Raw genomic sequence first — 57,671 nt, forward strand, 5'->3', positions numbered from 1 at the left:
AGATTCCGCCGGGCTCATAACCCGGAGATCGGTAGTTCAAATCTACCTCCCGCTACTTCTCTTGAAAACTACGCTCCGAAATTGTGGAGTGTATTTCCGGAATTGTGTGCTGAATAGGTGAATACTGGCTTCGAAAAGTGGGTGACTGACGGCTCAACTATCGGCCAACTCACCGAGTCTTTCAGCGACGGCCGACCCTACTGCGGACCGTAACGTCTTCCAATCGATGCTTCCCTGGTCGAGTCGGACGTACTCCTCTCGAACAACCATCTCGAACACACGTGCGTGAACTTCGGTAGTCGTGGCCGTTTTTCCGTGGGTCTCGATGGCTTCGATTGCCCGACTGATTCGTGCCTTGGTTACAAGGTCGTTGGAGACTGCTGTTGGCTCACCTTGGATTGGCTCATAGTTGCTCTTTTCGTCGACTACTATCTCTTGGATGAGTGCGGTTCCACCACGTCGGTTCTCGATAACCACACCTGCGGCAGGTCCGCTGTACCATGCAGATTCGGGAATCTCGAATCGCTCGGGATGGAAATCTCGGACGTTCACCTCTTTCTGGAAGGAGTTCATTGGCGTGAGTCCCAGACGTTCGAACACTCGTTCAGCTTTGTCGATGGGGAGGAGTCGCTCTTTGTCTTCGTTCCAGACGGCACGGCCAAGAAACGGTGGAATTCGGTCCCAGTCGTAGTCGATACCGACGTTACATGGTGCTACACCGAAGAAGACGTACGCTGACGGGTCGTCGACAGCGTCGTGGAACGCATCACGGTCGAACTGCTCTCGAACGTGCCGAACAGCATGTTCGTACGGCGGTGGTACGTCTTCGAAGACCCGTTCTCGGTCTCCGAAGACCAGAAGCCCCGACGGTTTCATCTGAAACCGCAACCGAGGTCCAACGACGTACTCACGGAGCCACAGATGACCACTCGACAGCAACTCTTCGGGGGCAGCTACGAGTTGAGGCGTCGATGGATACAGCTTCATGAATAGATACGACCACCTTCCACTGCGAGACAAATAGTCTTGGTCGTGTACGCTCTGTTCACCTCGTCCATGAACCGAAACGGGGTCGAACCGCGATTTTCGACATAATAGGAGTAGAAGAGATAGACCAAGTGGAACTGTTCAAACCTAAACCAACTCTACCCCTTAGAGGGCCTGTTCAACAACCTCCGTAGAAATAACGTCGTAATCAGCGTCCGTGGCGTCGTCAAGGAGACGGCTGCAGAGTGCTAAAATTTGGCGAACATTCCCTTGAGATCGCTGGAGAATCATATTCAAACTCTCTTCAGTAAATGGCCGAAGACCAGTCCCATCATCCTTGGACAGGCGTTCTAAGGCGAGATAATCTTCAATGAGATCGTACAGGTGATCGCTGGTTAATGGCTTGAGAGTCACCTCCTGACCGATACGCTCGCTAAATGCGTGATACTCGCTCATAACGTCCTGCCAGACTTCTGGAGCACAACCAAAGAGCAAGCAAAGTCCAGAACTATTCTGGTCCATGAGATGACGGACACTGTTGAGCGTCGCCTGCTCGTGTTTTGGGGATAGACGAGCGATGCTCTCGAACTCGTCTACAAAGACAAATACAGCCGTATACCCGAGTTCGAGGAGCATATTCTTGAGTGCAGTAAAGGCCCGGACACCCATTGTGTCGTCGTCGAGCGCACTGTGTATCTCCATCTCTTTGCGCTGCTCGTACCGAATTCCCTCTGCTGTGAGCCACTGCCAGGCGTAGAGGTTGGTATCTTCGTATATCATGTGGACAATCGCACGGGCAAAATCGGCGAATTTCGTGATATCGCTCAGTTGCCTGATTGCCTCTGGAACGATTTCGGGGAGTAAAACATCCCCTTCGTCGATGAGTGACCTCATCTCCACTGCACTCCCCGGTGACTCGTCAGTGCATTCTCGGGCGATCGACGCTAGATACTCGTACGACAAGTTCTGGAGATGGGTGAACCCAAGGTCGTAAACGAACTCGTGGTAGATATCGAGGAACCCTTCTCCCGGTTGGGCAACATAGCCCACAATCACGTCGTCGCGGTCTCGAAGTAATGAGCGCGTGTATTTCAGCGTGTGCGACTTTCCATTCCCATATTTCCCTGTGACCACGAGGTGCTTCGACTTGCCAGTCGACAGTACCGAAGAAACTGTTGAGCTGATCTTCTCCGATACATGATTCTGTCCACAGAATATTTCGGGGTTTTCTGCTGGGACCGGACTGTATGGGAATGGGTTTCCGCTGAGGCCGTATTGTGAGTAATCGCGCTGCTGGTCTGTGATGTTGAAGTTACTGGACATTAGTGTGTCTCCTGTTTGAATGAGATATCGCGTTCGTGGACCGCGAGATAGTAGTATTTCTTCCCGTACAATTCGACGCCTGCCATGACCCGCTGAGTTGACTGCGAAGTCGTGATTAGCGGGCCTTCGTCAGCGAGTTCGATTTGTTTGATTCCAAGCGTTGCATCCTTCGCACCGGTATCCATCGGTGCACCAGAGAGTTCGAGTTTCCCAACATTCTGCTGACATAGTTCGAGCACTGCTTCGTCGAAATCACGCCTTCGACAACCAATTCGTTCGCAGATCTCCTCCCGAAGTCGTGGAATCGAGAGGTAGCGTTGACGCAAGTTGATTCCTGCAGTCTGTTCGAGGGTGTCGTAGGCGTCTAGTAATATAAAGTGGAAGTTGCTTGGGACTTCAGTTCCCTTTGAGAGATAGTAATCACCGGTGAACGCATTCCGTTGAACACTCCCCAACCGCTCGGCCCAATCTCCAACAATCTCGATACCAGTTTGGTTAAACGAGTATGGAGTGTACTGCTGGGTCTCTTCAAGATGTTCTAAGAGCGATTCAAGGTCAGAGTGTTCCATTTCTTCGAGTGCTTGCAGAAATGCACCGTAATGCGGACTTCGGACAGCGAGAATCGAACTCGCTTTCATCCAGTTTTCTGCTCGAATTGCGTCCAAGAACGACTTCCCGATGCTTGTGGTTATGTAGACGAAGTCGTCATTATCCTCGCTTTCAGATAACAGTGAGATCCTCGTCGCCTCAAGAATAGTTTCTCGGGCTCTACGGTGGTTTACATCGAGGATGTCCGCAAGGTCCTCTGTTGACTTGAGTACGTCTTCACACGCGTAGGTGAGTTCTACAAGACGACTCAGAGTAACAGGGCGGATGGTCGGCCGTTCGTCGCTCATGTGAGCCTCCGAACCTGCTGTTTTGCAGTTGAGTAAGCACGTCTCGTCACCTCGTTACCCTGGAACCGGAGGTCCAGATAGTCCTCAATGTCGCGACCAGATTCAGCAACATACTCGAATCGACGCAATTCTGTCGCTAACGCCCAAAGATTGTGTTGGACTAACGCAGAACGGTCTTCTCGAATATCGTCTAATGTTCGAGTGCCACAAACCGGGCATGGACACGGGAGTCGCTCTAACCGCTCGATATCTTGGAGTTCTTCCCCGCCAAATCCAGGTATTAGATAATTTCTATTTCCTGCCCCGCGAATAAATGCAGATGAATCGAAACTATCAACACCAAGATAGAGAAGAAGTGGTTGGTACACGAGACCTCCAAGGCCGTACACGTGAAGGTGCTTGTCCGTAGACGTTCGTGCTGCTAAGATCAGTTTTGTGACTTTTTTGTAATCTGTCCGTATGGGGACCATACTCCCAAGCGCATAGCCATCAAATTCGCCGTACTTCTCTAGATGGGCGATGCAGTTTCGAACCGTTTCGGGGTCGTATCCGTGAACACTAGCGAATAACAACGCATCCCCAGAATGTTGATCACTCGCTTCGAGTGCATATTCGATGCTCTGATTGACACGGCGGTGGTTTTCCGCTGCACGATTCTCTCGAGAAAGGGGAATGTCAACCGTACCAAAAATATCTGCATCGAGTTGACGCTGTGCCGCAAGTGTTTTTTTTGGGGTAGTGTCGACTTGTCCTGAACTGAAGTCGAATCCGCCACTGTCTGCAAACACAATTGTTTCTTCGGGGACACGCATTTCCTCTCGGAGTGTCACGCCGTTCGTCAACCGCTCCCACATTGGTGTGCGGTTGCGTATTGCCCGTGTGTTGATCATCGCCACCGGCAAATCCGGTATTGACCCCACATACGGTGGTGTGTTGTCACTTGACCGTTTTCCGATATTCCGAACCGGAAAGAGAACAGGTGTGTTTAGTTTCCCGTGAGGGAGATCGATTGTTCGTCGTCTGTATAGCATACCTCCCACCCGGATAGGCTGTTAGCTTGCTTAGATATGAGCCAAATAGACAGAATTTTGCGAGAAGCAGACCCTTTGAAGGCTAATATTGTTCGAGTGCCGCTTGAGTCGGTGCTTCTTCCACCTTCCGACATAGCGTTTCGATTAGTCCGGGGTCTAGTACATCAATATCCCCAACACGTCGAGCGAAGTTTTTGAGGTATACCCCTTTCAGGCCGATGACAATTGTACCGTGATTTTTAGCGTCCTCTGTTCGGGCAGCAACGGACACGATGTTGTCGAATTGCTTGTCGACGATTTCCCGATTGAATACGACGCCAATCTGGTCTGCACGAATTCTCTGTATCATCGAGTCGATATCGATGCTGTTGTAGTAGTCCTTGCCAAGGGTGAAGAATACAACATCGAAGTCACCTTCGTCGAGGACTTTTTCGAGGTCTGGCCGAATTTGTAACTGCGAGGATCGGTCACGGATTTCGGCAACCTTCATCGAACTGAACGTCACTTCGTACGGTGGTAGCGATTCGTCCTCCGAAACTAATCCGAAACCGGCGCTGATGAAGTAGCGAGACACTTGATGGCCGTCATCTCTCAGTCTTCGGACTGCTTCGCTGACGTAGTTTTGTTGACGGCCAGTGTAGAGGTCACGGGCTGCGATAGCAGGAACATTATCTCCTTCTAGCAGTTCTTCTCGCGAGAATTTGAGCGTCTCCTCTGCGTCGAATACAGGCGCCCCATCCGGGAACTCCTTACTACCCGAACACTGGTCAACAACGAGAACGTTGAGCCCATTAGCGGGATTCGCTTCGGGAGCGTGCGGAATAAAGTCGTCACCAACAACGTAATCCTCGCCACATGTTTCGAGTACGTCTCTCCGAAGTGCAGCAGAATCAGCGAACGTGTGTAACTCGCAGTTGGTCGATTCGATACCCTCGGAGACTGCAGGGTCTACGTCACCATCTGGAGTGACGAGGAAGAGGTGTAGGTACCGCTGCGACTCCTCTTGCAGGTTATCCGCCATTCGAGTTGGCGCAAACGAGACACTGTTGTTGGTTTCTGTCCACCATTCAGAGACACCCTCAGCATCAAAGACACCGATTTCGGCGACAGGAAGGTCGTGGACCTGTTTCCAGAACTCCGGTTCCTCACTTCGGAGGTAGGATTCGATTGTGTCGTACTTGCTGAGTCCCGCCGAACCCTGAATCGCGATGAGGATTTTCGGAATCGCATCGGTGAATTCATCGTAGAAGCGGCGTGTGTTGTGGAACCCACGGCGCCTGTTTCGATCGTTTCCGCGGAAGATGCACACCTCAACTCCGTGCTCCTCACAAATCGGACATTCACATTTCTCCCACGGGCGATTAGCAAGTGTTCGCTGGTAGGCCTCCAGCAAGTCGTCATCGCCAATCCACGTGGCATAGTCTTTGACGACAGCCCAAATCTCATCGTATGGGTCCGAACCTGCTTCGTCGACGAGATTAGGCGTTCGCGGAAAGTTGGAAAACTCGTCTTCAGCAGTGTTCAGAAGTTCCTCGTACTCAGCGAATGGGAGTGGGTTTTCTGGGCCGTCCTTTCGCAGGAGTTTCACAATCTTCCCTCTCAGGATGCCGCTAAAGCTAGCCTGTAATTCGCGAGCGTACTCGAAGTCATCACGGAGGACTTCTTCAATGTCCCCGAGGAGCGATAGGTCATATTGATCGTCGAGGCGGTGTTCTCGAAGGTACTCACGAGTTTTTGGAAGGATACTAACTGCCTTCTCATGCCAGGCGTGGACAGCATCCGTAATTGACTCCTCAGCATCGTATGCACGTAAGGCAACGAGCGTCTCTCGTCCACGGAGTGATTTTTGGACAGCCTCGCCCAACGAATCACGGTTTGATGGATACCGAACACGAATCGCATCGTAGCGCTCGTCGTGATCGAGTCGGTAGTTGTCGCCACCGGTCCACGCCGAACGGAGCATGCTTGCGCTGTCGAAACTCGTCATTCCAGAGCGCCCAACAGTATCGAATCCTTCAGTCTTTGCGAACCCAAAAACGTGTGTATCGATGCGTCGGGTGTGTTCACGCTCGAATTCTTTAACAGACTTGCCGACGCTTTTGACAATTTTTCTGACGTCGTGGATTGGACTGCCTGCGACCCCGCCGATTCCGACGTAGTCGTATCCAATCCCGAGAACGTGTTCGAGTGCCTCAACGTAGGATTCTGGGTCCCACCCCTGGATAGCGACCATCAAACGGAACGAGTAGTCGTCTGCGTGGTACTGGTCGTACATCTCCTGCGCGTTGTTGAGCGTGAGCTCGTACCGGAACGCTGCATCGTCAGCACGATAGACTGCACGCGAATCTTCTGCTAACTCAGAGAGAACAACATCAACGTCGCCCTCAAAATCAGACTGCGTAAATGGAGTAACGGAAGCATCTGTGCGAATGCTTGGCTCATATTCACCGACGTAACTTGGCCACTCATCGGGCCACTCGTCGATCATCAAATCTACGACGTCAGTTATCTTGTCTGGTATGTCGGACTTCGAAAAACCGTCACCAAGAGCACGTTTGTCGAGATAGAGACGCCCCTTGTCTTTTCCAGACCCCAAGACGAGATGGTCGATGGTGACGCCAACAGAGACTTTGAGTGTCTCGTAGAATTCCAACATCTCTGCGTTGTCGTACGGGGGGAACGGGAGAGATTTGTAGCCCCACGCACCGCAGTCGCTGATGGTCGGGAGCCAGTCTGGGATAGAGAGAACTGGGTCGTCGTAAACGCCGTGCTTGCGCAGTCGCTCAGATTTCCGGATCGATTCTTCGACCTGTTCTCGGGAAATCAGAACCCCATCGATTGGAGTGGTGTCGTACTCGAAAATATCCCAGATATAGCTGAGTTCACGCTCAGTCCGGTCGACAGTAGAGAGTTCGTCGTGCTCGAAATCATAGTGAGCATCGACAGCGTCGTCCCATTCTGGAACGTAGAATCGCACAGATTAGATCACCTTGTTAGTCATAATACCATCTCACCTTATGTATGTCTCTTTCTCTTCTTCTGGACGGTAGAGGACATGATGAGGATTCTTCAGGTGTTCTTTCAAGATTCTGTAGAGAAGGACACTTCGGATATATTGACCCAGAATTGAGAGACGTATCTAGGATTCAGACAGCTGAGTGAACCATCTAATGACTCCGGTAGCAGAAGCGAGACAAGCGTATTGATTTACTTTTGGTGTAACGACTACCTCCTTGCTCCGCTCGTCATACACGATGAGTTCATGATTAGCCATCCTCGGAAGATGATTTTGGATGAGGCCGTTGTAAGCTGATTCGTACTCACTAGTGGTCACTCGACTCGGTGGTGTGCCGGTTTCAGCACCGCGGATTACTCGTGCGACGTGCCGAACGCTCACTCTCGTTCCACATTCGAACAGAGAAAGGTAACGGACAACGAGTAATCGACGTCGATTGCCTAGCAAACTGAAGATGTCGGCCTCACTTATCTCGTCTACTCGAAGACTCATCTCTGACAACCTCCCGGTCGGATGGGCGGTCTACTTCGATATTCTAGGTGTGTCGGTACTACTGAAACAGTCCAATTCGAAATTTTTTGGATAGTCATTGGTACGCCTCCACCCGTTGGAGGCGTCAAAAAAACGTATACGCAGAACACCAGTCGGGAATGTTCGATGGACCTGTTGAGATTATCAACAAATAACACAAACTGTGTGCTGTATAGATGTCTATCTTGGCGCCACCAATTATGGTAGTAGATTGAGATAAAGAGACTAGAATGGACGTCCTATCTTGGAATGTACAAGGCGCATTTCCGAAGTACACGCCGATTGAACGGATCGAAGACCAGGTTCAATACATCGAAGAGAACGCGAACTGTCCAGACATTATCGCACTCAACGAGGTCAGTCGGTATCGGCGTGACATGTGGATAAAAGAATTGAGAGAGGTTGGATATTCAGAGATCGTACACACGCTCGACTGGGCTGAGGAATTAGGGGAAAGCGATATCCCACCACATCAAGACTACAGCCACGTGAACGGGAATCTCACTGCCGTTCACGACGAATTCAGAGGGGAAAACCTCACCCGGTTGCATCCGAGTATTCGGTATGGTCCGTGGGATGGTTCGGATCTGAAGGATTGGTCCACTAATCTCCCAGAGAAAATCCTTCATACCGAGATTGAAGTCGAAGACTCAACACTCGAGATTTGGAACGTCCGCGCAGTTCCAGGGAGTATGCATGGCGAGGAGAAGGTCAAGATTCTCGAGAACACATTTCACAGGGTCTTGAAGGGGAGCAAGTCTCCGTGCATCCTGACTGGCGATTTCAATGCACCTGATAGAGAGCTATCGGATGGAACCACCATCCCATGGCGGCATGAGAAAGAGGGAGAAGTTGCTCGTCGCTGGGGAGAAGCAGAGCTGAATATCCTCACTGGGCTGGAAGAGAAGGGAATGGTGGATGTGTTTCGAGAACAGCATGGGTATGGTGACCTCGATATTTTGGACGTAAGTCACGCCACGCAAACAGATGACCCATTAGCAGTCTCACCAGGGGAGATTGAAGGGAAACGATTTGACCATATGATCGCATCTACTGAATTGAACCCGCAAGCATGTATTTACGATCAGGAAGGCTTCGCCTGTAGCGACCACGCCCCGATGATCTCTACGTTTGGTTTGTAGTCTAACGAGTACCGATTCCCGATACGAAACCAATATTCAGCACGGACTCATCAAACGCTCACTGAAGAGAGTTCTCGCCAGGGTCAAATCAGTCTATTCAGCAGAATCACTAGTCTTGATCCAATAGTTCAGCAATCACTTCCTCGAGACACAGTGTCGACAAATGGCTGACCGCGTCAGTCGGATCAGGGCCAGCTAATTCGTCGAACGGGACAGGCGATTCGAACTGCGTTGCAATGCTCCACGGACAGAGGTCGAAGTCTGCCTGGAGAGCAGTTGCTGCCTCATACGAGTCGTACTGCTCAGCGACTGATCGATAGTCCTCGAAGTGTTCACTTACGAAATCTCGAACCTCCGCTGCAGACTCAAAATGAATCGTGCCGGAATGATGTCCACTCATGTTTCAACTCGATGGTTGTTCAAGACTTGAAGCTTCGGTAGCGGTTACAATGATATCACTGGACTCGGTTAATGTATCCCGATGGCTTCGAATCGTTGCTACGGACACGTTCGCTACTCGACTGACTTCTGACTGTGTAAGGTGTAAATCTGCATCACAACTCGCTTTGTACAGGCACGCACCTGCGAAACCAGATGGGTTGAGGCCCGTCGTGAGACCTACAGCCTCTGCTTTCATTGCTAAATCACGTGCTCGTCGACGGGGGCTCTCTGGGATTTTGAGTTCGGACGCAAGTCGAGGAACGAACTCACTCGGACGAATCGGTTGTATTGGAAGGCCAAGTTCTGTATTCAACGTTTGGTATGCGTTTGTCACCCTCGACCGCTCAACACGCGCTAATCCCGCAACGTCGGGTAGCGTTCGAAGTACGGCATTACATCGGCAGGCCCCATAGACACAACCTGCTGCAATTGCCTCGATTGACCGACCACGAAGTAGGTCCTCGTTCTGGGCACTGCGGAAGAGTCGACAAGCCTGGTCACGAGTCGATTCGGACAACTCAAGAGCGCCTGCAATACGACGTACTTCACCCAATCCATGAGCAAGATTCGCTTCAGCTTTCGACTGGAACCGTCCACGGGACTGTTCACGACGCAATCGAGCAATCTGTTGCCGTTTCTTCCCGGAAAGAGTCCGCCCTGAGGCATCTCGTTTGTAACCGATTTCGGATGAGAGGCCACGGTCATGCCGGGTCGGCGTCAGTGGGGCACCAGTTCTTCGTTGACTCTCCTCGTCCCCTGCAGTGAATCGCCAATCTGGGCCATGGTCAATTTGATACTCGTCGATGACGAGTCCACACTCCTCGCAGAGGGTTTCGAGCGTGTTTGTTCTCACGCAACCGCCGCAATCTGGGCAGGTGTTGTTCGTGCTAGCCGGTACATCCTCGTCGAAGCCACTCTCGTAGATATCTCTCGTTGCCATTGGTCATCTGCAAGGCACTCTTTGTGCGCCCCGCACCCCTTCAGGGAAAATAAAATACTGCGGTCGTTGCGCTACTGTCCGACCGATTCGACAACAGACTCACTCAGGGAGTTCACGTCGGCCACTGTCAACACACGCCCAGCACGGGAAGTAGTCATCAAGAACGTCACAGTCGCAATCTTCAGGTTTTGAGTCGTCGTCAACTTCGGGTTCCGGTTGTTCGTTACTCACTACACCTCCGTCTGCGACCATCTGTATTCGCTCGACAGCATCGACGATCGGACGCCGAATAGCAACGGCGACGCGGTGTTTGCACGGGCCAGTGTACCTCTCATCAGCAGGGCACTCACACGCTGTCGGTACACCGTCGACCATTCGTACGTTGTATTCATGATTTTCGGGGTCGGCGTAGCTCGCATTACGGACAAGCACATCACCGTCGAACAGTGAGAATTCGAATGCCTCGTATTGGGCTCGTTTCAGGACGCGCTTCGTTGGATCGAGTCTTGCAAGTAGGGATTCGGACATGGTTTTTCGAAGCGCCCAGTATAGAGCGCCTCACGCACTGAGGCGCTAATAAATCAACAGGCCACTGCAGTTCAGACTCAATCTAGTAAGCGCCAGGGTATACGATCTCCATTGGAACACCAAGTTTCTCGTCGTTTTCGGGGTCCTCAGGGAGCGCTGGATAATCGGCCTTGTCACTACGTGGTTGCAAGTCTATCAGTTGTGCAGTGTGTGCAAGCACCGCAGCGTCGATGACGTCGTCGATACGGCCTTTCGAAATCCGGTCGTGCCATTCAGCACCATCACGTCGTTCATTGACAACTGATTTGACTGTTTCAAACAGGTCACTACCGTTGTCAAGTACGTCCAAGCGTTCATCAATACCACCATCACCACCCTTGGACGAGAGTTCCTTACCGTCTAATGCTGCGTAGCAAACCTCGGGATGGCTCTCGAATATTTTGTCTCGTGCCTCTTCGTGATCTTGGAGGAAAACGTCGACTTCACGGATTCGAGGGAACAACCACCAACTCTGGCTACCTAAGGAGTCACCATTTTTCGACCGGGCATCATTGTAATCGTCGGTCTCGACGACGTCACGTGAAGGAATCGAGAAGACCGTACTTGACCGACTACTGAGCATCTCGCTGGCTTCTTGATCACAGACTCTCGTTTCCGTTTCTGGAAGCCCAATCGGGATGTCGACAAGTATCGATTGCACATCCTCGTTCTTTCCGTGTTCGTACCATACGTTGAAAACCGATGGCTCAGTGGTTACGTAGGTCTCGTCACCTGTTTTGACTACCAGCCAGCAACTACCTGCCCAATCCACACCGATGTAGGAAGTCATACAGGAACGACTCAACAGAGGTACATAAATGCGATATCAATCTGCCCACGGATTACTCATCAGTTGGAGATTGTGAGCAGACTGCGGTACTTGCAGCATTGGTGATGAGCTAGGATCAGCGTTAACTATAGATACCATTCGTCGCGCCAGTAGCCAGAAGTCCTATTTAGTCAAACTGTCTCCACGAGTATTGAGGCGATCTAAGTGCCCACATCTCCGTTTTTGGGTTTAGCTTTTCTTGACTATCGACACCGTACTCTGTGAGGATTCCAGCATTCACGAGGAAGGCCTTGTACTGAAATATTGTATTCGTATGGTAAATCGATTTTTCCTCAAATATCGACGGACGAATGTCCCCATCTGAATCAAATACTTCACCGTCAGAAAACTCGGTGCTCATCTTTCGTTGATTCACAAAGAGTTCAACAGCGAGGTCAGGACTCCTGGATGCCAGTTCCTTTGCAACGAGTTCCAGTGATGGCTCTGTTTCGGTAATTTCCATCAAATGATTAATTACGTCGATGAGTTCTCTCGTGCCCGGGTACTCGAGAACAACCCACCGCGCCATGAGTCCCAGTATGGGTTCCATTTGGATCAGGGGCTTCGCCTTCCGTCGGAGTCTTTTGACTACTTCAAGAACCTCGATGAGACTACCATATGCGTCGATCAGCGCATGAACGACAGTTTGTCCGAGCGGAGTGAGTTTTCCGCCGTCTACGCCGTCCACAATAAGGCCCAGAGAACGTGCGTCTAGTCGACAGTCTGCCACAGATGAAATCACGTATTCTTCACAGAGAGCATCCGTCTCGCCATCTGCTGCCACACAAACCGCATACCCGAGTGGGTTCTTTGGGCTATTCTTCGTTAATTTGGTCAGTTCTGGTGTCCCGATTTGGGCATTGTAGCGAATACGGTCACCAATCGGAACTGCCGCTGCTGCGGCGATTCGAGGCGTTTCCTCTACGGTCACAGTACCATCAGATTCGACACCGAGTAACCCAACGTTGAGATCGCTCGCTAACTGTTTGTGCCACCGTTCGATGTCGGATTTCGGTACGGCAGCAATAGAGATATTCACCTCTTCGAAATGACGATGGGCTTGAGAGATTGCCTCGGAAATCGCTGCTGAATTGCTTGTCTTTCCCTTGGCTTCGATCGCAGCAAGTGGGGGAGACATGAGGTTGATATCCCCAACCGTATGATAGCTCGATTCTGTTGGGAGAGCCACTAACATATCGGGCTCACCAGTCGAAAGACGAATTGGAGCCATCGGTTCTAGACGTTCTCGAACGTCGGTAGGAACGGGTGTCAAACCCCAATTAGTTACTGCGAACTGAGTGTCGACAACTGCATGGCCTTCAGTCGATTCTGTCGGCAATAGATACTCCTTAGAATACATCAAGACGGCAGGTTCGATGAGTGTCGATAGGGGAGATGGCATCTTCTATAGAAGAATATTGTAGGTGTAAATAACCTATCCGTCAAGTGGTCCGTTTGAACAAATCTCGAGATATTGGCTGAATCGTCTTAGGTCAGCGTCACCACAACATACGTATCCAAATTCCCGAGGTCGTGGCTGCGCGCACAGCGTCGGTGGCGACAACGTCGCCGGCGCGAGCACGGAGCGGTGGGTGGGGAGGAGTGGTCTGGGTTGGTGGACTCACAAAAAAGAAAACAGCCGCTTGCGACGCCTACTCAGCCCACCACGCCTCGCGCTCTGGGAACGAGAGTTCCGACCATCCCGTCGCAGCCACTGAGACGCGACCCCCATACCAACTCTTCGCGACGTTCCGCATCGTCACACGCTCGCCTTCTCTCACAACCGGTTGGTCCGACTTGGCCCAGACAGTGAACTTTGTTCTCCCAGTCTCGTCCTCGATGAGTCCCACCTGCTGAATTGCGCTATTCGACGACCCCCACAACTGCGTCACCGTTCCAGAGATTGAGACCTCTCGACGACTCACCTCACTGACCGCCGCAATCGGAATCACCTGACTTGGTGCCTGTTGCAACTCTTCGAACACGCCGACCACCGCGCTCATCATCGACTTTCCTTCTGCGACCTCTTCGGCCAATCTTCGGCTAATCGCCGACCGCGACCATCCATCGAGTTTCGTCAGTAATCGCGCTGCCTCCCGGTTCACTTCGCCCAATTGTTCAACTGAGAGTTGCTCACGCGGGTCTGCCTCATCGGGGTCGGCCCACCGATTCACACATCCGGCACGCTTCTTGAACTCTCTCGTTGCTTCGATGCTCATCTGTTCTGCCACAGTCGCCGTCCGTTCCTCCCGGTTCGACGTTTGCCTCCGGTCCCACCGAGTTTTCGTCTGTTCAATCTCCCACTCACGCGCTTCCATCCGCTCTTCTTCTGCGAGGGTCAGTCCCCGTCCTTGGGCTTCCGGGTTGTTCAGGTCAACTTTGGCTTGAATTTCGAGTTCAACCGTGGCTCGGAACTCAGGCGTCTCATCAACCACGTCGTCGACGACTGCTCGGGGGTGTTCGGAGTGCGAAACTTCATTACCGATTTGCTTCTTAGTACTCATTGTAGTTCGGAGGCGCCTACTCAGCGTCTTCTTCCGACACCACGACTCTCCAGCTGTGGCTCTCTCACTGACCTCTACCAACTGATTCTGCGCACGCCTTTCGCGCCTTCACGAGCGCCCGCAGGGCGCGGAAGGCGTGCGCTCGACGATGGGACACCAGCCAGCACCGCGCGCAACGCCCTGCCCGGAGCGAGCGGCCAGCACACAAGCCGGTTTCGCGTCCGACGACCGAGTCTACGAGGGCGTCGTGACCGATAGCGTGCTTGGTGCTGGCGCACCGGGATGTTGCGAGTGAAGCGAGACGCGACTACCAGGAGCGGCTCGTCGCGAACAGCGAGCAACGCGAGTCGTGAGCACGGAGGGCACAGGGCGGCGAGCGGGGCGTGCCGTAGAGAAACACCGTTCAACCACTCTCGACGCTTAGTGACACAGCCGACATCCTGGCGGACTCAGAAAGGGCGAGGCCGTCTCGGTCGTCCCCCGGCCCCGCAAGCACCGCAGGCACGAGGAGCGCAGCGGTGGTCGCGGGATGCCGAGCGGCCGAGGGCTTTCATCCGGTATGCTGACGTCCTCGACAGAGCCAGGCATCTGTTGCAATATACCGAACTGATTTATATATTGATTCGTTAGTATGCAACAGTATGCTCACAGAAGGCGAAGTTCGCGCCCTCACTGCCCTCCACGGTGAGCAGACGGTCTCTGAGCTCGCAACGAATCTCAATCGGAGTCTCAGCTACATCTCAGAACTCGTCGAGCGGCTCGAAACGGCTGGCCTCGTCGAGACACACCGACAGGGGAAAACAAAGCGGATTCGACTGTCGGACGCAAAGGCCCTCGAGTTACTCAGGAACTTCACACAGCAGTATTCACACATCGACTGGCCGGAGCTGTTGTCAGGGGCAGCCCTCCGTGTGTGCTACTACCTCGACACCCCACGGACCGCGACCGAACTCGCACGCCGCGCCGACGTCCACCGAAGTACCGTCCACCGTACGCTTGCCCCGCTTCAGCATCGCGGAATCGTCTACCAAACTGACGACGGGGCGTACGCACTGAACGACGGCTTCGAACAGCTGAGCGTATTCGCTCGTGAGCTTGCCCATCACGTCCACCGTCAGACTGTCGAAGCACAGACCGACACCTACACGATTCTGTGGGAGTCCCTCGACGAGTTCCTTGTCCAGACGCCGACTGAGATCACCGACGAACACTTCATTCCGACAGGACCAGACCAATTCCAGCGATACGGTCTCCCGCTGTTGGCACGTGATCGTCGATACTACCTCTATTCGGAAGCGACGAGCGAGCTCTCCCCGGAGATGTTGTGCTGTCACATGCTCGTGATTGATTCCGGCCCACGAACGCAGTCATACTGCCTGCTCCTGCTCAGTCACGTCGACATCGACCGTGGCGAACTTCTAGCCCAAGCCACCAAGTACGGCGTCGACGACGTCGTCGACGACCTCTACACGTATCTCGACACCAGCGGTGCCCAGCGGACGTCCCGACTTCCCGAGTGGGAGGACTTCCAGGAACTGGCTGAGGAGTACGGGGTGACGCTATGAGGGCGAGGTTTGATAGTTCGTACATCCGGTCGGAACTCGAGCGCATCGGCCAGCAACTGGACAACCCACTCACCGTCTTCTTGATTGGCGGTGGGTCGATGGCGTTTCGTGGACTCAAAGAGACGACCAAAGACATCGACCTCATCGTCTCCTCCGGCGATGATCTGAGTCAGCTACAGGCGGTGCTCATTGAGCTGGGATACGAGATCGTCCGGGAACCGGACGAAGAGTACGAAGAACTTGGTGCCCAGCGTATCCTCGAGAACGATGACGGGTGTCGCATCGACGTTTTCAACCAGCAGGTGATCGGCAAGCTGATTCTGTCTCCAGGCATTCGTGAGCGGAGCGAACGGTATCTCGACCCGGAGAATCTCGTGGTCGAGCTCGTGAGTCCAGAAGATATCTTCCTCTTCAAAGCGGTTGCCGGTCGGGTGGACGATATCGAGGATATGTTCTCGTTGATGCAGACCGGCCTCGAGTTCGACGTCGTCGAAGCGGAACTCGAGACGCAGGTCGAACTCTTGGACCAAGAACTGTTCGTGACGTACGTCAACGAAGCGTTGACCGATCTCACCGAACAACACAACGTGACGACACCGTTGCACGACCCCGTTGCGGAGATTACCGAACGCGTCTACGAGGAGCTTGAAGTGCTTCACGCGCTTGACGAACCCAAGTCGATGATTGACCTGGAACAGGAACTCGACTGGCCTGTAGCGGACGTACAGGAGATTGTGAGACGTCTGGAAGAGAAAGACGCAATCACGGTGACCGATGGGTGCGTAGAACGTTGCTCAACAACTATCTGACCGCGAAGTTGAGAAGAGATACCGAGCGGGCTTGGGCATTCTATCCGTTCCGTCATGAGTTAGAATCGCGCTCGGTTGTCACGCCACCTCCGTTGGACTTCTATCGTTTCCGGGGAATTAACATAGTAAGTTGATAAGTGCAGGGTATGGTATCTGATGTGATTATTAGCGCATTCGTCGGTGGTGTTGCCGGGTCAGCCATCACCGCCATTACTCAAGTCTACACCACGAATAAACAGCAAAAGGCTGAAACAAAGCGCCGACATGCGGAGTTTTACGCGGGGCCCAAGGTCAAAACGCTAACAGATCTCCACTCTGCACTTGATGAATGTCATCGTACCATTGAAGACTACTATAAAAGAAACAACGAGTCAGTGAGCAGAGATGACTATCACGAGGAAGTAGTCTCTAATCTTAACGAGTATGAACAACTACTGACCAGGGCAGGAATTTATCTGAATGATGATGAGAAGGAGAAGATGGAGAACGCCCTTCGTGAATTTCGGTTAGGCGTTATGTCTATTCAGGATAAAGCAATTCCTGACGGTCAAGAACCAAGGGAGATAGACTGGGAGAGTCTTGATGCCGCCAATGACGGTGCAAGAGGTGTGTTACAGGGGCAGATGGGTGAACCAATTAAAAACATAGAATCGTGAAGCTTAGTCCATTGACTCTCACGGCCTGTGGAGTCAAAAGAGAGGCCCTTCCCTTCTAGTTAATAGAGATGTCGAGTTGGGATATTAATCCACCACCTATCCCAGATTCACACTCCGAACTGTACCTATTCACTTAGGTGATCATCACAAACTAATACTCCGTTGGCCGCTGGAGCGTAGGTAGACTTGTTGGGGTTCTCTGGATGAGGCTTCACCGCATTAAGTGCATAATCCGGAGAGTCGTCACAGACAACACATGTCTCAGAAACCTCCTTCCACTGGTAGATGTCTGGATTTTCACAGTCCAAGCAAAGCCCGTCAATGAGTTCTCTAGATTCAAATTCTACAACTGAATAGTGTGTAGTGTCGTTTCCACAGGCGATGCAAGTCAGACTCTCAAACTCAGGAACTTGGCCAGTCGTTGTCATCAAATCAAAATTATTTTTTGGGGAAGTAATAGGTTACCTTTTGTGAACTTCTCCACCGATCGACTCATACGCACCTCACCTACAAAGAGGTCCTTCGTGGATTTCAACAGAACCAGAGTGTAGAAACCAGTATAAGTGCAGTTCTCTTAACCAACAAGTCTGATATTTGGTTGTTGTTTGTTGGTTAAGGTTGCCGATTGTAGAGTCGCCGTGCTAGCTTCACACAGAACACATCGTACGCCGCAACAGGAACACTGTGACTACGGTCGGTCACAATCGATCCCGTCTGCGAAAGCCGATTAACCAATTCGCTGCGAACGGATTCCCGACTAATTGTCGTCTCATGCCACCCCAAACGTTCGTCGTAATGGCGCTTGTAGAAGGTCTCTGCAACGCCATCAGTTGCGATGAACTGCGTTCATTTTGTTCCCAACGCGCTCGATGAGACGTACTCCGCACCAACGTCCTCGTGAGTGAGTTCTACGAGAACGCATTCGACAAACGCGACAATCGAAGTTCGGTGGCGGTCGTTTGGGACAGCCAGTCGGAGGTTTGACCACGGAGAGTTAGATAGATCCGGATTGCTCAGCAGTCGATCGTTACTACGTGTGTGTTGCTGTTGCTCGGAATGCATACGTTGTCTCCAGGGACAGAAGTTGCCCCGTCACCCCTGACGGGGCTACAAAACAGAGACGGCTATCAGATGCTACTCGGAGTTCCCGCTGAACAAGCGTCTCGTTCGGCCGAGTAGCGATGTATTGTCTGAGTTGTCTTCGGTGCCACTGGTTCGTTGTCCTTGTTCAGGATTATCTTCGTCACTACGTGCCGAAAGCTCTGCACTGAGGTTCTCAACCTGGCTTTCGAGTTCTGCGATACGCTCGTCTTTCTGCTCAATCGTCGCCTCAAGCTCGTTGACACGAGTAGACAACAACTGGTTCTTCTCGACGAGATAGGCGCTCTGACGGTCGGGTTCGTCAGTATCCAAGTCGGTGGCCTCTGACTCCAGATCTAGTTCCGCCTGCGTCGATTCGTCTCTTGGACTGGGATCGTAGTACTCCGATGTCGCCTCGATCGCCCGCTCAATCGTCTTCTCACCGTACGTCGATCCGTCGGCGTAGTGGACTTCGTCCCACTTCGCTCGAAGGAGTCCCGATTGTCGGAACAGCGTGTCCATCTGTGCCGTTTCTCCGCCGGTCCAGAAGGCCAGCAGACAACACAGCGCCATGTCTGCTTCCGAGTTGCTGTCGTAGCCAGCAGTATTCCCATTCCACAGGCGTTCGAACTTCGGCCCGTTCGAGGCGTTCTTCGCTTTCTTGAGTAACTCGTTATCTTCGAGGTCGACCGTGGGTGTGGTTTGAGAGTCCCCCCTGACGCTCGTATGTTCGTCACGTTCGGGGTCTTCTATCTCAGAGTGGTGTTGGACGTATTCACGATGAATCGCTTCGAGCGCGTCTTGTCGGCGTTTGACCTGTCCGGACGTGTCGTCGACGCGGTCGCCGGTGACGGTGAAGAATCGTGCAGTGTCGTACAGTTCGATCTGGCCACGTCGGTTCCGACCTTCCGGGAGATTTCCTTTGATGAGCACGTGATAACCCGTTCCCGATGGTGAGACCTCTGTGTAGGAGTCGAATCGTTCGATGATGTCCTGTGCGTCTTCCTCGACGTCGCCGGTCTCTGGGTCTCGGCAATCGTCCAAGTCGACGCCGACGATTGGGTCGTCTGTGGTGAACACGAACCCTATTCCATCCGCTCTCCCATTGGCCACGAAAGAGAGTGCCGTCTCGAAATCTGACCATGTTTCTGAGTTCGTCGATGATGCAAACGAGCCTTCTCCAGGGACTACCGGAATCTTCGTTTTCTTCCCGTCTCGTTTCTCGCTTCGCCAGCATACCCACTGGTCTCGTTCGACGAGTTGTGCTGGGAGTTTTTCCTGTATCAAGAATTTGGTAGTTTTCTTCATCATTGTCTCATCTCAGTTGTGGCTACGCGCATCTCGCGCCCCGATAAAATCTCCCGAACTCCGATTCGTCCGTTTCCAACGGCATACCCCCTATCTATACTAGTTGGTTTTTGCTTGGAACACCCCCATATCAGGCTCAAAAATCGAGTGACGTGACGGTGTTCCACCCATTTTGACGACACAGCGTATGTTCCACCCAAATCCGAGATGGGTAGAACACCGCTATGTCTTGCGTTTTTGGTGGTCATAGTATTCCCAAGAATTTGGGTGGAACACACCGGTTTAGGTGGGAAACTCCACCCAGATCAACCTCACCTAGTGGCTCAACTTTCATTATCATGATGCTGATATGTGTTGATGTCGAACCCGACGAAAACGCGAACAAGCTCACCGTCGATTCGGCGTCGGTCAGTAGTGAACTCGAGGTGATTTCCGAGTTTCCGTGAGAACCAGCTTGGGCTCAATGGATCCCGCCCGTGGTCCTCTGCCCACGCTTCGTAGAGTGACCGAACTTTCTCCTTCGGGAGTACCGCATCTTCATCTGGAATTAGGTATTCATCGACGAAGGATTCGAGCGTCACATCACGCTCTTGCTCGGAGGTTGAATCATCGGAGCTCTTTATCGCGTCTTGTCCGTTGTCTTTGGAATGTCCAGATTGGTTGTCCCTGTTAACCAACGTGGAAAGTGGCTCTAATTCGCCGCCATGGTATACAACCGGTTCCATGGCCTCGCGAAGAATCACGATACTGTACATTCCGCGGTGATACGCGGGGTCTGGGAGTTCATTATCAGGGATGAACGGCTCTTTGATCTTCACCCACTCAGCCTCGAACGCGTCCTTAGACTCGTAGACGTGTGTTTCTCCACGGCCATACACGAGGTACTTGTCGACAGCGGGGTCGTAGCTGTACGTTGCTGGCACGCGTTCCTTCGTAACCGAAGGCCACTCGGAGACCCGGAGATACTCTGTGCCAGATCCATCGCGGAGAACAATCGAATCATCCTCCAAGGCCCACACAGTTCGTTTCGAGTCGTCACCGCCATTCACAGGTCGAACTGCAGTAACACCACCTTGTTCGGTTGCACCACCATTGAACGTAAGCGGCGAATCGTGAGTATAGTACCATGTCTCACCGCTTGCGAGTTCACGGACGGGTGGCGAGAGGATGTTATCAACACGTTCTGCCCAGTACGTCTCTGTGTCTCCCGGTCGGACTACGAACAGCGGGAGTGTACCCTCTTCTTGCGCTTTCCGGAGGTTCGTGAGGACCTTGATTGGGTTATCTGGTGTCGTCGTCTCGACTTCGATGGCGAAGGTCTCCTCTAACTCGGGATGAGTCGCTCTTGCATCGGGCATCTCACTTCCATCCTGCGACAATATCGAGACCGAGAATCCGAGTTTAGAGAGTTCTTCCTCAACCTCCAAGAGTGCTGCATCGTGGTCGTTTCCACCAGCGGATCGAACGTCTCCAGTGTCTGGTGTCGAAACATCTTCACCCGCGTCACTCAGTCGGATAATTACTTCGTCAGCATCGATATCGACGGTCGTTTCCAGTAGTCGCGAACGTTTTCGGATATTCGCTAACTCATTGTACGATGGTGCGTCAGCCTCGACCTCGTCGAACAGGCGTCGAAGTTCGTCGTCAACTGCTTCGACTGCAACCCACCCGTTCTCTTCGCGGACATCGTTTTGGAGTTGAATACTACGAATTACCTTCGTGAGAACAACGTCTAACTCGTCGTCAATAACGCTGAGAAATTCTTGGAGTTCTTCGGGCGTCTGTGTACTCGGGACCGATTCGTTGGAGACACCAAATTCGTTCTCAGCGTGTTCATGCATCGCTGAAAGCGTCTCTTTGAATTGCTGTTCTTCTCGCTCAGTGAGTGGGTAGTCGCTTTCTGGATGCCCTGCTGGGATTGGCAGTGGTTTGATGCTGAACGGATACGGTCCCGTCTCACCGAATTTAGGGCTCGGAAGGTTGGCAATCCACTCGCCACGAGGGAGCGACCGAATCCGGTTGGAGAACTCGTCAGGGTCCAGTCCTTCGTGAGCCATCGCTCGGGCGAGTTCTCGGTCAACGTTGATTTGGCCGACGAGGGAGCTTCCGATGTTGTTCAGGGCGTTCAGGTAGACCTTCCGCCCACCTTCTGCTTCTATCTGCTCGGGGAATTGCATCGATAATCCCACCGAGAGTCTGAAGCTTCGACCCTTCTCCAAGAGGCCGTTCATTATGTCGGAAACGACAACCGACGACGCCTCGTCGACGAGGAGGTTCACCACATAGTCGTCGGGATACTCGCTGACCTCGCGCTTTCGCTCTTTGAGTGCGTCGTCAAGATTCGAGAGAATCAGACCAGTCATGAGACGCGACGCATCATCGCGTAGGTCACCAAGGTCGAACAGAATTACCTTATCCTCGTCGAGGACGTCGCGGAAGTCGAATCGATTCTCTGTGTTGTTGAATACCTGGGCGAGATACGGTCGGTCAGAGATGTAGTTGAGCCTGTGACCAACGCCATCCATGACGGCTGAAAACGACTTCGGATCTTTCTGGAGTTGCCGTCGGAGCGTGCGGGCCACATTCTCCTCGCTCGATTTGGGAAGATTGTCGAAATTCGGGTTAGGAGGGCCAGCCTGTAGCACTTGATCGACCGCGTGTTCCAGCTGTCGATGTGCAAAGTAGTCAGCCGATTCTCGATAGAGCCCATTTTCTCGGCCGTGTTCTTCATCGAATAGCGCCTTGATGAGCGTCCGGATCAACGTGGGAGAGACGACCGCCCTTTCGTAGCGCTCTCTGCCCATAACGAGTTTTAGAATTTCTTCGTAGTGCTCTGCTTTCCGCTGCACAGCATCTTCACGACGTCTTCCATTTTCGAGGGCAGGGCCAAGGTCGAAAAATGAGAATCCAGGAAGCACATCTGGCATCGGGAAGTGAATCACGTTCTCTTCGAGGTCAGTAATCCCAAATCGCCGAGCGTGTGCTCGCATGTAGTTCTCGGCCATTCCGTCGCCTTTCGGTTCGACGACGATGACTGGCCCTTCAGTATTCTCGTGGAGGGAGAGAATCTCGTTGATGAAAGCCTTCGATTTCCCTGCACCAGTAGTCCCGAATCGGCCATAGTGAGTTGGCAGCAAATTCGGCGGGATGCACGTCGGGACGTCTTCGGGTTCGCCATTCTCGTCCAGAGCGTACCCAATAGCCATCCCGTCGCGGAACTCTTGCATGAGGTCCTGGTGGGGGCGTGGGAGTGGGTTTCGACTCTGTTGTTCGGCACGTGTTCCCCGAGCACCCTCTACGCTGAGTTGATCACTCGACGGAACGAGGAAGAAGTTCGCTAGCTCGTCAGCGTTCAAGATGAGATCGGGACGTGTTTTCCCACGGCCTGTCTCCAACTCTCGATCCAGAAGATTCAGGAGGTGCTTTCGGGCGTTCTTTTCCTTCGTTTTCTGACGCCACCCCTGTTCGTTGATTCGCTGTCCATTGAGTCCGTAGAACGGCCCGTCCAGTGGGTCGAACACTGGGAGAAGAGGTTCGATTTGAGAAGCCACATCATCGGTTTCTGTGTCGACTGGGGGAACAGCGACCGTCCGAAGATTGACTGAGTAGGTCTGCTTTGGACGCTTCGCAGTAATTCGGTCAATACGGTCTTGGACACTGTCCGGGAGGTTGCGTTCTCGACGACGACGTCTATCTTCGCTTTCGTAATCGTCGAATTCGAAAATCGGGCCGATGTATCGCTGTCCGAATGTGTCTCGCCCATCTTTCAGATCATCCACACGGAGTTCGGCGTCTGCTTTCCATGCAGGACGCAGCTGGAAGACAACTTGGAATCCAATTGGATGTTCGAACTCACTCAAGTGGTCGATGAGTCTAGCTAACGGGGTAATCGTGATTTCATCACCTGCATCGTCACTTGCCGTCGCCTTCGTGAACGGAACGAGCGTCGTCATCCAATCCCGCTTCCGCTCGGCAGCCCCCCGCCACTGGACGCCGACTGGCTGGAGTTGGTCTATCGATGGGCGGGTATGAACTGGTTCTGAGTCTGTCTCGTACACCTGTTCATCGGATTCTGCCAAGTCATCATCTTCATCACACTCGTCAAACTCATCCCATAGCTTTCCAGCTTCAAATGCTTCCTCGTACCCTTCGCGGGTGTACTCTCGCTCGGGGATGAGTTTCTGCGCAGGGTCCAGTTCCGTACGCTCGATGTCGAACGTCGACGGGTAGATCGACAAAAGCCGCGACTCAAGCGTGTCGAGATGCTCAGTTGCCCCGTAGTAGAACTCGACTGGCCTATCGGTACCCTCACTTATCGCGAGGAATTCGAATCGTGGCGGCTCAGAGGAGTTGAGTGGGTTCAACTTGCCAAGCAATCCGGTCTCCGAGGTCGTCGATAGTTTGTGCAGACTGCTGAGGACCTCGACGATACCATTGGTCCCGAGTTCTTCGGACGTTGGTGTGACGCGAAGATACTCACGCTTCGTCATTGGTCACCTCCTGAGAACCACCATCCGTTTTAGCGGAAACTGTGGTGTGTTCACTCGAAAGAGAGCTGTCTCGGAGCTCTTCTCGAAGTGCTTGCACCTCGGGGTCAACCGTGTCGCCTCCAGCACCCGGAAGCGACTCAGCAGAAGACTCAGTCGGGTCGAAGTCGATGACCTGTTTCTCTTTGGGCATCGCTTCGACACGGATTCCACGCCACTCACCGTCGACACCGACGAGCGCCTCAGAGTAGCCAGCATCCTCGTTACCAGGAATGGCATCCTGTACGAAGCGCATCTGAGCGTAGTTCAGTCCGAACTCCTTAGCCCACGTTTCGTCCATCCCATCGAGATGGTGGAACTGCTTGACTGCACACTGGTCAAGAATAGCCTCGGACTCTGTGTGTTCGAAGAACTCGTCGACGGTCTGTGTGACCAACCGAATCGACAAGTTGTGGTGCCGGTGGTGACGGAAAACCGTCTCCAAGAACGCTAGGCTTGCGGCGTCCTGCATGATATACCGCGCTTCGTCGATGACGAAGACGACCTCTTTGTCGGTCTCTTTCGCCCGCTCGTAGACGAGCGAAATGAGGAGTTGCATTGTCAGCGCCGTACTGCTGTTGACGCTGCCTTCTTGTTGGGCCAAATCAAGGTAGATGACCTTCTCGTCGCGGATGTTGAAATCAGACGCCCTGCCGAGATTCGAATATCGACCCTCGTCTTCGAATGGTCGAAGTTGATCGAGAAGCCACGTTGCGTCGTCACGGAGTTTGCTCGCTTCGGCGTCAGTCCGAACAACAAACTCCTCGGGAGATTCGACCATCTCTTCGAAGACGTCCATCATCTCACGGACAGTCGGGCTGGGATTGCCGTGTGTGGCTATGTCGTCAATGATTCCTTGCCGTTCGTACGAACGTTTGAGACCGAGTTCGAGCGTGGTCCGGCGGTCACCGAGTGAGATTCCACGGAGTGCGAAGTAGTTCGTGAGGAAACTCATCGCGTCGTCGAGCTTCTCGTTGAACGGACTCGCGTCCTCACCCATTGCCCGTTGGACGTGTTCGGGAGTCTGGCGAATTTCTAAAGGATTCAGTCCGAGTGTCCCACCAACAGTGATTCGCTTCGCGTTGAGCGCTTCTGCGACACCCGCCCAGTTATTGAGCGGTTCGAGGATGATTCCAATTCGGTCTTTGCTCTGCTCGATAGAGCGAATGAAGTTCTGCTTCGAGCCGAATGATTTTCCGGAGCCAGTGTCCCCGACCGTGAACATCGCATAGCCGTTGTCACGAGCAAACGGGTCGATAACGACCGGGCTGTGCGTGTCTTTGTGGATTCCAAACTCGACGCCACCCTCTTCGAGGATTGTCGCGTTGTGTGGCGACGCAAGAAGCGCACCAACAGCCCCACCGAGAGCGATTGACTCTCGGCCAAAGACGTTGTCACCGATTGGTGCGGAAGATTGTATCGCCAAATCCTGTTTACAGATGGCCGTCTTTGGCGTCAGACCAGCTGGCTCATCTCGGAGTGCACTCTTCACGCTCTGGACAGTGTCTCGGAGTTCATCTCGTGTGTCGGCACGAACGGTGACGAAGAGCGCCTGATCGAAGACACTGGTTCCACTCTCAACAGCGTTGTACGTCGCAGCGGCTTGGTTTGCACGCTGCTGAAGGTAGCCACTTCGAACGCTCTTTTCGAGATCTGCGTCGACCTGGAGGTCGTCAGCGATGTCTTGGAGTTCGTTCAGCGCACGCTGCTGGTTCTTTGGTCGGATGTGGGCCGTGAGGTCGAATTCGACATCGGTCAGTTGGAACAGGTCGCTGAGGTAGCCATCGTTCGGGTAATCCGGGTAGTCGGTAATGGAGAGCGTCGACGTCCACTGCTCGCCAACACGTGCTGCACGGGTTTCCCATTCGACAGCGGCGGGTGCAATTGTCGTCTTGTGTGATTCTGCGATGTCATCGAGGAGTTGCCCTTCGTCGTGGCCCGTTTCCAGTGTCTCCTCGTCAAGCACATCCGAGAAGTCAACTTCGGGCTCTTCCTCGGCAGCGCGACGTTTCCAAGCTAGGATTCCAATAAGGCCGACGGTGAGTAACCCAGCGGCGTAGAGCATCGCACCCTCTGGTGACGTCGGTTGTTGAAGCCACTCAAGGGTCTGGGTGATGAGTTCACTCTTGGTCTGGAGGGCAAGGTTACGCATCGAAATCATCCTCCCGGCGAGAACTCCCGATAATCGGTTGACCTCGAATCACTCGCTTGGGGTTATCGTAGTCGTGCTCGTGGCCGTTCCAGAAGTCCATCGTCAGCACAAACAACTCGACAGTACTGAGTCGACGAGCGGACCATCCCGAAGCCTGTTGAATGAATCCCGACTCGATACTTGTAATCTTGCTATCGAGCTTTCCGAACATTCGAGCGCGTTGTTCGGCTTCTGAGAGGTCTTCGCGGCGAGTGACGAACGGGTTGAATAGGAACCCAATGACGGGGATGTCGGTCAACTTCTCTGCCGGGGTTCGCTCGTCGTCGGAACGGTCATAGACTTCGAGTGGCGACGCTTCAACACCGATAAAGAAGCGAATCTGTTGGGTCCCACGCTCACGCATCGCCCGTGGGCGTTTCTCTCGGTATTCTTCGAGGAGTTCACGGAAGATTGGGTTTCGAGAGACATCTTCATCAGAGAGTCGTTGTTCGATGTTCTCGGTCAGTTTCTCAACCGGGAACGACCGCGTCGTCGCATGGAATTTGAGTTTCGAGTCAAGTTCCTTGTTCGCGAACTCGGCGCCAGATTCCTGCAGTCCGGCCCAGTCATCCGACATGGCGAGATCCATGTTTCCTGGATTGATTTCGATGAACGCCTCCATCGCGCCGTCCGATCGCTGTATGGCACCTGCACCGGGCCATGCCCGTTCAACGTTGGTGAGGTCCTGTGTTCGTTCGTCGGGAGTGAACGGTGTGTAGTTCGCGAGGCCCCCCTCGTTTCGAGCGAGGTTATCCGAATTTTCGGCAGCGCTGAACGTTCGCCGTGGTCGCTTAACGTATCTATACACGTCCTTTGCCCACGTCCACGCATTGAGGTGGTCAGGAGCGACGTACACGATGGCCGCTCCGAGTCCAAGTCCTCCAGCGATGAGAGGCAACGAAAGTGAGTCGATTCCGAGGAGGCCGGCCATGAACAGCCCCACGAGTGGGAAAGCGATGAGGACACCGACGTCTCCCTCCTCGACATTGAGGAATGGGATGCGGCTTTCCTCACCGAACTGGTCCATGATACGGCGTGCTGCTGCGTCTGAATCTGTCGACATGATGAATTAGGAATTGTAGTTGTGCGGGTCGTTCTCGGTTCGGCGGTACGAAGTTGTATTCTGGGTGTCTGAGACGTTTTCAGTCCGGGCGGCTGCTTTCTGTGCAATTACCTGCCCAGCGGCAGCTTTGGGACCCCATCGAGCGGCGGTTGTGGCGACTCCGGCGCCACCAAGGTATGCTCCAGTCGCGACGCTTCCGACGACCACTGCGCCTCTGCTGGCCGACCCAATGGCCTTCGCAGTCAGGGGCGTTGCGTAGGAGAACGTCTTCCACGTCAGGTAGAGTGCGATAACTGGGAGTGAGACGGCGACGAGATACTGGAGAAATGCAGTCGCTGGCGAGAACGTTCCGCTGGCGAATAGCAGGTCGTAGCCTTTGAAGACGACTGCTGCTGGGAGTGGGAGGATAACGAGAGGGACGAACCGCTTTGCAAAGCCCATCGCAATATCCGAGAGAACCGGGATGTTTCCGTATCCGAATGCGATGGCAATCGGCATCCCGTAGACATAGACGTACAGCAGGATTTCCCGGATGAAAAAGAGCGCCTCGATTGCCCACATCGAGATACCGCCGATTGCTGCGAGCAAGAAAGCGAGTACAGGGTTCATCACCGTTACGCTCAGGAAACCGACCATTACACCGCGAAGTGTGGTCAGTCCCGGAAGCAAAGCAATCGTGAATCCATCAATCAGATACAGTGCTAGAACACCGATCCAGTACCACAAAATTATCAGGAAAGCACCAGTCCAGGCGGTTTTCTTGGTCTTGCTGGCCTCATATGCACTCCCGAAATTGAATACTCGAATTGCATGTCGACCTTGGACACTCATCACGAGGAGCAACAAGGCGAGGAGCATCACTTCACCACCAATGAGAGCCTCTCTTATCGACGGCCACGGTGCGTTTGAAGGAGTACCAAACATGAAGGCTCCATCAGTTTGAGGAGTGGGTGTTCCAAACATAGCCTCAGTGAGGTCCTGATAGCCGGTCGAGAGTCCTTCTCTGAAAATGTCAGTAACCCATCCGAGGATGTCTTTGAAGCCCTCCAGAACGACGTCAATGAGGTCAACCATCGATTACTCCTCAGAGATTTCGATGCGGCAATCATGCATCACATCAGATCCCGAATACTGCACGTTGAAACCGCTCTCAACATTTCGTGTCGTGGGGCGGACCTCAAGTGTGATTTTGAACTGCCCATCGTTGCCTGTGATCGAGCAGCCCATACCTTCCTCCCCAATTTCTGCTCCGAATGGGAATGAACTACTGAACAGATCGATTTCATCACCAGGTGGAATGACTACGGCATCGTTGTCGTGAATACCACTTCCACGAGGGTTCTCTGAAGGGTTCGGTACATCACCCTCAAACCGAAGTTCTACGACAGCTTCTGGTCCGCTTCCACTATTCGATACAGTGACAAACGCTTCACCGTTCTTTTTTGTATCAGTCCTACTCTCACCGTACACCTCGTCCCACGGCTTGTCGGGGTTGTTTCTGAAGAGGCCGACGTCGACAATCTCTAGTTCGGGTCGAACCTCTAGATTCGTCTCGTCGATAGTATCCTCACCCTGAACCGCTAACACACGGTATTCGCCGGGGTCGTACGCAGTCCCAATCTCGAATGAAACCTGTCGAACGCCGTCAGCAACCTCACGTCGTCCGAACAACTCGCCATTCGGCTGAATCAGATTGACCTGCTCTACGTCAACCTCAGAACCAAGTTCGACAACAAGTGAGACCCCCTCGACAGCGACTCGGTTCAGGACACTCTGGCCGCCAGAATCGTCATTCGCGGTGGTAGTCCCATCACCGGTCTCACCACCGCCGTTGAGACAGCCAGCAAGTCCAGCGAGTGAAAGACCTGCTGCGGTTTGGAGGACGGTACGTCTATTGAAATGTGATTGATCTCGTTTCATGGATATCGTTCAGAATCATCTCGTGGTCCGAAGAATCGGAGGACGCGCTTTCCGGCGTAGAACATCACTGCGAACGGGATGAATTGCCAACCGACCTCGACGAATAGCGCAAACCACCCATCGAGTGTTCCGAGTGGGTGCCATCGCGCAGTCGCCGTGTCGGAAACGTACGCGGGGTTAGCCACAAGCCACGTACTGGGGTGGTATCGTGCTGTGTAGAATCCCGGCTGGTCGGCCGTCACGACCGCAACGCCAGACTCGTTCGTTCGAACTCGCTGGTCGGCTATCGTGATGTACCCACCACCGGGTTCGCCATTGAGTGTTCCCTGGCGTTCGTCAGCTGTGAGGTCGATTGGTGCGCCAGTTTCGTTGTCCCGAAGCTCAACTCGGATTGTTGCTTGGTCGTTCGTCTGGTCGATTACCTCAGCAGTAAGCCGACTTTCACGGAGTTCTCGCTCAGAGCCACTACCGGTGTTCGAGGCGGAAGGAGTGTCGTTGATGCCACGGACGATGCCAGCAACACGAAGTGCGTCGCGGTCAACCTCGTCTGCCCGAACAGCTAGGCCGTAGGTGGGCCTGTACGACTGGTCGACGACTTCAACCAAGACAGTGTCTGCAATAGTGTTCTGTGGACTCGTGCGCTCTTGGCCCCACGAATCGATTATCGTCGGTCCATCACGAATCGGTTCAGTCCGTGGGCCAATTCGCGATGGGTACGCGTGGACATACACTGGGAGTGCATCCGATACGACTTCAGTCTCATTTGATTCAGTTGCTCGAACGAGTGAGTCCCACCGAGGATCACGGGCGGTATAGAAGCGCCAAACACCACGAACGCTCGACTCTCCATCTTCGGTGAGCGTGTAGCCCTGCCATGGCCGTGACTGGAAGATGGCAACGCCAGTGTCACCATTGGGATACTCGGCGTAGTAGGAGTACGCACGGAGGTTGTAAACCTCAACGTCGACCGAATCAGAGACGGTAATCGTCTCAGATGGGTACGTGACCTCAGTCTGGGTCCGGTTGCCGATTGGTGTCTCGGTCGTCTTCTCTAACCGCACTTCGATGTCGGCTTCGAGTGTGAGCGTCGTACTCCATGCCTCGTCGAGTTGGTAATCGAGTTCGGGCGTATGAGTTCCCGAAGACTGAGCAATTATCTCGTCATCTGACTTCAGGCGAACTTCCGTGATTTCGTCGTCAACAAGTGACCACGAGACATCCGAGTTGTTCGATTTGTTCCCGTTCGGGATGTGAACACGATAATCGACGAAGCCACGAACAGTTCCCTCGGGGGCGACGTAGAGTGGCGTGTCGCCTGCTTCGAGATGTCCCCGCGTGGACGGGTGGATAGCGAAGAGTGTCGCGTGTGCGTCCTCTATGAAGACGCCATCTTTGAGGGAAGCGTGCTCTGGGTGCAGCGACGTCTGCGAATCGCCGGCTTCCAGGTCTTTGAAATCATTGCGTGTCCACGTCGCTGCGGTCGCCGGCGGGCGTGTGAACGTGATGTCGGTCCCGTTTGCGAGCTGGTGAACCGCGGTTCGGTCTTCGCCGTAGCGCTGACGGTACTCAGTCTCGTTCATGTACTCATCTGAGTCCCGAGACCACAGCGTCGCTGACTCGTTCTCGGTTAGCCCGTTGTCTTCCGTCCCTGGGCGTGGAGGGGCTGCAGTCACGAGCCCCGCGATGCTACTCACTACGAGAAGGCAGGCAACCACGACGGACCACGCGTCTGTACGCATTAGGAGAACTCGGGAGTGTGAATCTCCGAGTTACCAGGGTGCGAGGTCGACACACTCTGCAAGTGGGAGTCCCATCATACCTCCTGCAACGGTGTACAGCGGTCCGAGTATCGACAGGATGAGCCCAGACTTCAGCGCTGAACGCTTGTGGCGCTTGAGGCTCTTCTTTTGGTCGTGGCTCATCGTGAATACCTCGGCGAGGGAGTCAGCCTGCCAGACAACGACGAGTCCGATGATACCGAGAGCGGTGGTTATCTGAAAGAAGCCCTCGATCATTCCGGGGAGTTTGTCTGCACTGCAGATGACACCCTGTTGTGCTGCGGCAGGTTGTGCGAGCAAAACTAAGCTCAAGATGGCAGTCGTCGCGATGACGCGGCGGGCCGAACCAAACCGAGTCGATTCTTGATTTGAACTGGAGACTGTATTGGGAGCGTTGTCGTTTGATTTGAACATATACGTTGAATATTACGGGCCTGTCCCAAGGCCCAATTCTCAACAATATCAAATCTAGTCAGAGATTAAATTCTGTTGATTGAGAAAATTGTAGACAGAACATTAATATCTAGAATTTTTCTAGATGTGAATACAAGAATAAGATGGCAGGTTTTGCTAGAATTGGGATGCTGCTTCCGAATGGCAAAGAGTGGTGAGATTGGCTGGGCCGGCAATTGGTTTAATAACGAGAAAGCGCCATATCGTATCAGAACAACTCAAGCAACGTCGCTCTCGCGAAGGTTGAGGTAAATCTGAACACCCTCTTCCGGAGAAAGTAGTTGCAGGTCGTCGGTTATTTTACCACCTCCGTCTCGAGACTGTCGTCAGAGGAACCGGTCTGCAGTACTACCTCCTCTCGAGAAAGTAACTCGCCGCACCTTATCCCGTAGTTCATGGAACCGGCCGTCAACCTCGTTCGTGTACGCGCATCGCTGGCACCAGAAGTGACCTTCCGTCGCTTCCCAGGTTCGGTATCCTCGAGGACACGTGAACCGCCAGCGATCCGTCCGCTCTTCCACTCGAATAACCTGCTTATTCGACATCACAATTGGGCGGCCACCCGATGTGTTATAATACGCTTGCTCGTACGCAGGATGAAAGTGAAAGTGAAAGTGAACGAATTGGGTGGACGTACCCCCGAAATCCGGCCTTTCTGCGAGTGAAACTAAACGGTTCTTCGTCGGCTGTGCGTGCGCTCGTGCGCGGGGTTCAATACCCCGCGGAAGTGAGTCCAACATGGCTTTCGTGGTTTAGGCACGGAAGCCCGCGCGGGCCTGCTGTCATCAGCAGCGAGGTCCGCTTCTGTGGAACCTATCGGAGAGCGATAGGTGTGCGAAGGTGCTTCCGTACACCTCTGTGCACACCCTGTCCATTTAGTTGTTATCCAACAACTGGTTGTATATCAACACCAAAAGTCGTCATAATGATATAAACCAAGTCTCTGTGATAATTCGTCAATGGCAGGTCGGAAACCGACCGTTAGTGATGAAGAGATAATCTCAATCTTCAAGTCACACGAGGATCCGTTTCTCTCTACTTCTGAAGTTGCTGAAGAGCTTGGTTTCTCACAGCAAGGCACTCTAAAGAGACTACAGTCGCTCGAGAAGGACGGTGTCCTTCAAAAAAAGAAGGCCGGTGGGAGTCTTATTTGGTGGTTGGTCGATCTCTGTTGAGCCAGCGTATCCTGTGCTATCTCACTATGGATGAAATGGCTGCGCCAATGACTGCTAAGCCGATTATTATCAATAGCCACGACCAACCTCGAGTGTGGACTCCGGTCACTTCGTAGATTGCAGGCGCAATCGTGTGCCATCCAATTCCACCTACGAGGAAAATCCCACCAACTGCTAACGGGTCTTCAGACATTTTCGTTCACTTCCTGTTTCGGAGTGTTTCGTTCGGTGTACTCTATTTGCCACATCGCGCTTTCATGTCGGATTGCCATGGGGTTATAAGAGAAAGCGAACGACTCTGTTTGGACGTGGACACGCCGTGTCTGGACGTGGACATGGCCGTGTCCGGGTACGGACATGAGTTCAAAATCAACAGACAAAGCGGTTCAAGTAGACATTGACCCTCATCTCAAAGAACAGAATGAGGGTATTTTCAATGCATTCGCAAACGAGGAACATACCGTTCTGACAACACCCGAGATCGAACAGCACGTTGATCTTGGTGGGCGACAGGTGAGGCGTCGTTTAGATAAACTCGAAGACGAGGGAATCGTTGGCTCTCGGAAACCAGGGCGTACCAAGTTGTGGTGGCTCCGTGCTGAAGTTGAAGAACCGGTTTCAGCAAAGTATCCGATTGTCCGGCTGGTTCAGAATAACCTTAGCCTCCAGTTTGTAGCTCTGAGCCTTCTTGTCGGTGCTGTGAGTGTAATCTTCATGTCCGTCGCAACTGTGCTCATGGCTTACAACCTTTCGCTACCTTCGGTTCTCTTTCTCCCTTCAATCCCGACGAGTAGCGTTATCCAGTCGGGGTTGCTCTCGAGTTTGTTGGCAGCAGGATTCCTAATCGCAGGAGGTTCTATCGCTGCTACAAATTGGATATTGGATTACATTGGCATCGAGGTCAACTACTCCCCCGATAGCGATTAGTTACTTCGAGAGATTGCGTCTAGGACGAAAGCTTTGGTTTCACAGTTTCCCAATAGTGGCGGATAAACAGAAGGTCAAGTGCCACTAGGAAAATGAGGCCCCGTGCGATGGCCACTGGACTCCCAATTTTCGAACCCCAGTTCATAATTGCATAACTCAGAATAGCTATGAATACGACATGGACGCGATTCTCTCGACTAAAGAAGATTGTTGTCGCAACTGCCAACACTATAATTCCAAGTAATATAAATGCAGAACTTCCCATTACTAAATCAGAAAATGCCCCGACAAAGGTGGGTGAAGGATCTTGTTCTAATTCCTGTGAGACAAGATGTAATATTGCGTCCATAGTCGCAAGATCAAACATATAGAAAGACACCACAGAAAGGGTGAGTCCGATACCGAATAGAGGGATTAGATACGGATTTTCATCAAGGTCAACACGCTCCATCATTCGAGCTAGTATCTGAATCATGATAGCCCACGCCGGCAAGAAGAAGGCAATAACCTGAATCAGTGCTACTACTGTCTCCGTTTGAGCCATATTTTCCACTTAATGACAATTAGTTAATAAACCCCCTGCGACTTCTCCTGCATCACTTTGAAAGGGACTACAAATTGTGTGCGATGAATTCAGTAAGGCACCGGAATACTATCACTGGCCGGGATTTTTGACCGGAATCAAATAGTCATGTATGCACCGGGTGGGCTATTTGCGTGCTTCTCGAGTGAACAACTGTCGGTTCTTTTTATACTCCGGGTGACCGGCGAGCGTGACCATGCCAGCCACCTGATTGAATCGGTCCAAATCTATGCACGGTGACCGCCGTTGACGTTGATGAAGGTGCATACATCGAGGATGGCGTATACATTCGCGTGTGACCCCGGGGGGAATTGTCTAAGTGCGTCAATTCATCCTATGAAAAGTGGATGGTATTTTGTGTTGATGATGTGAATGCTGTCTATGGATTTTGATGACACAGATCCTGAGGAAGATTATAACTATCAGGGAGGGGGAACTCTTGGTAACGCGATTGGCGATGTCGTAGACCACCTTCTCACAGATGAGCTAATCGAGAAGATACTCGAGTATCTGACTGCTGCTGCTATTAAAGCCGAAGTTGAGCAACAGAAGACGTTAATAGAAGAGGAACACTACGAGGCCGCTGTCCTGCGTCAAGCCACGTTCATAGAATCCCTTCTTCAATTCAACATAGTGCGTGAGTTAGAGTCACACAAGGGGACCGAAATGTCTGTAAATGAGAAACGCATGGTTTCAAACCTTGGAAACAAAAATAAAGTCTATTTAGCAAATTCACTTGGTATACTCGAAGATGAAAAAGAATTCCAAGCGTATACCACACTGATGGGATCAAGGAGTGAGATTGCCCACGAATGGTGGATGATGTTTGATGAGGATGACCAAGCACGATTCGAACGGATATCGCGTCGAATTTTATCAAAAATGGAACAGTCAATAAGCGAATACACAGAATAAATTCGGCCTCATACTCTCTGTGTGGACTAGTATGTTGCAAAAAATGTTTGTCGATCTCTGATAGATTTCCAGTATGGCGGAACCAATTGATTTTCTTGCGATTGGCTTGAGTGGGATTGTTATCGCGCTCAGTGGATGGAATCTTTATCTAAGTCACTACCGGGAACAGAGATCAGAAGTGTCGCTACGCCCAGAGGGTTCTGACACTCCTCCTGAATTTAAAGGAGGGAACCTCGCTATAGATGATAGCTCATACTGGAGTTCAAATTATTACTTGAAATTGGTCAACAATGGTGAAAAGAGTGCGTACATCAGTTCATTCGATCATCAATTGAGGGGGCTCGTGGAAGATGATGAGTTTGAAAACACGGACAATTTCTCCATTAAGGTGAATGAGACGAGACAGAGTTGGGTTGGTACCGAACTTGAGCCACACTCAACAAAGCGTTACAGGCTCTACGCTAAGATTTCACCAGAAGACGACATTGGCCCTTTAGTAAATGCAGACTCAGCGGTTATCGAACATACATTAGAGCTTGAAGATAACAAAGGGTCGTATGAAGTTGTATGTGACACTGAAGTTGCTCTAATTGGGCCAGAACAAGCTATTGAGAACTGGCAAAAGCAGAACGAGTGACACTCTTGTTGACACCGACAACCGTCATCCACTCATCAACCTACATTTCCCCATACCTTGTGGGATAGTCGTCGCGTTTGCAAGTAGGTAGTTTGTGTACACAACTTCCCGCGGTTGGGCTGGCTTTCCTCTAATTGCAGTATTGTCTATTGGTCCGAATGTTTCGCGAAAATCTTGGTTGAATCCCATTCCGATATCTCCGGACTCGAAAAATTGTATTCCGTTCTTTCTCCACTGGTAATTGTACTCGATTAGATTCTCTGTTCCGACCCCTTGGAGGAGGTCACATTCGTCGAACGAAACCTGTAGCAGAAACCTCACAGAGACTGTATCACCTGGATCCAGTTGTTCGACGGTGATGGTCTTTGAGCAAGAATAGACATCGAGTCCTTCGCTTTGCCCTCTAAGATCAAGAGAAACAAAATCCAACACATCCATCTCTGAACCTACTCCTCCAGTATTGTAATCGACTACACACCCAGGAAGTGGGACGTTGATATCCAAATCCTGAATGGGTTGTTTTCCTGGGTTCGATATGACGATCTCGTAAACCCGAACAGTCTCATCGTATCGAACACCTCCAAACTCTTCGAGGCTTTCTCCTTCAATGGTGTAGCCGCTTCCTCCAGTCATCGATACCGAGAGTGGTGGTGACTGGTAGGGGGGAACATTCCAGTCGTTCGCAGTGTGTGCTACTGCTCCCGTAATCACAGGGCCAAATGACGCAGAGATAACAATCGCAACCAATGCACCGACGATGATAGAAGATGTGTTAATTTCGGAAATGTCACTTTTAAGCCCCGACTTTATCCGCCCATACGCTGAGACAAGTAACTCCCGAAACCCCATGTTCATCAAGGAACATCTAGGAACTATATTATTTTCTGTACGAAAACAAAACCGACCACTCAACCCAAAAATTTCGCTACTGGGGACTACTGCTGAGTAGCGAACTCGTAGATTCTGTTTTCCTCATGCGCTGCAACTCTTGCCTAACCAGCCCCTGGACAGTTCTGTCTCAACCAGCGGCGTGATTGGCCCGTCTTCCGGCACTGGCCGAACGACGTACACCTCTTTCCCGAGTCGCTGGACGTGCATGGTCTTCTCTTCGAGCTCGTTCTCATCTGCAGCGATGACGCCGTCGAGAACGAGATCGTCACGGTCAAGTGCAACAAGCGGCGTGCCGTCGTGGTTTCGGAGCTTTCGGAATACCATTGCTGACACCCCATCGGCCACCCAATCCCACTTAGTTCTGTCTCCAATGTGACTCGTTACGAATACAGGTCGTGGTCGGATCTATATGTTGAATCAACAGACAGCGTATACTTCGAGAAGCCACCACCACCAGACACCCCCCGTGGTCGCATACTTACTAACACTATGGGGTGGTTTGGTGGGGTCCCGGTGGTGGCCCGTCCCCGGTGAAGTACCGATTTTGGTTGTCGGTATACTCGATGGACTGAGAGAGAGAGTGGCGTGGGTCAAAGGTCACTTACGGAGAATTGGAGAACTGCGCCTACAACTCGGTTTCTTAGGTTGGATTCTCAATTGCTACCAGTGTAGTTTGAGTATTCAGTCTTCAGGTTCTGTCAGCATCTCATCTGGGAGTCGATCTCGGAGTTCCGACAGCTCTTGTTCAAGTTCAGAGATTTTTTCATCCCTCCCTCTTGAAGAGGCGTCAATCGCAAATGTGTTTAGAGCAGACATTACCACCAGGAACAAAATCATAGTCGAAGTTGGATACGGAAGGTCAGGCGCGGGAACCAAGGAAAACGAGATATTGTTGAAAAAGTCAATAGTGCCGGAGTATGCTAATCTGCCAATCCGCTCGATGACTAATGTAGCGACGGCACCGATCATGAGATTAGTAATGCTTGATCGATTATCTATCCACTCAGCAAGTGCTCGCCAAGCGTGAGCACCTGCTATCTTAGCATTCTTTAACGACTCGCGAGTTGCTTCGCTGGCCACGTTATGATTTGATTCACCATCAGCTGAACCCCCATCCATAACAGATACTTTTTGATAATATTGTGAACTATTTAAGTGTTTGAGAGGAACTTCGAAACAGGCGCGGGTCAAAGGTCACCACCAGAGTATCCCAAAAACAGGCCCTCACAACTCGGTATCGTAGGTTAGATTCTCAATTGTCTCGTCTGTCAACTTCGGCGTTTTCCAACATCTCGAACGTACGCTCGGCTTCCTCTTCTACCGATAGATCTTCGTCATCGTCGACAACACCAGCCTCGGCTTTCGCTTTGCTCCATGACCCGAGACGTTTTGCGATTGTCCCTGCTGCGGGCTTGTATCCCGATTTCTTGTACGAGTCAATCGTTGGTTCCTCTCCGTATGTCTCTGCGAAATTCTGGAGTGCTCGGAGACATTGGTCATCGGTGTACTGTTCCCTGGATTTGGGTTCGAGTCCAGCTTTTGTAACTGCTGCATCCCAACTACCACATCTATCAGAGATTATCTCTGGAGATGGAGATAGGCCAGTGGTCCGATACTCCGATCGGGTAGGGGTTTCCCCGAGTACCTTTGCGGCTGCGTGGAGGGCCTCGAGGCAGTCTTTCTCTGAATATCGATTGCTGCCTTGGTCCATCGTGTGATTGTATCGTCTAGAATACAAATATCCTAGGTTGGAGGCTCCGTTGGAATATTCGGTCCGAAATTTGTCGGGAAACTCATATTGAATATAGACTCAACTGTTGACCCGAATTTGGGTATAGTCAGAGGATGTTGGTTTCTATATTTCTGGACAATCCTCTCTCAGAGATATATTTTGAATGCCGGACTCAAGGTCCGTACTTGTCGTCTATTGCCTGTCTTACAACAAGTGAGAAGTCTCGAAGTTGAGTCCTCTGTTTCGGGAATTCTGGGAAACTCATACCTCCTTCAATAAACAGGCCTAGATAGTCGATCTCATCAACGCTGAGGAATTTATTATTTTGGACCTGATCAACCCGATTTTTTATATAGCGAACAAATTGTTCTGAACTGGTGAACGCCTCGCATATAACGTCTAAATTCATCACACTCACAACATATGGTGTGAAATCTACGCTATCGGTGGCTATATCGTAAAAGTTTGTAGAGATGGCATCATACTGTTCACCCAGGACAACGACTGGTATGATCTCTCGATGATCTTCCAGATTGAACTCTCTATATTCATTTCCTGTTTCAATTTCCAAGCTGCCCTCCGATGGCTGTAGCAGAGACAGACACTCCTCCAATTGTGTAGTTGCCTTCCCGACACCAGATTTCAAGTCCCGTTTGAGTGCTTGGAAATTGCCCGACCGAGTATCAATATTCAATTTGGCAGCCTTACACTCAATGAGAAGTAAGTGATTACCAGTATCTACAACAATATCTGTGAATTCGTTGGTTGCCCCGTTATCAGTTTCATACACCGGATTCAGAAGAATCTCTCCATCTTCAAAAAGAGTTAAAAGGGAGTCGTAAGCCCAATCTTCGATGTATTCTCCCCAACGATTGCCGAACTCCCCTTCGTACGAATCAATCTGAATCAAATCGTAGTAAAATGTCGTCATCAACGCGCGTCGTGGTACGGCAACGTGTGGAACCAAGATTCGGTTATCATCCTTAATGTATGGGTGAACGTGAAGGGGGTTCAGATCGTCAATTGACCAGTAGTCTGGACCCATTGGGTGGTCCCAATCACCAAGCTCAACAGAAAATCGGCCAAGAAATGCGCTGAATTTTTCCTCGTCTATATCATCCGGCAAATACTTGTACAGAAGTGATTCGGTGACCCATAGGTACGCTGTCCGGTCTCCCATAAGTTCGTGAATCTGTTCGATTCTTCGAGCATCTTCATCATGATCTGGGAGTTCGGAGAGTCGAGGAATCCGTCCCTCATTTTTGAGGAAGTCTTGAAGTGAGTCTATAGTGTCTCCATCTGAATATAGGCCAATACCCGCATCATGCACGGGTTCCATCGCTTCTCTAATGACTGATGTGAGAACCCCTTCCATATACTTCTGGAAGGAGATCGCCTCTTCAATAGTGAACCCAAGGTGGTCACTCATAACTTGGTCATGTGGTTGGTACGCTCGACGCGCCGCTTCAATTGGTTGCTCCCAAAAATAATGCCGCCCTGCAGCAATCTCTCGCAGAATTAATGCCGTCTCTACACTGTGTTGGTATTGTTCTTCATCAGTCCATTCATCAGGGTTCCCTTCCAAGAATCGCGAGAATTGGTATGCTTCAGCCACCCTGTTAGCGGCTCTAGCTAACATCTTGTAACTTGGATTTTGATCGTCGGTATCATCGGCGACAATGATGTGGCCAATAACAAATTCAGCAAGTGCAGGGGGCAAACCAACCATATCGTCTCGAATACCCAACGCAGAAGCATTACCTGACAAGTACGTTCCAATGGTGATCTTCTCAAGTAATGCGCGACGATCCCGTTTTTCGACGCACTCTCTCAACCTCTGAATTTGCAGGTCGGCATCTAATTCATCATCGTCAAATGAAGAAAGGAACTCATCGCGGTCAACCCCTTCTAAAGACATGGGGGTGAATTCTGGAGGGGCCATCGCTATAATATGGTAATCCAGAAAGGATTATATAGATATTGTACACTCCGAATTTTGAGTAGCTATCCTACCGACCGACTAACATGCCGAATTAAAATCAAAGCGAGTGCAGCGTTTGTCAAAAACTCAGTCACCACCATCCTTCCTTTCGCGTGCGTCAACTGGAGCTGCGGAGGCGGAGGGTTATTTTTTGAAAGTTGTGACGTTAGTCACACTCCCTAAGGGGGCTGTCCCACCGGATGAATCAGAACCCGCCGGATCTCCGCGAAAGCTGCCGCTCGCGATGAATCGAGACTCCACCAGAAACCGAGGTTAGGCCGAAAACAGCGACGTAGTATATAAAAAGAAGAGACGACTGAGAGTGTTGCCACTCAGCGGGCAACCGGCTACAGGTGCTTCCGAGCGACCGTGTTCTGCAGCGGACCGTATGCCTGGTCGTAGGTCACGATAGCATTCAGGAACCGGCGAGAGTCGAGACCAGCGTCACACCATGCGCTGTGGCCTTCCTCGAGGACGTCGGGCAGGTACTCGCCCGTGACTGCGGAATTCTTCGACTGAGTCAGCACCGCCCGAATCCGAACGCACTCAGAACGGTCGTCCACGCCCTGAACAACCTCGGCACCGTACCGGTTCAGCCAGTTCTGCAGGGCACGGCTAGACCGCTATAGGTCACGCGGGTCGACGTTCAGCACGTTCTCGACCCGTCCGGCAATCGAGTCCACCACATCGTCAGCGATGGACACCAGCTCACGAACTTCCTGCGCAATCTTCGAGGAGACCCACTTCACGACTCCACCGTCGTTATCGAGTAGACCGGAAAGACGGCGAAGGACGCGGTAGATCGTCGTAAATGACCATCCGGTTTCGTCCTCGAGTTCGTCCGCGGGAGTACCATGATGTGTAAGTGCCGGGATACTATCGAACCAAATTCACGTCCTCAAGCGGGAGTTAGAAGACGAGAAGTATCCGCTCGTCTGAGATGCAGGATGGACAATTCCGGTCAGGTTACTCCTCTTCAAAGCAGGGACAACTGATGGTGGCATCACTTTACTGGAAATGACGGGGTCAGTTATCCACGACTAGATTCACAGTTACCAAAGGATAGTCAGTCTTAACCAACAACGTAGGTTAGCCGACCATTGTTGGTTAAGACGTTATGTGGACTCACCACCACGGTGTCTGACGAGTGTCATACCCCACCATTTCCACTAATAGGCTGATAAGAACTCGATGTCCCAGTCTAAGCGGCTGACCCTCCCCCCGGCATTTCCAGTAAAACTCAACAGAGAGAACAGGTACACCCTCGCTGAAGATTATTCCACTAGCGATCGCCCAACAATCAACCGCTTTTTGTTTATCCTACGGACCAACTTGTGACCTACTGATATAAAACTTTGCATCAGTTTAATGTTTTCTGAAGCACCCCCGAGTCTTTCGAGGTTCTTTACTGGAAACGATGGGGAGGGTGTGTCTCAGTAATACTCGTGATACAATATCGCCACTGTCTCCCGATTCGTCACATCCGTGTTCTTTACTGGAAATGACGGTGTGTGTTAGACATATAAATAAACGTATACTGGAAATACTGGAACCGGGTGGTCTAGTATCTGGTTCGACTTCACAACTTCTATCCCCACGACTTTACTGGAAACGGTGGGGTCTAATCGCCCAGCAGCAGTCCGATGACTTACTGGAAATAGTGGTGTGAATGTTCATCCAGAATACCGGTCTTGCCGTTATCCCACTCAATGATTGATACAGTGACTGTCTCATCTATAACTGGAAATCGAGGGGGCAATACTTGCTACCGGAACTGATGGGCACCCGTGGTTATACTGGAAATAGCGGAAACGGTGGTCGAAACAATTATCAGACACGACTGAGTCATCTGATCAAACCATGACGCCGCGGTTTCAGCCGGACGATACACTCTACAAGCGACGGAATACGCTCAAGGTTGAGTACGTCCCAGACGACATCGTCGGGCGGGACAACGAGATCGAGGAATACGAGGCTGCGCTTCAGCCTATCATCAACGGGGAGTATCCTGACAATATCTTCATCTACGGGAAAACCGGTGTCGGAAAGACTGCCGTCACGAACTTCTTACTCAACGAGCTGCAAGACTCAGCGAAACACTTCGAGGTCGACCTCTCCGTAATCTCTCTAAACTGCGATGGTCTCTCCACGAGTTACCAGGCTGCAATTAGCCTCATCAACAACCTCCGAGAACCCGAGCACCATATCGCTGAAACCGGACACCCCCAATCCAAAGTGTATCGCCTGCTCTGGGATGAACTCAACAAACTCTCTGGAACCGTCGTTATCGTTCTCGACGAAATTGACCACATCACAGACGACACGTTCCTTTACCAAATCACACGCGCAGACAATAACGGCTACATCGACAATATCCAGCTCGGGCTCATCGGCATCAGCAACGACTCGACGTTCCGAGAGCAACTCGACGCGAAAGTGCAGTCGTCTCTCTGTGAAACTGAGATTTCGTTCCCACCGTACGGAACTGGAGAACTCCAAAAAGTCCTCGAGCAACGCGCCGATATCGCATTTCACCAGAACGCAATCGAAGACGGCGTGATTTCGCTGTGCGCCGCACTCGGCCGACAGGATGGTGGCGACGCCCGTCGAGCAATCACGCTTCTCCGGAAAGCCGGTGACCTCGCTCGGACAGAAAATGCCGAGACGGTCACAACTGACCATGTCGAACGTGCCCAGGAAAAACTCGAGGCGCAACAGAGCATGGACATCATGCGTGACCTCACCGAACACGAGCAACTCACCCTCTACGCGCTGACGACACTCGCCGCTGAGAACGCAACCCCTGCGCGCTCGCGTATCGTCTACCAACGTTACAAAGAGCTCTGTAACTTCCAGGGTCGAGACCCTCGGACAGCTCGTCGAATGCGAAGCTTCCTCTCTGATTTCGAGATTCTCAATCTTACACTTTCACACATGGAACACCGCGGTCAGGATGGTGGGACGTATCGGGAACACGAAATCAATCGAGATATCGCGACGGTCATCGACGCGCTCCAGACGATCATCAGTGAATTCGGTGCGCACCGAAGTATTATCGAGTACCTTCCTGACTCCGGTGAAGACTTTGCTGCGATGTAGTAAGGGGGAATAGATTCTACCTATTCTTCTTTTGCTGTCTCTATTGCAGTCTCGAGGTCGTCCAATAGATCTTCTGCATCTTCAAGTGATATCGAGCGATGCACAGGCCCTCGTCGTCCATTTACCGTTAACAGAACTGCACCGTCTTTCTCTTTGACATTCACCATGGTTCTGACTCGTATTTCGTATGAAATAGGCCTTGGGTCTCAGTATACCGTAGGACCAATCTCAAGCAGAACCCTAACTCCGACCAATTTAACCAACAGTTCTAAGCCACTGCAGTTCCTGCGTTGGTTAAGTCTAAATCGTGGAGCCATGTCCTTCGAAAAACCAAGCCCTGACCAAGACATTCCAACTCGAATTGTCGAAGCTCTTGATGGCCTTTCTTCAGAAACACTCCGTCATGTAGCCCAATATGCAGAGCAACTAGCGGAACACCGAGAACGTGAGCAACGTCTTAGGGAGAAACAAGACACAGATCAAGATGCTGTTGACCGGCCAGATGACATGCCGGAAGACGTCCCCTCGAAAGCAAGTCTAACGGTCAAAGAAATCAACGACAACCGATACTACTACTGGCAGTGGAGAGAGGGCGACCAGATCAAGTCCAAATACAAAGGCCCGGTGAACAAATCTGAATAAGAGCGATCCCGTCGCTAGTCAAACGTCATTCCGTATCCCCAATCCTCGAGGCACTCCTCTGCCTCGTCGAGGTGCTGTAACCCCACCTTCACCAACGCTTCACGAAGGTCAGTCAGTGAGACGTTTTCTTCGAACTGGTCTTCGAGTTCGTGAAGGGCATCTCGCTCTGCGACTTTTGTTTCCTTCTGTAAGAACAATGGAACTCGGTCACGGCCGTCTTGGACACCATCACGACGGAATTTGTATGGGATCTGGAGTTGCTGCTGAGACCTTTGCGTATCGCCTTCGTCCACTTGTGACTCAGTATTTTCACTCTCAGACGGCTCTTCCTGAGCCGATTGGGGCGTAGTCGACTCTACTTGCGAGTCATCCGCGAATGGGTCTTCTCCAGCCCCTTTCTTCATCCCAGTCATACGGTTAGCACCTCGTGGTCGACGTCACCGGGTTCTGGTGGGTTTGGTGCTTCGATGCCAACCTGTTCTTCGAGATGCCTTGCGAGTCGGTCGAACTGAGCAAGCGTCTCGATCTCATAGTCGCGTCGACGTGATCGGTGGTCGCGAACGTAGCTAAACGCCGAGCATTGCTCCATCCAACATCCCTCCATGAGAGACGCACGTTCGCTGATTATCTCTGGGATTGGGTAATTGATCTCGTCTAAGATTGTTCGCTGGTCGCGGGTGTTCTTGAAGCCTGTTGGGACTGCAGCGAGGACACCGACGTCGATACCGAGCTGTTCTTCGAACCCAGCGACGAGTGCTTCGAGCCCTTCAACCGCTGCACGACCTTTTGCGCTTGGCTCGACTGGAATCACGAGCGACCGGGTCGCGTGAATCGCGTTGTAGAGGTGCGGACCTTCCGTTGCTGGCGGGTCACAGATGAGCACATCGTATTTGTCCGGAACGCCTGCCTCACGGAGCACACGAAGCAACTGGGCGTGCATTCCGAATGCCTCCCCCATGGCTTCTGCTTGGTCCTTCTCACGTTGTAAAAACTCGGCCAGGTCTGAGAGCATATTGTGCTCAGGAACGATATCGACACCCTCCACAGTCCGAATAAGATCATTGAAATCCCCATTTGGGCGACGAATCATGTGTCGGACTACGTTATCGACAGAATCCGTTCGCTGGTCATCAACGCCAAAGAGTCGCGAGAGATCTCCGTCCTGTGGGTCAAGTGGGACGACGAGTGGTTTTAATCCCGCACGAGCGTGTGCGACTGCGAGGTTTGCTGCGGTCGTCGTTTTACCGACCCCGCCTGCCTCGCTGTAGGTCGAATACGTGAGCATACTGTGTTCATGAATTACCTTCACCTTGAATCTTCTGCGAATGAGTTCATGGTGTTCAGCAATTTTGTTCATTCATGAATGAATCCAGTGAACACAATTAATGAACATTTGCGGTGAACCTGATGACTGAATAAACAGCAGAACATACACAGATGCCTGTTAGAGTGCGCCAATTCGCTGTTTCAATTCTCTCTCAATACAGGTTCCCCCCCGGCTGTGTATTCTTGAAATGGTGAATGTTCACAATGAATAAAATTACTGAATAATGTTCATGAACACGCCTGCTGAACATTCTTGGCTAAACATCTTTGCTGTGGCATCGTGTGGACACTAGTGGAGAAAGACTGTGTCACACGTGTCTCCACAATCCAATGACGAGTGATTCGACGGTGCTTGGTCGATATCCTGATTGCGGCGAAGAAATCGAAGCCTACCAGTCGATTATCGAGTTCGAAGATGCCGATGGGACAACTGGCGTATTCGCTGAGTGCTATTCTTGCGACGAGGTTGTCCGCCCAGAGTGACCAACTGGCGGACTTGCTTTCGGTTGCTTCGACTCTGAACTCCAGGTGAACAATTCGAACAGTCAGAGTATCGCCATCTAGCGGTGCTGGCTGCGATCTTCCATGTCCTCGTTCGGCGTAGGAAACTGTTAAATTGCCTATGGAGGATACGAACCGAAACTTGCAGCCCCCAAGAATGAATGGCAAATCAGTCGCTCGATGAACGGACGCCAACGATGAGTCGCTAACTACCTTGTTTTGCTGAAATATTATGTACGCCGGACAACTATTCCTGAGCTAGATGGGAAGAAAACGAATCACAGCGTACGAGGATGCGGGTGAAAAAATGAAATTGGTAATCGATTACTGTGCTCGATACGCGGTCGTTCCGCGGAAGAGCGATGACCCGCATCTTCCGAGCCCCTGGGAGGGAGTACCTGCTAATGAGGTCCAACAGGGCATCCTTGAGAAGTTCGGAGCCAAGGTCTCTAATGGAACTCCAACATATGCTTGGCAACGATTGGGTGCAGATAACGACCTCGAGGGTGCACTGAAATTCCTACAGGACCGACGGGAAGAGATCTTAGAGAACGGTGATAAGTAGACCTACGTTCTGATTTTTTGGACTTATTGGTTTAGCTGAACTACCACCTCGCTATTAGAGATCAGCTGGTTGCTTTGGCACTATTCTCACCTCAGTATTGACGCAACATATCAGATAACTTTGGGTTTCCTACCTTTCAAGAATACGCGGCCACTGTCGCTCAAAGTAACCGTTTTCCTCCGTCCCTCTTTCTCTGTTATCACCAAATTTTCTGATTCCAAACTATCGACATGGCGAGCAACTGTACTCTTTGACTTGTCGAGTTCACTAGCAATTTGGCTTATCGACAGAGGCGTCTCTAACTCCGACAACTCACTGAGCAATTTTGCTTCGGCGTCTGAGACGTTTCCGCGAAGATTTAGACGTGGAATACGACGGACGCTACTATCGATATCCCCCACTTGGAGTACTGTATCGACGTAACTCTCGTTCGTGAACGTAGCGACTGTCAACGGCAAAAGGATCTCACGCGCGCCACCACCGAGGATGACGATAGTTTCACCTTCTGATGCCTGCATGAGGTCGGCACAATACAGGGTTGTTTCGATGAAATCTGTGTAGGGCAGGTATTCTGACTCCAGGTCAAGACCAGGGACTACCTGTGTGAGAACCTCTTCTACTTCCTCGAAAGCGTCTTCACCTCGCTCAGATCCGTTTGCCGGTTGTAACAAGATTACTCGGTCGTCCTCGTCGAGACCCATGCTAAGCACTGGCCGAACGACACGCCGACTGTCAAATCCTAAGGGGGCGAGGTAGGTTCTCATATCGGTAGATTGGAGATTCATCCTGGTTACTGTTCCGGATTTGTGCAACAGTCGGCATGGTTTCCGCACACATTGGGGAGGTACTGGCGCTTATCGAGAGGGACCAGTCTGTGTTCCCCGAAACCGTCCCAAATCACTGCAATTGTCATCAATATGTTGCACTTGCGATAACTATATGATAATTCGAGACAGACTTGACAATTGCTCGCACAGTCCGCAATCGGGTGACACCCACCCATCTGCGGTAGTGATATCTCTGCCTTGAAAAATTATCACCGCCGCGACAGGTTTATGTAACCCAGGATGAAAGTGTCACCTGGTCGCATTCACTCGAAACGGCCTGAAACGGCTGATTCGGCATAGCTACCGCTATGTTGAGGATGCGAGCACCGGCGTCCATCCCACACACGACGCCAACAACGATTCCCAAGCGAACCATGCAAGACCCACCCGGCCCACCCGACCCGCCCGACTCAGAAAGCCCCACACTCGCGGATTTCATCGGAACACGAGACTCCGTTTTCGTACTCCGAGACCCACAACTCGCGAAGACGGGTTCACAAGCACGTGCACAACTCCGTTCGTTGCCGTTTCTCGCACAGTTCGGCCTCGACCGAGTCGCCCACCCCGGTATCTACGATAATGGGTTGCGACTTGTCGAATACGAACTCCTCCCGAACGAGGACTTGCGAGCGAACGGAGTTGCCGACGTCGAATTTCCACTGATTCACTATGTCAGCCAAGAGATGCTGACTGGTGAATTACGGGATGAAGAGAGTGTCTACGACGAACAAGACGTTGTTCGCCGATTGCTTCGGAAGCGCCCCGACGGTGTACCGTACGTGATCGTCACTGACACGAGTACCCCAAAGATGCCACGCCATACCCGAAAACCGGGTAAATCGTTCGTCGACGAGTTCGAGTGTACCGTCGCCGAGTACAAGGGGTTACTGAAGCAGTATCTCCAGTACAATCTCGATTCGGACCTTCCACTATCGTCCACACAAAATCTGTACTTCCATCAGATTTCGGCCCACCACAACCGGGCGGGTCTCGAGGCGGGCTCAATCCCAGATCTCTTCGACTACACACAACTCCCAGCGGACAGTCCTGCGTGGGACCCGATTTACTACCTCATCCGCGAGGATGTCGACCAGGTACTCGAGGATTACTCTGAGCGTATCCGAGAGGCACTCCGCTCGTGGACCGAATGGGGGCCGACACAGAAAGTCGCGAATAGCATGCTGGACATGCTTGAGCGGGTGGATTACGAAGAAGAACGACTTGACGCATACCGATATCGCCATCAGGAGGACGCATGAGCACGAAATTCACACCGGCCAGTTCTAAGCCGGACAAACTACTCACCGGGTTCATCTCGGTGCGAGCACCGGAACTCAAACATGTCTACAATGCCATCCAAGGCCCGACCCCCGTCTCCGAACTCACGAAAAAGTTCGGGAAGCCGACTAGCGGCGGAGTCGAGACAGACCACGTCGAAGAAACGGTTCGGTTCCTGAACGCGGTCGACTTGGTCGAGAGTCCCTCGGGAGACATCAGAGATACTGTCGAGCGCATCAACGAACGTCACCTCGTGGGGTTACCCTTCGAAGCACGACTCCTGTACCACTGCAACCAACAGGAGGGGCGGCAAACTCACTTCGCAGCAGTTCACCGAGCGCTACTGAACGAGGGCTCCCGAACTGTGAGCGGAGCACGTGACAACCTTAAAACTATTCTGAAGCGTGAGACTGACTACGACTTCAGTTGGACCGACGAGAAGATCGACATGTGGGTGACGTTGAGCGAACAACTGGGACTGATCATTGAGTCCGAAGACGACATCACCCTGAGCCCTTGCCGGGGTCTGATGCACGATGCACTCGTTCTCGCTCCGATGGATTCTGGCGGGAACCCGAATTACGACGACGTCACCACGAAGAATGGGGAGTTCCGTCGTGCACTCGATTGGATCAACGATAATCTGTTCAGTGTCTACGAAGAGCGCGCGGGAACGCCCCGTGTTCACCCAGCGATCGCGGACGTACTGCGCAACATGGAAGATGACGGCGTTATCTCCCTCTCGAACCCCGGCGACTCACAGAACGCGGTCAAAATTCCACCGGAGAACCTCAACGAAGACGTTCGAGGGAACCGACGTGACGTGACCCGCATCTCGATTCGATCGCACCCGGACGAAACGGCCTACCAGTACCCCCTCACGCAATTCCTCACCCAACAATGAGTCAAGACGCTCAACAACTCTCGGCTGGCAACGAGATGCCGTGCCACTGGGATGATAACGAAGTTGACCACTTCATCACCTCGGAAGCACACACGGCGACGAAGACGCCCGAACAATTCAAAGAAACCCACGTCGACATCGACCGTATTTGGGCCGATACGCTGACTCCCCTCGGCGTTTCTGGCGACTTCGTCACCCAGGAAGACGTACTCGAATCAATCACAGATTCCAACCTCAATGACCCGAATCGAATCTTCATCGTTCGCGGTGAACCCGGTTCCGGGAAGAGCCAACTCTGTGAGTGGACGAAGTACCAAATCAACGGCTTTGGTGAAGACGACGACGGTATCGAGGACTACGTTGCACTTCACGTGTCCCGAAGCCAGACTCAGATGGAACAGATCATCGACGTTCTCACCGAACCACTCGACGTTGATACTGACGTCAGAAACATTCAGGGGAGTGACCCCTACGATCTGGCCGAACCTATCGCGGGACTCCTTCGTGGGTACTGGTCGACCAGTCTTCTCACGGATGAAGAACTGCGTGAACTCACCGAAGAGCGTGACGACGGAACGGACCTCCGTGACATATTCGCCGAGAATATTCGAGACTACCAGGAGGCTCTGGAGTCCCGCGACGAGAATCCGGACTTCAAACTCCTCACCCGAGATAACTACCGCGACCTGCGTCTGACTCTGAGCTTCGGCGACAAGTTACGAGAGGAGAGTGAGTTGATTTTCCCTGCGCTGAAGAACCAAGCTCACGAGTATCTCTCGAACAACCTCGTAGGCAACTTCAAAGAGCAACTCCAGGAGTACTCTGAACTGTACCAGGAGAAAGGTATCCGACCGGTCCTCATCTGCGAAGACCTGACCACGTTCTCCGTCCTGAAGGAGCAACTTCTCGACCACATCTTCGAACTGAGTAGTAGTCACTACGACATCGTCCTCGGATGGACAATCGGGTGGGAACAGGATAACATCGACGACGCGATGACCCGTTCGGATGCGGCCACGTACATGAAAGGCCGATCCGAGGGGTACCTGACGATGACCGACGAGAATGGCGCGGCGTACTTCCTCGACGACGACGTCTCCGTCGAACTCACTCGGTCGTACCTCAACGCAATCAAGCGCCACTCCACCATCGAACCAGCGCCCGACGATGTCGAAGACGCCTTCGACGGATTGTACCCATTCAACGAGCGGTTCGTCCACGTCGCCTACCGTCAACTGAACGACGAGGGGAGTGACCGCAAGACACCACGACTGCTCCTGCTTCGTGTCGTAAAACACTGTCTGAAGTCGTCTTGGCCGCCTTACGAGGCGATGAAGTCGAATTCATTCGTCGATACCCCTACCTTCGGGATCGACATGAAGTACGACCAGATCTATTTGGATCTCAGCCGCTGGTACGGTGTTCCTGTCGAAGGTGGTGTCGGTGTCAAGGTCGGTATCTTCGAGACCTTTGGAATCGACCTCCCTGACAGCGACGTGGCACCATTAAAGGGTGACTACGTCGTGTTCGATAAGGGTAAGGGAAGTGATTTCCGCCAGAAAATAAATAACCCGCCCACACCTGACCACGGTCTCGTGGATGACGAGGAAGACGAAAGTGAGGGTGATAGCGATGGAGAGACCGATAGTGAAGAACAGGACGATAGCGGAACAGACCACGACGACGAAGACGATGACGTAACGGTCATTGACCAACCTGAACTCTCAGAGGAGGAGCGTGAGTTTGAGCGCAAATATCAGGAGTTCCAAGACTGGGTAAAAAACGGCGAAGAGTACCCCAGCTCAGACACGCTCTACGATGGTGCAGTTGAAGCTCTCGAACGCTGGCACGACCCGACACGCCTCAGTAACCCAAATGCATCGACACGGTCCGCAAGTGCGATCTACTACGCGCGGGGAGACAACGTTCCGGTATCGATTCAAGGTGACCAGCAGCGGCAGTCGAACATCGACATCGAACTCAAGTGGGGTACAGACAACGTTGACCTCTACTACCCGATGCTTGATTACGGTCTCTTTGGGATGTTCGACGCCAGAGATACCAACTTCGACCGACTTAGGGCGTGGGCTGATACAAACGTGGCGCAGTTCAAGCGTGAAATGCGTCAGGAGGTCGAAGGCTGCCTTCCAGAGGGTCTTACTATCGAGAAAACGCTCGTACTGGCACAGTTCTTCCTTGTCAACGCTGCACAGGGGAAAGAGGTCGAAGGCGATGAGATTCCCGCTGAACTTGTCTTCGAAGAGTACGATGCGAATCAGCCGTACGGGAATCCAATAATAGAGGAACTTGACCGTACTAGTGCGTTCGGTCAGGCCTTCAACAACCTAACCACGCATTCGAGCGACATCAACGACCTCATCGAGGGCTTCTTCCTCTTCAAGTCGAACGTCGTTGACCACGACCGTCTGGCAGAAGCACGGCGAGAGGTCGCTGCCGACTTCGAAACTCACGTCGACGACGCGATGATGATTGACGCAGGTGACCTGCCCGACGCGTATAAAATCGGTTCAACTCATAATCAAGCGAGTACCAAGGTTTCAGCGCTGTTTGGTAGCATTTCCGACTATGCGGCCGAACTCCAGCGACTCACTGCCGAGGAAGACGCTTCGCACATTCAGACCGCTCTCAAACCCGTCGAGCGGTGGTACGACGGCAGTCACACGGTTAACGACCTTGCTGAGTGGTTCGAGACGCTATACAAGTGTGCAGGTGCGATGGACGTACCAATCAAACCGACCTACGAGGATGCCTACCAGACCCTCACTGACTCACCCGAGGACGTGAAGCTCACGCCCTTCGGGAAGGACGTCAAGCGGTTCCAGAGCATGGACGATGCGACCGGTGTGACGCTCGTCGCTCGATTGCACGACTTCGCTCGCAGTCGCCACGGACAGCGTGCGTGGAAGATATACGAGGCGTTGGACTCACTCATCAGCGATCTCCAAGGGAAGGAACACTCTACTGGTGCTGACCTCGAACACAGAATCAAGCAACTCAGTGAGTACTCCGAGTACGAGCAGAAACGGCAGGAAATCAACAACATCACGGAGGATCTGTAACAATGTCCAGCACTCAGTCGTTACTAACTGTCGTTCAGGCCCTCGAAGACAAGGCCAAGAAACACAAGCAAGCGGAGAACACCCAGTTCCACGTCTCGGTTGCCCGGCACAACATCCGCGAAGTAAATCGTGAACTCGACAAGCTCATCTCGAGCCTTGGGGATCTTCGGTACTACAAGACGGTCCTCGAGGGTGCCTTCGATGGCTCGGCACCGACTATGACTGGTAGCGCCTCACAGGCCGCAAAGAAGGCTATCGAGACAACACAAGACGACTTACTGGGTAACATCCAGAGTAACGAGATGGACGGCGACGTTGATCTCGAAGAAAGCGGGGGTAGTGGTAACCCGGAAGTCCAACTGACTCCCGAAGTTGAGAAACAAATCGGACATATTCGGTCGGCGAAACGTCAGGTCGACAACGTCACCGAAACTATCGAGAGTCGACTCAAGTCGGAGCGAAAAGAGTGGAGTACAAAGGTAGGTGCGGCCGAAGAACTGCAAAAGATTCTCGGTGGCCACAATAGCGACTTCTCGAGTACGCTCAACCACATGCACCAACTTCTGACTCGAGAGTTAATGGATTCGAGTGGGTCTGCATCGAACTTCGTCTCTCAGTGGAAGAACGCAGTCAGAAACTGGGAGCAGCATCAGTCACTCCAGAGCTTCGACGACTTCCAAGCGAAACACAATCTCTCGGACTCGACCATCGAGGACGTGAAGACACTCAGCAAGTCCCAAAAGCTCACCTTGGCTGATGTCTCGCTTGATTCCCTCAAGGAGATGAAGCGCGTCGATGAACTCGAATCAGCGGTTGAACTGAGCCTCTAACAATGAAAGACCCCGTCGCCCACGCAGAGCAGATGCAGGAAGCTTACCACGACTACTTCATCGGTCGTGGTGGGCGTGCGGCACGTAGCGTCGCCAATCGACTCGTCGAGGGTGAGGACGACCTGACGGGAATACGTGGACCGTATCTCCAGGCTCTGGACATCCCGAACTGGAGCACCCGCTCGTGGACCGCTTTCGCCCGGTCGGCACGCCTCGAACCACACATCCGTCGTGCCTTCTCGCAAATCGGTTTCGAGCGATTGTACGACTTCCAGGAGCGCAGCATCGAGGCAATCCTCGAAGGCGACGATACCGTCATCACGGCCGCAACGGGACGGGGGAAGACCGAAGCATGGCTCATTCCGATTCTCAACCGCATCCTCGAAGACAAGCGGTACGGCAAGGACGATGACGAGAATAGCGTCAAAGCCACGCTCATCTACCCAACGAAGGCGCTCGCACAGGACCAACTGAAGCGTCTCCTTCAGTACCTCTACCTCATCAACAAACAACTGAAGTCAGAACAGCAAATCACGGTCGGCATCTACGACGGTGATACGCCGCGAAACGTCAGTGAATCGGGGTCCGAGGGATACCTCAACGCGACGTTCCGTCACTTCGAATGTCCCGGATACAACGACGAACTCGCCAAGTGCCAAGACTGTGGTGGCGGTGTCCGAATTCGGAATACGGGTTCCAGGTTCAAACTCATCCCTGAAAAGGCGAAGTGTGAGGACGATGATCCGAACGACGTCCCGCTCGACTTCCTGCGTCTAACGAAGTACGACATCCTCGAGAACGGTGTCGACATCTTACTCACTAACCCGGACACGATCAATTACCGACTCATCAACACCAATGCCGAGGACGAACACGAACGGTTCATCTATGAACCCGAATTCCTCGTGTTCGACGAGGTTCACACCTACGACGGCTTGTTCGGGAGTTACACCTCGACGCTGATGAAGCGGGTTCAGTCGCTGCGGGATGAACGCGGTATCGAAGACCTGCAACTCATCGCGAGCAGTGCAACCGTCGAGAACGACGTCGAACTGTTCCAGAAAGTGAGTGGTGCTGTCGACGTCAAGCAGGTGAGCGAGTCACCACGTGAGCTCGATGGGTCCGTTCCAACCGAGGTCCCAGAGGAACTAACGTCGCACAGTTTGACCGTCGACCAAATTTTGCGGGCAACGGCAGACTCCGACGATGAAGTTCTTGGACTTCGCGGATTCGACTACACACTCGATGATTCGTCGAGTTACGACCGTGACCGGCGCGAGACTCTGGTTAGCGATGCCCTCTTCGACCATCTCACCGAGGCTGAAGACGATTCGGGAGCACAGGTTGTTCGATACGTCCACCAGTTACTGTACAACGAACCCCTCACGCGTTCGGATCTACACGACACGCTAGCCACGGCGCTTGACCTCGATGCTGAGGAAACGTCGACATTGGTGTCTAACGTCCGCACGCTCGGTGAGTTCTCGGGTATGCTGGAGAACCGAAGCCACGTGTTTTCCTGGCCAATTGATGGCTTCTACACGTGCCCGTCGTGTGATGCGGCGTATCGGTCACCACAAGACGGTTGTCGAGAGTGTGGGTTCGGCTTCGTAACGCGAACCACCTACTGTCGACACTGTAGTGACGAGCATCTCGTCGCGTGGTACTGCCCGAGTTGTGACCAACTGGAGCCATACACACCGACTGAGCATGGCACGGTGGACCAGGATGAGGTCCACATCTGTCGACGGTGCGAGTCAGCCCGTGATGATCCCGTTCAGATGGTACGAACGACGTTCCAACCGTTCCTCGAGTGCCTCGATTGCGAGCATCAATCAGAGCGAACGACGAATCTCGAATGTCGGGACTGCGGTTCTAAGACCGTCATGACCGACGCTGAGACGTTCACCTGTATCAATCCACAATGCGGGGCGACACACGAACCTGAGCATGTCTGCACTCACTGCGAAGGCACTGACTTCGAAGTAAGCACAACTGGCGGTCAGTTCGACTGTCCTGACTGCGGGAGGACCTACGACCGGACAGAAGACGCTCCCGTCCACTGTGTTGATTGTGGCTCCAGTATCACGCCGACACGGTTCCTTCCGTGGGTTTGCACAAACGATGACTGCGACCGAGTTCACTTCGAGAGTGACCCTAATCAGTGCGACTGCGGAGAGTCATCGTTTGTAAAGCGCGGACTCTTCGAAATACGACATGACCATCACTGTCGGTCGTGTGACACAGCGTTCTTGGGTGACGAGGGGTGCGACTGCGATAATCCGGACGTTCATCCTCGGACTGGTCACCACCAGGCGTACAAGACAGTCGATACCCACGGTTGGATTCACAACATGAGTTCGCAACCGTCGGCCGTCCCGTGTCCGCATAGATATGCCCGGTACGAGATTGGCCGTCGGTTCGACGAACTGATGCGTGGACCGAGTAACCTCGCGGTGACGACTTCACAGTACATGCTGCGAGCAGTCGCTGACGAAGAAGGCCAGCAAGCAGCGAAACTCCTCTCGTTCGCTGACTCCCACCGCGACATGAAAGAGCTCAGTCGGGACTTCTCTGAGCCAGAAGTGGAAACGTTACTGGACCAACTCCTGATTGAGAGTGCATCGTCCAATGACGATGGCAACCAATGGATTCGCTTCGACCGTGTCCTCGAACGTGCAGACGAGACCGTCGACAGGGTCAACGATGAATTAGAACCTCCACAAGTTGCGCGGAGAGTCGAGTTCAATCTCAAATCACGATTGAAGGGCCAGCCCCGGAAAAGGTGGGACGACGATAATGCGCTCCGAGACCGACTGTCTCGTCGTGCACTCAAGCACACCTACAGTCAGCGATTGGGCGAACGAGATGGCTCTCTCGCCGAATCTGGCCTCCTCGACGTCCGTCTCACCGTAGGTTTGAACGAACTCGAGAATGACGAGCGCGCCATCGTCCGCGAACTTGCGGACGAAGGCAACGACTATCGGGTCGAAAAGTTCGACTCACCGAGTCCTGACCGACCCGCTGCAGACGTTGTCGAAGCGTTAGTCGACCGGGGAATCCTTGAGTACGGTCACTCTGAAGACTATGTCTCATTTGACCCATCCGCACTCGAGGTGACGGTCTCTGGTGACGGAGACGCCATCCGATTCGACCCCGACAAAGAGCGATACTACACGACGCTACAGCACCAGTTCGGCTTAGACACTCAGTCGACTGTCCGTTCAGGTGCATCACTCTCGGACAGAGCGGGGGTTTCGCATCCTCGGTTCACACAACGAGCACACCGTGCCGAATACTCTCGAACACGGATCCTAATCTCCGAGGAGTATCTGGGGACAACTGACAAACGTAAGCGCCGTGAGTTGGAGTATCTCTTCCGTGAGGAGAACTACCCCCACCATCTCTCGTCGGGCCCAACGATGGAACTTGGTGTCGACATCGGCGCACTCGACGCGCTCCTCCTGTACGGGACGCCCCCAAACATGAACGCGTACCTCCAGCGAGTTGGGCGTGCCGGGCGTAGTTCACACTCGTCGATGGTTCATTCCGTCAGCCAACGGAACCCCATCGATTACTACTACTACGACCACCCTGCAGAGCTCATCGACGCGGAACCCACACCGGTGCCGCTCAACGAGCACAACGAGGAGGTCCTCCGCGTCTCGCTTTCGTGGGCCGTCTTCGACTACGTTGCGGCTCACTTCACCATCCCGTGGGACGTTAGTCGACACGGCCGCGCACGCTCTATCGATGGTGGTGACACCTACCACCGGCGTAGCATGCTTGACACCACCGCACGCGAGGACGCTAGTAAGTTGACTCACGTGATGTCACTCAACGCCGACACATTGTCTCTCAGTGAGGTGGACTCGAAGCTCGAAATCCTCGGTGAGGTTGTCGAAGACCACGAGCATGATATCGCCGGCTATCTGGAGTCGCTACTTGACTATCGGTACTGCGAGGAGTGTGAACGCCGATACGCTACTGAAGACGACAGAGAAGTCTGTGAACGGAGTGACTGTGACGGAACAATCCGATACGCTCAAGACCAATTTGGCCACCTCGTCGACAACGCCCTCGAGAACTTCGACGAGCGTTACATCAGCGGTTATCGAGAGTACAGACACTCGCTCGAAGACGAGCTTGCTGATCTGAAACGGCGGAACCAGAAATTGCGACGGACACAGCAGCGTGGCGGGTCTGAAGAGCGCGGTCGCAT

At 52.6% G+C, this 57,671-nt stretch carries 49 protein-coding genes and 1 pseudogene (1 of these 50 running past the window's edge); 18 read left to right on the forward strand and 32 right to left on the reverse strand.

Annotated elements, in window-relative coordinates:
* Positions 1 to 153 precede the first annotated feature (153 nt).
* The 6 genes from ACFQJC_RS17185 to ACFQJC_RS18315 all read right to left on the reverse strand — a co-directional run bounded on the left by ACFQJC_RS17185 (position 154) and on the right by ACFQJC_RS18315 (position 7,745).
* Positions 154 to 876 carry a hypothetical protein gene (locus tag ACFQJC_RS17185; protein WP_390225919.1) on the reverse strand — a complete coding sequence of 241 codons (723 nt, stop codon included), beginning with the start codon at positions 874 to 876 and terminating at the stop codon, positions 154 to 156.
* 276 nt (positions 877 to 1,152) lie between these two features.
* On the reverse strand, positions 1,153 to 2,310 hold the full coding sequence (locus ACFQJC_RS17190) for a BREX system ATP-binding domain-containing protein (RefSeq protein ID WP_390225767.1): 1,158 nt from the start codon (positions 2,308 to 2,310) through the stop codon (positions 1,153 to 1,155).
* Positions 2,310 to 3,206, reverse strand: a complete 897-nt coding sequence (locus ACFQJC_RS17195) for a hypothetical protein (RefSeq protein ID WP_390225769.1) — start codon at positions 3,204 to 3,206, stop codon at positions 2,310 to 2,312. Before ACFQJC_RS17195 ends, ACFQJC_RS17190 begins: the two co-directional genes overlap by 1 nt.
* Positions 3,203 to 4,237: a tRNA-guanine transglycosylase gene (locus tag ACFQJC_RS17200; protein WP_390225771.1), complete on the reverse strand. Its 1,035-nt coding sequence runs from the start codon at positions 4,235 to 4,237 to the stop codon at positions 3,203 to 3,205. The genes ACFQJC_RS17195 and ACFQJC_RS17200 overlap by 4 nt, the downstream gene beginning before the upstream one ends.
* An 82-nt stretch (positions 4,238 to 4,319) precedes the next feature.
* Complete coding sequence (locus ACFQJC_RS17205; RefSeq protein ID WP_390225773.1) at positions 4,320 to 7,214, reverse strand: queuine tRNA-ribosyltransferase tRNA-guanine transglycosylase; 2,895 nt, start codon at positions 7,212 to 7,214, stop codon at positions 4,320 to 4,322.
* A gap of 162 nt (positions 7,215 to 7,376) precedes the next feature.
* Complete coding sequence (locus ACFQJC_RS18315) at positions 7,377 to 7,745, reverse strand: DUF7344 domain-containing protein (RefSeq protein WP_465261528.1); 369 nt, start codon at positions 7,743 to 7,745, stop codon at positions 7,377 to 7,379.
* A gap of 269 nt (positions 7,746 to 8,014) precedes the next feature.
* Here ACFQJC_RS18315 and ACFQJC_RS17210 point away from each other — a divergent pair, with 269 nt between their 5' ends.
* Positions 8,015 to 8,926: an endonuclease/exonuclease/phosphatase family protein gene (locus tag ACFQJC_RS17210; protein WP_390225775.1), complete on the forward strand. Its 912-nt coding sequence runs from the start codon at positions 8,015 to 8,017 to the stop codon at positions 8,924 to 8,926.
* A gap of 403 nt (positions 8,927 to 9,329) precedes the next feature.
* Here the strand turns inward: ACFQJC_RS17210 and ACFQJC_RS17215 are convergent, their stop codons facing one another.
* From ACFQJC_RS17215 to ACFQJC_RS17235, 5 genes are all read right to left on the reverse strand, one after another.
* Positions 9,330 to 10,307 carry a transcription initiation factor IIB gene (locus tag ACFQJC_RS17215; RefSeq protein WP_390225777.1) on the reverse strand — a complete coding sequence of 326 codons (978 nt, stop codon included), beginning with the start codon at positions 10,305 to 10,307 and terminating at the stop codon, positions 9,330 to 9,332.
* A 99-nt stretch (positions 10,308 to 10,406) separates the two neighbouring features.
* Positions 10,407 to 10,835 (reverse strand): SWIM zinc finger family protein, encoded by a 429-nt coding sequence (locus ACFQJC_RS17220; protein WP_390225779.1) that lies wholly within the window; start codon positions 10,833 to 10,835, stop codon positions 10,407 to 10,409.
* 82 nt (positions 10,836 to 10,917) lie between these two features.
* Positions 10,918 to 11,664, reverse strand: coding sequence for a DUF429 domain-containing protein (locus tag ACFQJC_RS17225; RefSeq protein WP_390225781.1), 747 nt, complete (start codon positions 11,662 to 11,664; stop codon positions 10,918 to 10,920).
* Between the two features lie 166 nt (positions 11,665 to 11,830).
* Entirely contained in the window at positions 11,831 to 12,898 is a 1,068-nt protein-coding gene (locus ACFQJC_RS17230) for a hypothetical protein (RefSeq protein WP_390225783.1), read from the reverse strand.
* Between the two features lie 457 nt (positions 12,899 to 13,355).
* Positions 13,356 to 14,207: a DNA-binding protein gene (locus ACFQJC_RS17235; protein WP_390225784.1), complete on the reverse strand. Its 852-nt coding sequence runs from the start codon at positions 14,205 to 14,207 to the stop codon at positions 13,356 to 13,358.
* A 148-nt stretch (positions 14,208 to 14,355) separates the two neighbouring features.
* Here ACFQJC_RS17235 and ACFQJC_RS17240 point away from each other — a divergent pair, with 148 nt between their 5' ends.
* The 4 genes from ACFQJC_RS17240 to ACFQJC_RS17255 all read left to right on the forward strand — a co-directional run bounded on the left by ACFQJC_RS17240 (position 14,356) and on the right by ACFQJC_RS17255 (position 17,237).
* On the forward strand, positions 14,356 to 14,502 hold the full coding sequence (locus tag ACFQJC_RS17240; RefSeq protein ID WP_390225786.1) for a hypothetical protein: 147 nt from the start codon (positions 14,356 to 14,358) through the stop codon (positions 14,500 to 14,502).
* 346 nt (positions 14,503 to 14,848) lie between these two features.
* Positions 14,849 to 15,772: a helix-turn-helix domain-containing protein gene (locus tag ACFQJC_RS17245; protein ID WP_390225788.1), complete on the forward strand. Its 924-nt coding sequence runs from the start codon at positions 14,849 to 14,851 to the stop codon at positions 15,770 to 15,772.
* Positions 15,769 to 16,581, forward strand: coding sequence for a DUF6036 family nucleotidyltransferase (locus ACFQJC_RS17250; RefSeq protein WP_390225790.1), 813 nt, complete (start codon positions 15,769 to 15,771; stop codon positions 16,579 to 16,581). The genes ACFQJC_RS17245 and ACFQJC_RS17250 overlap by 4 nt, the downstream gene beginning before the upstream one ends.
* 146 nt (positions 16,582 to 16,727) lie before the next feature.
* Positions 16,728 to 17,237, forward strand: coding sequence for a hypothetical protein (locus ACFQJC_RS17255; RefSeq protein ID WP_390225792.1), 510 nt, complete (start codon positions 16,728 to 16,730; stop codon positions 17,235 to 17,237).
* Between the two features lie 125 nt (positions 17,238 to 17,362).
* Here the strand turns inward: ACFQJC_RS17255 and ACFQJC_RS17260 are convergent, their stop codons facing one another.
* From ACFQJC_RS17260 to ACFQJC_RS17300, 10 genes and pseudogenes are all read right to left on the reverse strand, one after another.
* Positions 17,363 to 17,665, reverse strand: coding sequence for a hypothetical protein (locus tag ACFQJC_RS17260; protein ID WP_390225793.1), 303 nt, complete (start codon positions 17,663 to 17,665; stop codon positions 17,363 to 17,365).
* 184 nt (positions 17,666 to 17,849) lie between these two features.
* A pseudogene (locus tag ACFQJC_RS18320) lies at positions 17,850 to 18,299 on the reverse strand (DUF8030 family protein).
* Positions 18,300 to 18,371: 72 nt separating this feature from the next.
* Positions 18,372 to 19,628, reverse strand: coding sequence for a phage NrS-1 polymerase family protein (locus ACFQJC_RS17265; RefSeq protein WP_390225795.1), 1,257 nt, complete (start codon positions 19,626 to 19,628; stop codon positions 18,372 to 18,374).
* A 320-nt stretch (positions 19,629 to 19,948) separates the two neighbouring features.
* The gene (locus ACFQJC_RS17270; RefSeq protein WP_390225797.1) at positions 19,949 to 24,115 is read right to left on the reverse strand and encodes a conjugal transfer protein; all 4,167 of its coding nucleotides are present in this window, start codon (positions 24,113 to 24,115) and stop codon (positions 19,949 to 19,951) included.
* Positions 24,102 to 26,303, reverse strand: coding sequence for a VirB4 family type IV secretion system protein (locus ACFQJC_RS17275; protein WP_390225799.1), 2,202 nt, complete (start codon positions 26,301 to 26,303; stop codon positions 24,102 to 24,104). Before ACFQJC_RS17275 ends, ACFQJC_RS17270 begins: the two co-directional genes overlap by 14 nt.
* Positions 26,296 to 27,405 (reverse strand): hypothetical protein, encoded by a 1,110-nt coding sequence (locus tag ACFQJC_RS17280; protein ID WP_390225800.1) that lies wholly within the window; start codon positions 27,403 to 27,405, stop codon positions 26,296 to 26,298. Before ACFQJC_RS17280 ends, ACFQJC_RS17275 begins: the two co-directional genes overlap by 8 nt.
* A gap of 6 nt (positions 27,406 to 27,411) precedes the next feature.
* Entirely contained in the window at positions 27,412 to 28,479 is a 1,068-nt protein-coding gene (locus ACFQJC_RS17285; protein ID WP_390225802.1) for a hypothetical protein, read from the reverse strand.
* Positions 28,480 to 28,482: 3 nt separating this feature from the next.
* Positions 28,483 to 29,325, reverse strand: coding sequence for a hypothetical protein (locus tag ACFQJC_RS17290; RefSeq protein WP_390225804.1), 843 nt, complete (start codon positions 29,323 to 29,325; stop codon positions 28,483 to 28,485).
* Positions 29,322 to 31,064: a DUF8186 domain-containing protein gene (locus ACFQJC_RS17295; RefSeq protein ID WP_390225806.1), complete on the reverse strand. Its 1,743-nt coding sequence runs from the start codon at positions 31,062 to 31,064 to the stop codon at positions 29,322 to 29,324. The genes ACFQJC_RS17290 and ACFQJC_RS17295 overlap by 4 nt, the downstream gene beginning before the upstream one ends.
* A 30-nt stretch (positions 31,065 to 31,094) precedes the next feature.
* The gene (locus tag ACFQJC_RS17300; RefSeq protein WP_390225808.1) at positions 31,095 to 31,517 is read right to left on the reverse strand and encodes a hypothetical protein; all 423 of its coding nucleotides are present in this window, start codon (positions 31,515 to 31,517) and stop codon (positions 31,095 to 31,097) included.
* Between the two features lie 998 nt (positions 31,518 to 32,515).
* Between ACFQJC_RS17300 and ACFQJC_RS17305 the strand changes: the two genes are divergently transcribed.
* The gene (locus tag ACFQJC_RS17305) at positions 32,516 to 32,731 is read left to right on the forward strand and encodes a winged helix-turn-helix domain-containing protein (RefSeq protein WP_390225810.1); all 216 of its coding nucleotides are present in this window, start codon (positions 32,516 to 32,518) and stop codon (positions 32,729 to 32,731) included.
* A 357-nt stretch (positions 32,732 to 33,088) separates the two neighbouring features.
* Positions 33,089 to 33,658: a helix-turn-helix domain-containing protein gene (locus ACFQJC_RS17310; protein ID WP_390225812.1), complete on the forward strand. Its 570-nt coding sequence runs from the start codon at positions 33,089 to 33,091 to the stop codon at positions 33,656 to 33,658.
* Between the two features lie 19 nt (positions 33,659 to 33,677).
* On the opposite strand, the gene ACFQJC_RS17315 is transcribed toward ACFQJC_RS17310, so the two are convergent.
* Complete coding sequence (locus ACFQJC_RS17315; RefSeq protein WP_390225814.1) at positions 33,678 to 34,202, reverse strand: hypothetical protein; 525 nt, start codon at positions 34,200 to 34,202, stop codon at positions 33,678 to 33,680.
* Between the two features lie 420 nt (positions 34,203 to 34,622).
* Here ACFQJC_RS17315 and ACFQJC_RS17320 point away from each other — a divergent pair, with 420 nt between their 5' ends.
* Both ACFQJC_RS17320 and ACFQJC_RS17325 read left to right on the forward strand, forming a co-directional pair.
* Entirely contained in the window at positions 34,623 to 35,156 is a 534-nt protein-coding gene (locus ACFQJC_RS17320; RefSeq protein WP_390225816.1) for a hypothetical protein, read from the forward strand.
* 73 nt (positions 35,157 to 35,229) lie between these two features.
* Entirely contained in the window at positions 35,230 to 35,793 is a 564-nt protein-coding gene (locus ACFQJC_RS17325; protein WP_390225818.1) for a hypothetical protein, read from the forward strand.
* 24 nt (positions 35,794 to 35,817) lie between these two features.
* Here the strand turns inward: ACFQJC_RS17325 and ACFQJC_RS17330 are convergent, their stop codons facing one another.
* The 6 genes from ACFQJC_RS17330 to ACFQJC_RS17355 all read right to left on the reverse strand — a co-directional run bounded on the left by ACFQJC_RS17330 (position 35,818) and on the right by ACFQJC_RS17355 (position 40,960).
* Complete coding sequence (locus tag ACFQJC_RS17330; RefSeq protein ID WP_390225819.1) at positions 35,818 to 36,642, reverse strand: hypothetical protein; 825 nt, start codon at positions 36,640 to 36,642, stop codon at positions 35,818 to 35,820.
* Positions 36,643 to 36,765: 123 nt separating this feature from the next.
* Positions 36,766 to 37,008, reverse strand: coding sequence for a hypothetical protein (locus ACFQJC_RS17335; RefSeq protein ID WP_390225821.1), 243 nt, complete (start codon positions 37,006 to 37,008; stop codon positions 36,766 to 36,768).
* 357 nt (positions 37,009 to 37,365) lie between these two features.
* A complete protein-coding gene (locus tag ACFQJC_RS17340) occupies positions 37,366 to 37,875 on the reverse strand; it encodes a hypothetical protein (protein WP_390225823.1) in 510 nt (169 codons plus the stop codon).
* 61 nt (positions 37,876 to 37,936) lie between these two features.
* Positions 37,937 to 38,395 (reverse strand): homing endonuclease associated repeat-containing protein, encoded by a 459-nt coding sequence (locus tag ACFQJC_RS17345; RefSeq protein WP_390225825.1) that lies wholly within the window; start codon positions 38,393 to 38,395, stop codon positions 37,937 to 37,939.
* 193 nt (positions 38,396 to 38,588) lie between these two features.
* Positions 38,589 to 40,358 carry a hypothetical protein gene (locus ACFQJC_RS17350; protein ID WP_390225827.1) on the reverse strand — a complete coding sequence of 590 codons (1,770 nt, stop codon included), beginning with the start codon at positions 40,356 to 40,358 and terminating at the stop codon, positions 38,589 to 38,591.
* Between the two features lie 386 nt (positions 40,359 to 40,744).
* On the reverse strand, positions 40,745 to 40,960 hold the full coding sequence (locus ACFQJC_RS17355) for a hypothetical protein (protein ID WP_390225829.1): 216 nt from the start codon (positions 40,958 to 40,960) through the stop codon (positions 40,745 to 40,747).
* A 1,297-nt stretch (positions 40,961 to 42,257) separates the two neighbouring features.
* Here ACFQJC_RS17355 and ACFQJC_RS17360 point away from each other — a divergent pair.
* The gene (locus ACFQJC_RS17360) at positions 42,258 to 43,496 is read left to right on the forward strand and encodes an orc1/cdc6 family replication initiation protein (RefSeq protein WP_390225831.1); all 1,239 of its coding nucleotides are present in this window, start codon (positions 42,258 to 42,260) and stop codon (positions 43,494 to 43,496) included.
* Between the two features lie 20 nt (positions 43,497 to 43,516).
* Here the strand turns inward: ACFQJC_RS17360 and ACFQJC_RS17365 are convergent, their stop codons facing one another.
* The gene (locus ACFQJC_RS17365) at positions 43,517 to 43,663 is read right to left on the reverse strand and encodes a hypothetical protein (RefSeq protein WP_390225833.1); all 147 of its coding nucleotides are present in this window, start codon (positions 43,661 to 43,663) and stop codon (positions 43,517 to 43,519) included.
* 148 nt (positions 43,664 to 43,811) lie between these two features.
* On the opposite strand from ACFQJC_RS17365, the gene ACFQJC_RS17370 reads away from it, so the two are divergent.
* The gene (locus ACFQJC_RS17370; protein ID WP_390225835.1) at positions 43,812 to 44,138 is read left to right on the forward strand and encodes a DUF6788 family protein; all 327 of its coding nucleotides are present in this window, start codon (positions 43,812 to 43,814) and stop codon (positions 44,136 to 44,138) included.
* Between the two features lie 14 nt (positions 44,139 to 44,152).
* Here the strand turns inward: ACFQJC_RS17370 and ACFQJC_RS17375 are convergent, their stop codons facing one another.
* Together ACFQJC_RS17375 and ACFQJC_RS17380 are read right to left on the reverse strand one after the other, a co-directional pair.
* Positions 44,153 to 44,551 carry a DUF7970 domain-containing protein gene (locus ACFQJC_RS17375; RefSeq protein ID WP_390225837.1) on the reverse strand — a complete coding sequence of 133 codons (399 nt, stop codon included), beginning with the start codon at positions 44,549 to 44,551 and terminating at the stop codon, positions 44,153 to 44,155.
* Positions 44,548 to 45,423 (reverse strand): ParA family protein, encoded by an 876-nt coding sequence (locus ACFQJC_RS17380; protein ID WP_390225839.1) that lies wholly within the window; start codon positions 45,421 to 45,423, stop codon positions 44,548 to 44,550. The genes ACFQJC_RS17375 and ACFQJC_RS17380 overlap by 4 nt, the downstream gene beginning before the upstream one ends.
* A gap of 371 nt (positions 45,424 to 45,794) precedes the next feature.
* Here ACFQJC_RS17380 and ACFQJC_RS18325 point away from each other — a divergent pair, with 371 nt between their 5' ends.
* Positions 45,795 to 45,947, forward strand: coding sequence for a DUF7837 family putative zinc-binding protein (locus ACFQJC_RS18325; protein ID WP_465261529.1), 153 nt, complete (start codon positions 45,795 to 45,797; stop codon positions 45,945 to 45,947).
* A 280-nt stretch (positions 45,948 to 46,227) separates the two neighbouring features.
* Entirely contained in the window at positions 46,228 to 46,530 is a 303-nt protein-coding gene (locus ACFQJC_RS17385) for a hypothetical protein (RefSeq protein WP_390225841.1), read from the forward strand.
* A gap of 110 nt (positions 46,531 to 46,640) precedes the next feature.
* Here ACFQJC_RS17385 and csa3 read toward each other — a convergent pair whose 3' ends face one another.
* Positions 46,641 to 47,294, reverse strand: coding sequence for a CRISPR-associated CARF protein Csa3 (csa3, locus tag ACFQJC_RS17390; RefSeq protein WP_390225842.1), 654 nt, complete (start codon positions 47,292 to 47,294; stop codon positions 46,641 to 46,643).
* A 584-nt stretch (positions 47,295 to 47,878) separates the two neighbouring features.
* Between csa3 and ACFQJC_RS17395 the strand changes: the two genes are divergently transcribed.
* The 5 genes from ACFQJC_RS17395 to ACFQJC_RS17415 all read left to right on the forward strand — a co-directional run.
* A complete protein-coding gene (locus ACFQJC_RS17395) occupies positions 47,879 to 48,616 on the forward strand; it encodes a hypothetical protein (protein ID WP_390225844.1) in 738 nt (245 codons plus the stop codon).
* Complete coding sequence (locus ACFQJC_RS17400) at positions 48,613 to 49,539, forward strand: hypothetical protein (protein ID WP_390225846.1); 927 nt, start codon at positions 48,613 to 48,615, stop codon at positions 49,537 to 49,539. Before ACFQJC_RS17395 ends, ACFQJC_RS17400 begins: the two co-directional genes overlap by 4 nt.
* 392 nt (positions 49,540 to 49,931) lie before the next feature.
* On the forward strand, positions 49,932 to 52,619 hold the full coding sequence (locus tag ACFQJC_RS17405) for a hypothetical protein (protein ID WP_390225849.1): 2,688 nt from the start codon (positions 49,932 to 49,934) through the stop codon (positions 52,617 to 52,619).
* Positions 52,620 to 52,621: 2 nt separating this feature from the next.
* Positions 52,622 to 53,449, forward strand: a complete 828-nt coding sequence (locus tag ACFQJC_RS17410; RefSeq protein WP_390225851.1) for a hypothetical protein — start codon at positions 52,622 to 52,624, stop codon at positions 53,447 to 53,449.
* Positions 53,450 to 53,451: 2 nt separating this feature from the next.
* Positions 53,452 to 57,671 carry the 5' portion of a DEAD/DEAH box helicase gene (locus ACFQJC_RS17415; protein WP_390225854.1) on the forward strand. 1,309 nt of this gene lie beyond the right edge of the window, so 4,220 of the gene's 5,529 nt are visible here — the first part of the coding sequence; the start codon lies at positions 53,452 to 53,454; its stop codon lies beyond the right edge, outside the window.

The organism is Haloferax namakaokahaiae, assembly GCF_042663225.1.
GTDB classification, from domain to species: domain Archaea; phylum Halobacteriota; class Halobacteria; order Halobacteriales; family Haloferacaceae; genus Haloferax; species Haloferax namakaokahaiae.

Coding starts and splice junctions, on each gene's coding strand:
- ACFQJC_RS17200 (WP_390225771.1), bottom strand. CDS start 4,237: ATGCTATACAGACGACGAACAATCGATCTCCCTCACGGGAAACTAAAC.
- ACFQJC_RS17275 (WP_390225799.1), bottom strand. CDS start 26,303: ATGCGTAACCTTGCCCTCCAGACCAAGAGTGAACTCATCACCCAGACC.
- ACFQJC_RS17285 (WP_390225802.1), bottom strand. CDS start 28,479: ATGGTTGACCTCATTGACGTCGTTCTGGAGGGCTTCAAAGACATCCTC.
- ACFQJC_RS17320 (WP_390225816.1), top strand. CDS start 34,623: ATGGATTTTGATGACACAGATCCTGAGGAAGATTATAACTATCAGGGA.
- csa3 (WP_390225842.1), bottom strand. CDS start 47,294: ATGAGAACCTACCTCGCCCCCTTAGGATTTGACAGTCGGCGTGTCGTT.
- ACFQJC_RS17330 (WP_390225819.1), bottom strand. CDS start 36,642: ATGGGGTTTCGGGAGTTACTTGTCTCAGCGTATGGGCGGATAAAGTCG.
- ACFQJC_RS17310 (WP_390225812.1), top strand. CDS start 33,089: ATGAGTTCAAAATCAACAGACAAAGCGGTTCAAGTAGACATTGACCCT.
- ACFQJC_RS18315 (WP_465261528.1), bottom strand. CDS start 7,745: ATGAGTCTTCGAGTAGACGAGATAAGTGAGGCCGACATCTTCAGTTTG.
- ACFQJC_RS17335 (WP_390225821.1), bottom strand. CDS start 37,008: ATGGTATTCCGAAAGCTCCGAAACCACGACGGCACGCCGCTTGTTGCA.
- ACFQJC_RS17225 (WP_390225781.1), bottom strand. CDS start 11,664: ATGACTTCCTACATCGGTGTGGATTGGGCAGGTAGTTGCTGGCTGGTA.
- ACFQJC_RS17220 (WP_390225779.1), bottom strand. CDS start 10,835: ATGTCCGAATCCCTACTTGCAAGACTCGATCCAACGAAGCGCGTCCTG.
- ACFQJC_RS17360 (WP_390225831.1), top strand. CDS start 42,258: ATGACGCCGCGGTTTCAGCCGGACGATACACTCTACAAGCGACGGAAT.
- ACFQJC_RS17255 (WP_390225792.1), top strand. CDS start 16,728: ATGGTATCTGATGTGATTATTAGCGCATTCGTCGGTGGTGTTGCCGGG.
- ACFQJC_RS17325 (WP_390225818.1), top strand. CDS start 35,230: ATGGCGGAACCAATTGATTTTCTTGCGATTGGCTTGAGTGGGATTGTT.
- ACFQJC_RS17250 (WP_390225790.1), top strand. CDS start 15,769: ATGAGGGCGAGGTTTGATAGTTCGTACATCCGGTCGGAACTCGAGCGC.
- ACFQJC_RS17380 (WP_390225839.1), bottom strand. CDS start 45,423: ATGCTCACGTATTCGACCTACAGCGAGGCAGGCGGGGTCGGTAAAACG.
- ACFQJC_RS17375 (WP_390225837.1), bottom strand. CDS start 44,551: ATGACTGGGATGAAGAAAGGGGCTGGAGAAGACCCATTCGCGGATGAC.
- ACFQJC_RS17405 (WP_390225849.1), top strand. CDS start 49,932: ATGGAACAGATCATCGACGTTCTCACCGAACCACTCGACGTTGATACT.
- ACFQJC_RS17230 (WP_390225783.1), bottom strand. CDS start 12,898: ATGTTAGTGGCTCTCCCAACAGAATCGAGCTATCATACGGTTGGGGAT.
- ACFQJC_RS17400 (WP_390225846.1), top strand. CDS start 48,613: ATGAGCACGAAATTCACACCGGCCAGTTCTAAGCCGGACAAACTACTC.
- ACFQJC_RS17365 (WP_390225833.1), bottom strand. CDS start 43,663: ATGGTGAATGTCAAAGAGAAAGACGGTGCAGTTCTGTTAACGGTAAAT.
- ACFQJC_RS17280 (WP_390225800.1), bottom strand. CDS start 27,405: ATGTCGACAGATTCAGACGCAGCAGCACGCCGTATCATGGACCAGTTC.
- ACFQJC_RS17240 (WP_390225786.1), top strand. CDS start 14,356: ATGGGACACCAGCCAGCACCGCGCGCAACGCCCTGCCCGGAGCGAGCG.
- ACFQJC_RS17295 (WP_390225806.1), bottom strand. CDS start 31,064: ATGCGTACAGACGCGTGGTCCGTCGTGGTTGCCTGCCTTCTCGTAGTG.
- ACFQJC_RS17315 (WP_390225814.1), bottom strand. CDS start 34,202: ATGGCTCAAACGGAGACAGTAGTAGCACTGATTCAGGTTATTGCCTTC.
- ACFQJC_RS17215 (WP_390225777.1), bottom strand. CDS start 10,307: ATGGCAACGAGAGATATCTACGAGAGTGGCTTCGACGAGGATGTACCG.
- ACFQJC_RS17345 (WP_390225825.1), bottom strand. CDS start 38,395: ATGGACCAAGGCAGCAATCGATATTCAGAGAAAGACTGCCTCGAGGCC.
- ACFQJC_RS17305 (WP_390225810.1), top strand. CDS start 32,516: ATGGCAGGTCGGAAACCGACCGTTAGTGATGAAGAGATAATCTCAATC.
- ACFQJC_RS17185 (WP_390225919.1), bottom strand. CDS start 876: ATGAAACCGTCGGGGCTTCTGGTCTTCGGAGACCGAGAACGGGTCTTC.
- ACFQJC_RS17260 (WP_390225793.1), bottom strand. CDS start 17,665: ATGACAACGACTGGCCAAGTTCCTGAGTTTGAGAGTCTGACTTGCATC.
- ACFQJC_RS17195 (WP_390225769.1), bottom strand. CDS start 3,206: ATGAGCGACGAACGGCCGACCATCCGCCCTGTTACTCTGAGTCGTCTT.
- ACFQJC_RS17245 (WP_390225788.1), top strand. CDS start 14,849: ATGCTCACAGAAGGCGAAGTTCGCGCCCTCACTGCCCTCCACGGTGAG.
- ACFQJC_RS17385 (WP_390225841.1), top strand. CDS start 46,228: ATGGGAAGAAAACGAATCACAGCGTACGAGGATGCGGGTGAAAAAATG.
- ACFQJC_RS17235 (WP_390225784.1), bottom strand. CDS start 14,207: ATGAGTACTAAGAAGCAAATCGGTAATGAAGTTTCGCACTCCGAACAC.
- ACFQJC_RS17270 (WP_390225797.1), bottom strand. CDS start 24,115: ATGACGAAGCGTGAGTATCTTCGCGTCACACCAACGTCCGAAGAACTC.
- ACFQJC_RS17210 (WP_390225775.1), top strand. CDS start 8,015: ATGGACGTCCTATCTTGGAATGTACAAGGCGCATTTCCGAAGTACACG.
- ACFQJC_RS17290 (WP_390225804.1), bottom strand. CDS start 29,325: ATGAAACGAGATCAATCACATTTCAATAGACGTACCGTCCTCCAAACC.
- ACFQJC_RS18325 (WP_465261529.1), top strand. CDS start 45,795: ATGACGAGTGATTCGACGGTGCTTGGTCGATATCCTGATTGCGGCGAA.
- ACFQJC_RS17370 (WP_390225835.1), top strand. CDS start 43,812: ATGTCCTTCGAAAAACCAAGCCCTGACCAAGACATTCCAACTCGAATT.
- ACFQJC_RS17265 (WP_390225795.1), bottom strand. CDS start 19,628: ATGATGAAGAAAACTACCAAATTCTTGATACAGGAAAAACTCCCAGCA.
- ACFQJC_RS17190 (WP_390225767.1), bottom strand. CDS start 2,310: ATGTCCAGTAACTTCAACATCACAGACCAGCAGCGCGATTACTCACAA.
- ACFQJC_RS17300 (WP_390225808.1), bottom strand. CDS start 31,517: ATGTTCAAATCAAACGACAACGCTCCCAATACAGTCTCCAGTTCAAAT.
- ACFQJC_RS17350 (WP_390225827.1), bottom strand. CDS start 40,358: ATGGCCCCTCCAGAATTCACCCCCATGTCTTTAGAAGGGGTTGACCGC.
- ACFQJC_RS17410 (WP_390225851.1), top strand. CDS start 52,622: ATGTCCAGCACTCAGTCGTTACTAACTGTCGTTCAGGCCCTCGAAGAC.